Annotated in this window: 54 protein-coding genes (1 of these 54 running past the window's edge); 35 read left to right on the top strand and 19 right to left on the bottom strand. The window is 37.5% G+C overall.

What is annotated here, in order from left to right; translation table 11 throughout:
* Positions 1 to 219 carry the 5' portion of an exodeoxyribonuclease I gene (sbcB, locus tag GARC_RS11965; RefSeq protein ID WP_007620301.1) on the bottom strand. Its footprint begins 1,221 nt before the window's first position, so the window shows 219 of its 1,440 coding nt (coding positions 1-219); its start codon is at positions 217 to 219; its stop codon lies beyond the left edge, outside the window.
* Between the two features lie 213 nt (positions 220 to 432).
* Between sbcB and GARC_RS27710 the strand changes: the two genes are divergently transcribed.
* From GARC_RS27710 to GARC_RS11945, 5 genes are all read left to right on the top strand, one after another.
* Positions 433 to 603 (top strand): Arm DNA-binding domain-containing protein, encoded by a 171-nt coding sequence (locus GARC_RS27710; protein WP_226989133.1) that lies wholly within the window; start codon positions 433 to 435, stop codon positions 601 to 603.
* Positions 604 to 733: 130 nt separating this feature from the next.
* The gene (locus tag GARC_RS11960; protein ID WP_007620300.1) at positions 734 to 1,183 is read left to right on the top strand and encodes a hypothetical protein; all 450 of its coding nucleotides are present in this window, start codon (positions 734 to 736) and stop codon (positions 1,181 to 1,183) included.
* 104 nt (positions 1,184 to 1,287) lie between these two features.
* A complete protein-coding gene (locus tag GARC_RS11955; protein ID WP_007620299.1) occupies positions 1,288 to 2,556 on the top strand; it encodes an ABC-three component system protein in 1,269 nt (422 codons plus the stop codon).
* Positions 2,557 to 2,578: 22 nt separating this feature from the next.
* Positions 2,579 to 3,235 carry an ABC-three component system middle component 1 gene (locus GARC_RS11950; protein ID WP_007620298.1) on the top strand — a complete coding sequence of 219 codons (657 nt, stop codon included), beginning with the start codon at positions 2,579 to 2,581 and terminating at the stop codon, positions 3,233 to 3,235.
* Entirely contained in the window at positions 3,228 to 5,567 is a 2,340-nt protein-coding gene (locus GARC_RS11945) for an AAA family ATPase (RefSeq protein WP_007620297.1), read from the top strand. The genes GARC_RS11950 and GARC_RS11945 overlap by 8 nt, the downstream gene beginning before the upstream one ends.
* Before the next feature lie 802 nt (positions 5,568 to 6,369).
* On the opposite strand, the gene GARC_RS11940 is transcribed toward GARC_RS11945, so the two are convergent.
* Positions 6,370 to 8,250 carry a methyl-accepting chemotaxis protein gene (locus GARC_RS11940; RefSeq protein WP_039989474.1) on the bottom strand — a complete coding sequence of 627 codons (1,881 nt, stop codon included), beginning with the start codon at positions 8,248 to 8,250 and terminating at the stop codon, positions 6,370 to 6,372.
* Between the two features lie 588 nt (positions 8,251 to 8,838).
* On the opposite strand from GARC_RS11940, the gene GARC_RS11935 reads away from it, so the two are divergent.
* From GARC_RS11935 to GARC_RS11925, 3 genes are all read left to right on the top strand, one after another.
* Entirely contained in the window at positions 8,839 to 9,261 is a 423-nt protein-coding gene (locus GARC_RS11935; RefSeq protein WP_007620295.1) for a CBS domain-containing protein, read from the top strand.
* 187 nt (positions 9,262 to 9,448) lie between these two features.
* Positions 9,449 to 13,354, top strand: a complete 3,906-nt coding sequence (hrpA, locus tag GARC_RS11930) for an ATP-dependent RNA helicase HrpA (protein WP_007620293.1) — start codon at positions 9,449 to 9,451, stop codon at positions 13,352 to 13,354.
* Between the two features lie 94 nt (positions 13,355 to 13,448).
* Entirely contained in the window at positions 13,449 to 13,751 is a 303-nt protein-coding gene (locus tag GARC_RS11925) for a PilZ domain-containing protein (protein WP_007620290.1), read from the top strand.
* A gap of 74 nt (positions 13,752 to 13,825) precedes the next feature.
* Here GARC_RS11925 and GARC_RS11920 read toward each other — a convergent pair whose 3' ends face one another.
* On the bottom strand, positions 13,826 to 15,013 hold the full coding sequence (locus GARC_RS11920) for a class I SAM-dependent rRNA methyltransferase (protein WP_007620288.1): 1,188 nt from the start codon (positions 15,011 to 15,013) through the stop codon (positions 13,826 to 13,828).
* A 115-nt stretch (positions 15,014 to 15,128) separates the two neighbouring features.
* Between GARC_RS11920 and GARC_RS11915 the strand changes: the two genes are divergently transcribed.
* The 5 genes from GARC_RS11915 (at position 15,129) to GARC_RS11895 (ending at position 20,859) form a co-directional block, all read left to right on the top strand.
* Positions 15,129 to 16,112 (top strand): NAD(P)H-quinone oxidoreductase, encoded by a 984-nt coding sequence (locus GARC_RS11915; RefSeq protein ID WP_039989471.1) that lies wholly within the window; start codon positions 15,129 to 15,131, stop codon positions 16,110 to 16,112.
* 247 nt (positions 16,113 to 16,359) lie between these two features.
* The gene (alc, locus tag GARC_RS11910) at positions 16,360 to 17,409 is read left to right on the top strand and encodes an allantoicase (RefSeq protein ID WP_007620284.1); all 1,050 of its coding nucleotides are present in this window, start codon (positions 16,360 to 16,362) and stop codon (positions 17,407 to 17,409) included.
* Between the two features lie 31 nt (positions 17,410 to 17,440).
* On the top strand, positions 17,441 to 17,944 hold the full coding sequence (locus tag GARC_RS11905) for an ureidoglycolate lyase (protein WP_007620283.1): 504 nt from the start codon (positions 17,441 to 17,443) through the stop codon (positions 17,942 to 17,944).
* A 53-nt stretch (positions 17,945 to 17,997) separates the two neighbouring features.
* Positions 17,998 to 20,196 carry a malate synthase G gene (locus tag GARC_RS11900; protein ID WP_007620273.1) on the top strand — a complete coding sequence of 733 codons (2,199 nt, stop codon included), beginning with the start codon at positions 17,998 to 18,000 and terminating at the stop codon, positions 20,194 to 20,196.
* A gap of 24 nt (positions 20,197 to 20,220) precedes the next feature.
* A complete protein-coding gene (locus tag GARC_RS11895) occupies positions 20,221 to 20,859 on the top strand; it encodes a TetR/AcrR family transcriptional regulator (RefSeq protein WP_007620272.1) in 639 nt (212 codons plus the stop codon).
* Between the two features lie 5 nt (positions 20,860 to 20,864).
* Here the strand turns inward: GARC_RS11895 and GARC_RS11890 are convergent, their stop codons facing one another.
* Complete coding sequence (locus GARC_RS11890) at positions 20,865 to 21,686, bottom strand: sulfite exporter TauE/SafE family protein (protein WP_007620271.1); 822 nt, start codon at positions 21,684 to 21,686, stop codon at positions 20,865 to 20,867.
* 256 nt (positions 21,687 to 21,942) lie between these two features.
* Here GARC_RS11890 and cobB point away from each other — a divergent pair, with 256 nt between their 5' ends.
* The 5 genes from cobB to GARC_RS11865 are packed head-to-tail and all read left to right on the top strand — an operon-like array spanning position 21,943 to position 25,594.
* On the top strand, positions 21,943 to 22,689 hold the full coding sequence (cobB, locus tag GARC_RS11885) for a Sir2 family NAD+-dependent deacetylase (RefSeq protein ID WP_007620270.1): 747 nt from the start codon (positions 21,943 to 21,945) through the stop codon (positions 22,687 to 22,689).
* Positions 22,682 to 23,326 (top strand): LysE family translocator, encoded by a 645-nt coding sequence (locus GARC_RS11880; RefSeq protein ID WP_007620269.1) that lies wholly within the window; start codon positions 22,682 to 22,684, stop codon positions 23,324 to 23,326. The genes cobB and GARC_RS11880 overlap by 8 nt, the downstream gene beginning before the upstream one ends.
* A 48-nt stretch (positions 23,327 to 23,374) precedes the next feature.
* Entirely contained in the window at positions 23,375 to 24,142 is a 768-nt protein-coding gene (locus GARC_RS11875; RefSeq protein WP_007620268.1) for a hypothetical protein, read from the top strand.
* A complete protein-coding gene (locus tag GARC_RS11870; RefSeq protein ID WP_007620267.1) occupies positions 24,135 to 24,962 on the top strand; it encodes a glucosaminidase domain-containing protein in 828 nt (275 codons plus the stop codon). The genes GARC_RS11875 and GARC_RS11870 overlap by 8 nt, the downstream gene beginning before the upstream one ends.
* Entirely contained in the window at positions 24,959 to 25,594 is a 636-nt protein-coding gene (locus GARC_RS11865; protein ID WP_007620266.1) for a DUF2987 domain-containing protein, read from the top strand. The genes GARC_RS11870 and GARC_RS11865 overlap by 4 nt, the downstream gene beginning before the upstream one ends.
* A gap of 79 nt (positions 25,595 to 25,673) precedes the next feature.
* On the opposite strand, the gene GARC_RS11860 is transcribed toward GARC_RS11865, so the two are convergent.
* The 3 genes from GARC_RS11860 to ttcA all read right to left on the bottom strand — a co-directional run bounded on the left by GARC_RS11860 (position 25,674) and on the right by ttcA (position 28,225).
* Entirely contained in the window at positions 25,674 to 26,204 is a 531-nt protein-coding gene (locus tag GARC_RS11860; RefSeq protein WP_007620265.1) for a YkvA family protein, read from the bottom strand.
* 82 nt (positions 26,205 to 26,286) lie between these two features.
* Positions 26,287 to 27,297, bottom strand: coding sequence for a patatin-like phospholipase family protein (locus GARC_RS11855; RefSeq protein ID WP_007620262.1), 1,011 nt, complete (start codon positions 27,295 to 27,297; stop codon positions 26,287 to 26,289).
* Between the two features lie 16 nt (positions 27,298 to 27,313).
* Positions 27,314 to 28,225, bottom strand: a complete 912-nt coding sequence (ttcA, locus tag GARC_RS11850; RefSeq protein WP_007620260.1) for a tRNA 2-thiocytidine(32) synthetase TtcA — start codon at positions 28,223 to 28,225, stop codon at positions 27,314 to 27,316.
* Between the two features lie 114 nt (positions 28,226 to 28,339).
* Here ttcA and GARC_RS11845 point away from each other — a divergent pair, with 114 nt between their 5' ends.
* Both GARC_RS11845 and GARC_RS11840 read left to right on the top strand, forming a co-directional pair.
* A complete protein-coding gene (locus GARC_RS11845; protein ID WP_007620257.1) occupies positions 28,340 to 29,023 on the top strand; it encodes an ABC transporter ATP-binding protein in 684 nt (227 codons plus the stop codon).
* Positions 29,013 to 30,245 (top strand): ABC transporter permease, encoded by a 1,233-nt coding sequence (locus GARC_RS11840; protein WP_007620255.1) that lies wholly within the window; start codon positions 29,013 to 29,015, stop codon positions 30,243 to 30,245. Before GARC_RS11845 ends, GARC_RS11840 begins: the two co-directional genes overlap by 11 nt.
* Before the next feature lie 2 nt (positions 30,246 to 30,247).
* On the opposite strand, the gene uspE is transcribed toward GARC_RS11840, so the two are convergent.
* The 9 genes from uspE to ccoN all read right to left on the bottom strand — a co-directional run bounded on the left by uspE (position 30,248) and on the right by ccoN (position 38,266).
* Positions 30,248 to 31,177: a universal stress protein UspE gene (gene uspE, locus GARC_RS11835; RefSeq protein ID WP_007620252.1), complete on the bottom strand. Its 930-nt coding sequence runs from the start codon at positions 31,175 to 31,177 to the stop codon at positions 30,248 to 30,250.
* Between the two features lie 98 nt (positions 31,178 to 31,275).
* A complete protein-coding gene (locus GARC_RS11830) occupies positions 31,276 to 31,947 on the bottom strand; it encodes a sulfite exporter TauE/SafE family protein (protein WP_039989466.1) in 672 nt (223 codons plus the stop codon).
* A complete protein-coding gene (ccoS, locus tag GARC_RS11825; protein ID WP_039989465.1) occupies positions 31,940 to 32,131 on the bottom strand; it encodes a cbb3-type cytochrome oxidase assembly protein CcoS in 192 nt (63 codons plus the stop codon). The genes GARC_RS11830 and ccoS overlap by 8 nt, the downstream gene beginning before the upstream one ends.
* 12 nt (positions 32,132 to 32,143) lie before the next feature.
* Positions 32,144 to 34,513 carry a heavy metal translocating P-type ATPase gene (locus tag GARC_RS11820; RefSeq protein WP_039989464.1) on the bottom strand — a complete coding sequence of 790 codons (2,370 nt, stop codon included), beginning with the start codon at positions 34,511 to 34,513 and terminating at the stop codon, positions 32,144 to 32,146.
* Between the two features lie 4 nt (positions 34,514 to 34,517).
* A complete protein-coding gene (locus GARC_RS11815) occupies positions 34,518 to 35,009 on the bottom strand; it encodes a FixH family protein (protein WP_081587541.1) in 492 nt (163 codons plus the stop codon).
* An 81-nt stretch (positions 35,010 to 35,090) separates the two neighbouring features.
* Positions 35,091 to 36,047 (bottom strand): cytochrome-c oxidase, cbb3-type subunit III, encoded by a 957-nt coding sequence (gene ccoP, locus GARC_RS11810; protein ID WP_007620246.1) that lies wholly within the window; start codon positions 36,045 to 36,047, stop codon positions 35,091 to 35,093.
* A complete protein-coding gene (locus GARC_RS11805; RefSeq protein WP_007620244.1) occupies positions 36,040 to 36,213 on the bottom strand; it encodes a CcoQ/FixQ family Cbb3-type cytochrome c oxidase assembly chaperone in 174 nt (57 codons plus the stop codon). Before GARC_RS11805 ends, ccoP begins: the two co-directional genes overlap by 8 nt.
* 1 nt (position 36,214) lies before the next feature.
* Entirely contained in the window at positions 36,215 to 36,820 is a 606-nt protein-coding gene (ccoO, locus tag GARC_RS11800) for a cytochrome-c oxidase, cbb3-type subunit II (protein ID WP_007620237.1), read from the bottom strand.
* 12 nt (positions 36,821 to 36,832) lie between these two features.
* Positions 36,833 to 38,266: a cytochrome-c oxidase, cbb3-type subunit I gene (ccoN, locus tag GARC_RS11795; RefSeq protein WP_007620236.1), complete on the bottom strand. Its 1,434-nt coding sequence runs from the start codon at positions 38,264 to 38,266 to the stop codon at positions 36,833 to 36,835.
* Between the two features lie 442 nt (positions 38,267 to 38,708).
* Between ccoN and GARC_RS27305 the strand changes: the two genes are divergently transcribed.
* Positions 38,709 to 38,972, top strand: coding sequence for a hypothetical protein (locus tag GARC_RS27305; RefSeq protein WP_226989132.1), 264 nt, complete (start codon positions 38,709 to 38,711; stop codon positions 38,970 to 38,972).
* 55 nt (positions 38,973 to 39,027) lie between these two features.
* Here the strand turns inward: GARC_RS27305 and bfr (GARC_RS11785) are convergent, their stop codons facing one another.
* The 3 genes from bfr (GARC_RS11785) to GARC_RS11775 all read right to left on the bottom strand — a co-directional run bounded on the left by bfr (GARC_RS11785) (position 39,028) and on the right by GARC_RS11775 (position 41,682).
* Entirely contained in the window at positions 39,028 to 39,495 is a 468-nt protein-coding gene (gene bfr, locus GARC_RS11785; RefSeq protein ID WP_007620231.1) for a bacterioferritin, read from the bottom strand.
* Between the two features lies 1 nt (position 39,496).
* Complete coding sequence (gene bfr / locus GARC_RS11780; protein WP_007620229.1) at positions 39,497 to 39,970, bottom strand: bacterioferritin; 474 nt, start codon at positions 39,968 to 39,970, stop codon at positions 39,497 to 39,499.
* Positions 39,971 to 40,101: 131 nt separating this feature from the next.
* Positions 40,102 to 41,682 carry a cation:proton antiporter family protein gene (locus GARC_RS11775; RefSeq protein ID WP_007620226.1) on the bottom strand — a complete coding sequence of 527 codons (1,581 nt, stop codon included), beginning with the start codon at positions 41,680 to 41,682 and terminating at the stop codon, positions 40,102 to 40,104.
* Between the two features lie 760 nt (positions 41,683 to 42,442).
* Between GARC_RS11775 and uxuA the strand changes: the two genes are divergently transcribed.
* The 14 genes from uxuA to GARC_RS11705 all read left to right on the top strand — a co-directional run bounded on the left by uxuA (position 42,443) and on the right by GARC_RS11705 (position 56,959).
* The gene (gene uxuA / locus GARC_RS11770) at positions 42,443 to 43,639 is read left to right on the top strand and encodes a mannonate dehydratase (RefSeq protein WP_007620224.1); all 1,197 of its coding nucleotides are present in this window, start codon (positions 42,443 to 42,445) and stop codon (positions 43,637 to 43,639) included.
* 158 nt (positions 43,640 to 43,797) lie between these two features.
* On the top strand, positions 43,798 to 44,565 hold the full coding sequence (locus GARC_RS11765) for a FadR/GntR family transcriptional regulator (protein ID WP_007620222.1): 768 nt from the start codon (positions 43,798 to 43,800) through the stop codon (positions 44,563 to 44,565).
* 278 nt (positions 44,566 to 44,843) lie between these two features.
* Entirely contained in the window at positions 44,844 to 45,086 is a 243-nt protein-coding gene (locus GARC_RS26930; RefSeq protein WP_007620220.1) for a hypothetical protein, read from the top strand.
* Positions 45,087 to 45,788: 702 nt separating this feature from the next.
* Complete coding sequence (locus GARC_RS11755) at positions 45,789 to 47,885, top strand: type VI secretion system Vgr family protein (RefSeq protein ID WP_007620217.1); 2,097 nt, start codon at positions 45,789 to 45,791, stop codon at positions 47,883 to 47,885.
* 1 nt (position 47,886) lies between these two features.
* Entirely contained in the window at positions 47,887 to 48,354 is a 468-nt protein-coding gene (locus GARC_RS11750) for a DUF6484 domain-containing protein (RefSeq protein WP_007620210.1), read from the top strand.
* A 63-nt stretch (positions 48,355 to 48,417) separates the two neighbouring features.
* A complete protein-coding gene (locus GARC_RS11745; RefSeq protein ID WP_007620209.1) occupies positions 48,418 to 48,876 on the top strand; it encodes a DUF4150 domain-containing protein in 459 nt (152 codons plus the stop codon).
* A 29-nt stretch (positions 48,877 to 48,905) separates the two neighbouring features.
* On the top strand, positions 48,906 to 50,087 hold the full coding sequence (locus GARC_RS11740; RefSeq protein ID WP_007620208.1) for a hypothetical protein: 1,182 nt from the start codon (positions 48,906 to 48,908) through the stop codon (positions 50,085 to 50,087).
* Positions 50,077 to 51,012: a hypothetical protein gene (locus tag GARC_RS11735; RefSeq protein ID WP_007620207.1), complete on the top strand. Its 936-nt coding sequence runs from the start codon at positions 50,077 to 50,079 to the stop codon at positions 51,010 to 51,012. The genes GARC_RS11740 and GARC_RS11735 overlap by 11 nt, the downstream gene beginning before the upstream one ends.
* A gap of 28 nt (positions 51,013 to 51,040) precedes the next feature.
* Entirely contained in the window at positions 51,041 to 51,619 is a 579-nt protein-coding gene (locus GARC_RS11730; protein ID WP_007620201.1) for an imm11 family protein, read from the top strand.
* Positions 51,620 to 51,722: 103 nt separating this feature from the next.
* Complete coding sequence (locus tag GARC_RS11725) at positions 51,723 to 52,301, top strand: imm11 family protein (protein ID WP_007620199.1); 579 nt, start codon at positions 51,723 to 51,725, stop codon at positions 52,299 to 52,301.
* 30 nt (positions 52,302 to 52,331) lie between these two features.
* The gene (locus GARC_RS11720; protein ID WP_007620198.1) at positions 52,332 to 53,096 is read left to right on the top strand and encodes an Imm49 family immunity protein; all 765 of its coding nucleotides are present in this window, start codon (positions 52,332 to 52,334) and stop codon (positions 53,094 to 53,096) included.
* A 180-nt stretch (positions 53,097 to 53,276) separates the two neighbouring features.
* Positions 53,277 to 54,641 (top strand): hypothetical protein, encoded by a 1,365-nt coding sequence (locus GARC_RS11715; RefSeq protein ID WP_007620197.1) that lies wholly within the window; start codon positions 53,277 to 53,279, stop codon positions 54,639 to 54,641.
* A 36-nt stretch (positions 54,642 to 54,677) separates the two neighbouring features.
* Positions 54,678 to 55,742 (top strand): DUF2169 family type VI secretion system accessory protein, encoded by a 1,065-nt coding sequence (locus GARC_RS11710; RefSeq protein WP_007620196.1) that lies wholly within the window; start codon positions 54,678 to 54,680, stop codon positions 55,740 to 55,742.
* 554 nt (positions 55,743 to 56,296) lie between these two features.
* A complete protein-coding gene (locus GARC_RS11705) occupies positions 56,297 to 56,959 on the top strand; it encodes a hypothetical protein (RefSeq protein WP_007620195.1) in 663 nt (220 codons plus the stop codon).
* The last annotated feature ends 712 nt before the right edge of the window (positions 56,960 to 57,671 follow it).

The following is a 57,671-nucleotide window of genomic DNA, read 5'->3' as shown; positions in this document are numbered from 1 at the left end:
TAAAGAACGTTGTGGAGTAATACCTGTAACTAAACACGCTTGAGGAACCGGCAAACAATCATTAGCAATTTGGCTGAAAATCATCAGAGGTTCACTAATAATGTTTAAGTCTAGATCGGTGCGTATTCCGGCAAACTGACAAGGGAAATCTTTTTGAGGATTAGCCCCCCAAGTTTCGTAGTCGTGCCAGTAGATAGTCTCTTGTTTTTTATCGTTCATTGAAGTTCATTAAGTGCCGTAAAGGCAATGATTGTTATGGCTTGCTTCAGTTTCAATTGTTTATCTTTGTTCATACAAGTTCTTTCTAATTTATTAATAATTTGTACCTATATGCGTACAAATGTTAATTCAACGTGTGTACCAAAAGTAAATTATGTCATTAACTGATACAAACTTAAAAAGTATCTAAGTAATTCACAAGAAAATGAAATTGTGATTTCTGACCGCGATGGCCTAAGTGCGCGCGCTTTCAAAAATGGCACTATAACATGGCGGTATCGTTATCGCTTCAACAACAAAGAGGTTCGATTAAAATTTGGGCGGCACCCAGATTTAAGGATTGATCACGCTAGAAGTAAGGTTCTAGAGTTACCTAACTGGTGAAAGAGAAAAGCAGGTAACTAGAGATAATCTTACTAAGTTTGCCGACATAGACCAAAAAAAAGGCTCTGCGACTGGTTATATTGCCAAATACGTATGCAAAAGCATCAATGGTGCGAACTTAGATAAAGGCGTGTATGGCGAAAACCCAATTTTAGCAGCCCAACGAGTAGAAGCATGGGCGAGTTGTTGGGGAATTAGACAGTTTCAACAAATAGGCGGTGTATCAGTCACAGTGTGGCGAGAACTTCGAAGACTTAGAAAACCTCCAAGCGAAGACGAAGCGCTTACAGAGCTCCATAAGGCCGCAGATTCGGGTAACTGGGCTATATATACGAAGCTAATGGGGGGAGTGTTCTGTAAACGAAAATCTCAGGCAATTCGTCCCTACTACGAAATGGAAATTAACAAAACAACGGGTTTAATAAAAACCAGTTGGTTCGATGGTCTCATTACGCAAAAACTAAAAGGCATTCTCTACAAGGGAATAGAATTTATTACGCGTATCCATACATGGCAAATCAGTATTCAGAAAGAACGTATTTCTGTAGGTGCTTTTAGTCCTTCACTTGGAGTACTGTAAATAACTGTACTTAGATTTAGTTTAGAAAACTTAATATAAAATTATAAGTACTTATTTACTAGGCAGTTTGATATAAGAGAGTTAAATAAAAGGGATTTAACTCTATGCAAAATAAAGAAAATATATCAGTCTCAGCCGAAATATCTAAAAGCGTTGCCGTGGCATCTTGGAGTGGTTTTATATACCAAGGTAAAGTTGCTTTGTATCGTGCAATACAATTGCTCATAGATGACAAGTTAAGTTATTCTTATTCGCTTAAAGTTGAACATTTAGATGACTTTGTCATTTTTAATGATAAGACTGCTTTATCTATTCACCAAGTGAAATCAACTAAATCAAAGTATCGTTCTAGTTATAAGAAAGCATTAGACCAAGCTGCAGAAGTTGTAAGTGATCATTTTAATATTGATACACTAAGATTTTTTCATGTGTCAGTAGATATAGATGATTTTACTAATCATTCTCATAATGGACAAACCGTAAGTTTATTTAAGTATCATGACGGTAAGCTGTTTGTCACACCTGATGAAATAGACGGAGTGTTAAAGGGGATTATAAGTAATTATTTAGATAAGAATTCACTCATCAATTCTCTTGAATTAGTAAGTCATAAGTTTGACAAACTAAATTCTCTATTGGCTCAACGGGTCAATTTTGCACATGCCTTAAATCAAAATCAAAAATATACTCAATACGAATCAACCGACTCTAGTCCTATTCTGTTCTCTGAGATCATCGACTGTCTAGCATCCGTTGTTTTAGACTTTCAAGATAAAAAACATTTGTTATTTCGCTTTAAAAGTCAGTTCATACAGATTATTGATGAATTTGCAGGTGTTTATGAGGAAGAAAACTCAGACGAATTAGAGGATGAGTTAGTTCACTTGTCCACTTGCAAAAAAATAATGTCAAATTTAGATAGCCGATTATTAGAAAGGTTATATATTTCTTTAGACCCAACTAATTTTTCTATAGAAAGTGATATTGGAAAAGTAGTTTTAGAAAGGTATTTAAATATTATAAATGAATTGCCTTCATTTATATCAAATAACAACTTACCTCATTATTTAAATACGAAGTACGATAAATATATACCATCATGTATCGAACTTAATGGCATGTCTAAAAAAGTGCAAGTTAATAAATTGGATAAACACTTATCTGATTTAAGGAGTAATACAACATTATTAAATATTTTATTTGAATTTGATAACTTAATCGTGGCGATCAATGAGTCTTCTTTTAAAGTGAGTGAATTTAGTAAACCTAAAGCGACTCATAATGGAGACTGTATTGATGATGTTAATAATAGTGAATTTATAACATTAAAAATAACATTATTAAAGCTAAAAATATTAGATTTGTTTCAGTAGAGACAGCTAAAGGAGAGATAAATTGATTAATGGATTACTGAAAGAGGCCGCAACTATTGATGACTCTGGTTTTGTTTTTATTGAAAATATAGAGGGTTTTAGCTTTTATAAAAAAATTAAAGAAAATAACAAACGGTTCTTGATTGTGTATGAAACGGATAGCTTACAAGAGGTCGATTATTATAATAATACAATCAAAGATATCACACCGATTGAAATCAAAAGTGAACCTGCATTTGAACGGAATTCAGATTTAATAATTTTATTAAATCTGAAAAATTTAGGTGACTTCAATACTCACGAACAAAAAATATTTTCTATTGAAGAAGACCCATATTATTTCAAAAAATACGTACTCTACTATTCAGATGAAGAAGTAAATTTATTAGCAAATAAATCAATAAGCGATCTTGGAAAGGTAATTTTAGATAGAAACTTATTTATCACTTACAAAAAATATCCTAATTATCCATCTTTATACAGTTTTGCTGCTAGGTTCTTTATTAAAATACCATTTTTGCACGTGCCTGTTAATGAAATAAAAATGCCAAGTATTGATGTAATGCTGAAAGAAAGCCTTTTAGCTAATGATTTAGTTACGTTTGATGAAAATTTAACGAAAATCATTAATGATAAGGCCGATCAAAGCGAAATACTAAAGGAGTTTGAAAATGAGTAAATGGAAGTTAAGAACATTAGATATTAATAGCTTCAAAGTATTTGAAGAATTTAGTGAGTCTTTTGATAATGACTTAACAGTATTAGACGGACCTAATGGTTTTGGTAAAACTTCTGTTTTTGACGCTTTACAATTACTACTGTGTGGGGAAATTCCTAGAATAATAGCTTTATTTAATTCACTTAAAGGGAACAAAAAGAAGCATTATGAAAGAAACCTATATTGGAATAATAACTCTAAATCAAGTATCAAGATAAAGGCAGAATTTTATTGTGGCGATGAAACTATTTGTTTAATGAAGATGGCTAATTTAAAGGAATTGAATGATAAAAAAAATCACCAACCACTAAATTTTGATATTTTTAAGCTATATGAATTATCCAGTTTTGATGATGTAGAAAGCGCCAATTTAATAGAAGATGAACAGTCATACATTAAAAATGTTTTTGGACCTAACTTTTTAAGTAATTTTTCCGTATTAAACTATATTTCTCAAGATAATAATTCAGTTATTGTACCTGACACAAACAACAAAACTTCACGTTTCGATCAAATATCACATTTAATTAAATTAGATGAGGTCAATGAAAAATTGGTTGGATTACGAGACCTTGAAGTAAGCAGAAAAAAACGAATGAAAGCATTAGAAGGTGACATTAGTATTGTAAATGGACAAATAGACTCTTTAACTTTAGCAATTAAAAAAGATAGTCCGCAAGTCGATTACAAAAGAATATCTACCTCTATTACTATCCCACAATGGGATAAAGAAGTTCCTGTTATTAGTACAAAAAAAGAAGACTATGAAGAGTTACTCAAGCAAGTTGTTCTTTTAGATAATGCCAAGGCTCAAGTGGATGAAATAGACTTACGACTTAATAATAACCAATATAATGAATTAGTAGCTAAACCTGAATTCACTCTAGCGATTTATTTAGGTAATCACTTTAGTAAACATGACGGTTTGGTAAAAGATAAGAGCACTATTGATTCTTATAAGAGTCAAATAAAACTCCTTAAAACTAGTGAAGAAACCGTAACTCTAGAGCAATTAGTTAAATTAACATTAGTATCTAATGATTTGATAACTAATATAAAAACTAAAGTAGAGGAAAGGATTAGGTTAAAAAGTACCACCGATGGACATATTGCTAAACTAACAGAAATAGATCAACTTAGATTATCTATTATAGAAAAACAGCAAGAACATGAGGTTGAATGCTTATTATGTGGATTTGATTATACTACAAACCAGTTATTAATAGATGCGCTAGAACTCAAATCCAAAAATATAACTGAGTTTATAGAGCGTCACGATATGTCGTATAAAGTGTGTTTAGATGCATTAAAATCTTTATTAAAGGCAGAGGGTGAAAAATTAACTACTCAGTTGAAATCACTGGAACTTAATTTCAATTTATCTTTACTAGAAGAATTAGAAGAGAACAAATTAAAGAAAAGTAATATAGATCTAATAACTCAAAAACTAACCGCTTATGGAATATCTTTACCTATTGAATACTCCTCTGACGATCAAATAAAAGAACAGACGTTAAAAGAGATTAAGGTTAAGGTTTTATCTTTACGAAAGGTTGAAAGTGATTCTTTACAAAGCGGTGTAATGGGATTTTTCAACGAATGTTTTAAAACAATTAATGAACTGAAAAGTATTAATATTGCTGATGTACAAAATAAGAGCTTATATATTAACTCGCAATATAATTTAAAAATAAATTCAGAGCTAAACAGCCAGAAATTAATAGTAAAAGCACATAAAAAAGCTCAAGCTAATTTAGATAAATTTGGTAGTAAATTAACCAAACTTATTGAAACAACTAATACAGTGAAAAATACGTATTCAAGTGAAACCATCGGTCAAGTTGAGTCATTATTCCATATTTACAGTGGAAGATTAATTCAGAACTATCAAAGAGGGTTAGGACTATTTATTGATACTGAAGAGTCTAGTACCAATAAAACTAAAAATTTACATTTCTTTACTGCTGATGGTTCTTCATATGACGCAGTGCTATCTATGAGTAGTGGTCAAGTAGCGGCGTTAACTCTGGCCTTTTTTCTTTCATTGAATCGTAAATATGCACAGACTGCATTTATACTAATAGATGATCCTACACAAAGCATGGATGAAATAAATATAGCTTCTTTAAGTGATTTGTTAAGGATTGAATTAAGAGATAGACAAGTAATAATTTCTACTCATGAGCAGGAGGTTTCTGATTATTTGAGATATAGGTATTTAAGAGGTGGTTTACAAGCTAGCTCAATTCACTTACAAAATAAATATTCTGAAAAGTTAATCGAAATAAGCTGAATTCATAACGTTATAAATTCACGGCAAAAACGAAATAATTAAAGTATTTCCAATATATGTGGCACTTTTTAAAGTGCCCTTAACAATATGTTGAAATGATTGATTTTAGATGTCCGCAAGAGTCAAACTTGTAACTGCCGCTTAGGAGTGCGATGTACTTCATTAGTTTTTGTAAGTTGTACCTTTTTGCGTACCAAAAAATCAATGCTTTGTGCTTGCCCTTATTTTTATTGCTCTTGATTGGTGTTGTTATATATCGTGCCAATAGATAGATGGTTGTTCATTCATGTTTGTTTATCATTATTAATCAATTGTTTACTTTGTATTTTGTTCGCTGCTGTTAGTTAGTACTTTTTCTTGTTTTGTTTGTTTTACAAACTTTTGTGTACATAATCAAAAGAGTGTAAATACGCCGCTATTTGATAAACAAGTAAATTCCCCTCAAAAACTACCATAAGATAAAATGATTGAAGTCGCTGATAGGGATCCCTTAAGGGTAAGGGTACCACCTAGGGGAAAGGTTGTCTTTTAATACAGATATCGCTTTCAAGATAGGGGTAAAGTTAGGGGTAGGAACTTATCCTTCTTTATCGTTAAAAAGAAACACATAGCGAGTTAATCGGACTCAAGGGCATATTAGAAGATGGACATAATATAAGTTGTGACCTAGACCATTGCTGAGCATAAGTTTACAAGTGGGGTTGCTGCAATATAGAAAGCGGTATTGGAACAAGCAAATAGTTAATAGTAATTGACTGATATCGTTCTTTACTTTTGCCGAACGATATCAAAATATAATCATTTAATTTGATAATTTAAACTGGCTAATGATAGTTTTTAAATCAACCGCTAGCTTTGCCAAAGCACTGCTCGTTTGCAAAGTTTCCGAGGCTGAAATAGTCGATTCTTGTGCAATATTATTAATATTTTCTATATTTCGATTAATTTCTTCGGCAACTGAGTTCTGTTGTTCTGCAGCACTGGCAATTTGAAAGTTTTGGCTACTGATGGTAGATACCGCACTGGTTATTTTTTCAATTGCTTCACCGGCGATGCCTGCTTGACGTACACAATTTTGTGCCAGCTCCTCACCACTTTTCATAACCGCTACTGCCGATAGGGTCTTGGCCTGCAACCGTTCGATTATTTGCGTGATTTCCAAAGTAGAGGCCTGACTTCTGGAGGCTAAAGTTCTGACTTCGTCTGCGACCACTGCAAACCCTCTTCCTTGCTCTCCAGCACGGGCTGCTTCTATGGCGGCGTTTAAGGCGAGTAAATTGGTTTGTTCCGCAATACTGCCAATTACTTGTACTACGGTATTTATATTTTCTGCTTCCTCCCTTAATTGATCCATCTCAATGGCGGTATCGATAACTTGTTTAGCAAGATTACCAATTAGCCTAGCGGTATCTCTCACTAAATTGGCACCATTTTGTGATTCTTCATCAACAATATTTGACGAAGTAGCAGCATTACTTGCCGCACGAGATACCTCTAGGACTGTTGCCGTCATTTCGTTAATTGCGGTGGCAACACTTTCTGTTTCAGCTTGCTGACGCTTTATACCATCGCTGCTATTTTGCGTTATGACATTGAGCTCTTCGGAGGAGGAACTGAGTAAATAAGTGGCTTGCGACACTTCCAATATTGATTTCTCAAAACTGTCGAGCATGTCATTGAGGGAATCACCCACATCATTAATTTCTTTGGCACCCGCATAATCATAACGTAGAGTGAGATCCTTATTACGACTGGTATTTGCCATCAATTCAGACAGATATCGAACTGGTTTGGAAATACTGATTGAGAGTAATATAACAATACCAACAATCACCAAAGTGATGACCAGTGCAATAATAATTGACATTAAATTAGTGAATGCGCGATGTTCAATGGAAGTAATTTCGATTTCTTCGGCTAGGGTTGTTAATAAACCCTCAGTTTGATGTACAGTTTCTCTCAGCTCACCTAAGGCACCATCCGAACTAGTTAAGCCTAGGGCCTGTTTGCCACTTATAAAGCCTTTAAAACTTTGACTATAGTTTTGCATTAGGGACGTTATTGCTGATTTGGTATCATTGGCAATACTTTCCGTGTTCAAACTCGTCATGAAGACTACTAAGTCTCGATTAAATCTATCAAAATATTTTAAGTCTTCCCGCAGCATGAAATCTTTTTCGTGGCGGCGTAACATTAGCAAGTTGGCCAATAGCCTATCATTATTGAGCTCATTAATTTTACTTTCAACCTGATGAACTGCTGCACGTAAGTTACCATATAGGCCGCTATTAGCATCAAGTCCTAGATTTTGCTCGAGCCTTACTAAGGCCTCAAATTTTTTCTTGTAGTCAATCAGAATGTCTTTTAGTTTAGAGGCTTTACTTGCATCATCATCTTGCTGTTCAAGCTCTATTTTGAGAATTTCAACATTTAAGATTAAGGACGTAACTTCATCATTAAATTTCTGAAAATATTTCACGTCAAGTCGCATTAGGAAATCTTTTTCATGACGTCTGAGAGTTAACATGCCGCTTTGTATGGAACTGACACGCAGATTTGTTTGACTAATATTATTAAGCGATGAATTAATGCTTTTTTGCAAGATGATCATTGCTAACATACTTAACGCAACAAGAACGCCAATAAGTATTAATTTGTTCCTGATACTATTTATGTTAAACATTCCACTTCATCCAAATCCATCCCTTCGAAAAACTATATGTTTATAGCTAAATATTGATTGCCACATATTAGCATTTTTTTAGCATTTTGCTTAATGTTGATATAGACATAAGTAATATCGGCCATTAATCGATTGCCCGTAGGTGTATTATATATTTTTACTAAATCATTGATTGAAAACCCGTTTTGTAGCTCTATCAGAATAAAAATTAATTAGGACAGGAAATCTTTACCACGAGTAGCTAACTTGATCTCTATCGAATCAGCAGAAAAAGTTATGGCTGTTGGCAACACCAACACCAAGTTCAATTGAGGGAGCGGGTCAAGGTCAATATAGATTTGTCTTTATTGTTATGTGTGGAATTCAATTTAACTTTACCATTCCACCTGAGTGTTACATCTAGATTGGTTGGTACGCTTTAAATGGTGTGGATAAAAACACTGAAAGTCTTTAAATTTAGTTTTGGTGGTAATTTATAGTTATTTATTTTAATAATTTAAAATAAAATAATTAGGTATTGTGGTGACTTAAGTCTATCTTTACCTCAAACGATATAAAATTATAATTATTAGAAACCAAGGAGTTATAGTGGAATCTCTAAAAGTGAGCGACCATATGAATCTACGTCCAGTTACATTTACTAGTGAAATGACAGTTGCTGAAGCCGTTGAGCGATTGTTACAAGCTAAACAAATGGGTGGACCGGTAATTGATATTCAAAATAAAGTAATAGGTTTTTTATCTGAACAAGATTGTCTGGTACAGATGATTGAATCTAGTTATTACAGAGAACAAGTCGCACAAGTTAAAGATATAATGAAAACCGAGGTGTTAGCAATCAAGCCATACACTTCAGTTATTGAGTTGGCGCAACAAATGACCACCGCAAAACCTAAAGTTTATCCAATAGTCGATGACGATGGGTATTTATTAGGAACAATTAATCGTTCAGCTTTATTGCACGCCTTAGACTTGCATCTACATGACGGTTACAAATCGCCAACGAGTTAACTCTTTTGTTAGGTCAATTCAGAAGGTGGTCGACATTCAGTCATTGCCTTAAATTGAAGCGCTCCAGTCGTTTTGAAACGCACATCTTGAGGTGACAGGGGGATATGTTTTAATAATACTGGTATTTGCTCGATTCATCTTCTAGGATCCTCGGTTCATTTTTATAGAAGTAAAAGAGCAGCCGTTTTTGTCTTTAGTACAACCCAACTCAGAAATTAGCGTTAAACAACTATCTAGTGATATCGCGACTTGTATGTCTAAAGACAAATTTAGATTTATTTCCCGTTTGCGTAGAATTCCCAGCTTAGCGGCTGATAAAAAGCCAGATTATTTAGCTAAACTGCAAGGTGATATCCAAAAATCTACGCAGATTTTTGCTTCTAGACTAGAGCAACGGCCAGAAATTGAATTTCCTCCTTTACCTGTTTGTGAAAGAAAAGATGAAATAGCCGAAGCCATTGCAAATAATCAAGTAGTGATCATCGCCGGCGAAACAGGTTCAGGTAAAACCACCCAAATTCCAAAAATATGTTTAGAGCTTGGTAGAGGGATTGGCGGTTTGATTGGTCATACTCAACCTAGACGTCTTGCTGCTAGAACGGTGGCAAACCGTATCGCCGACGAATTAAAAACGCCACTTGGTCAACAAGTGGGTTTTAAAATTAGGTTTTCAGATCAAGTATCAGATAGTACCTATATCAAATTAATGACAGACGGTATTTTGTTGGCAGAAATTCAACAAGATAAGTTTTTGAATCAATACGACACTATCATCATAGATGAGGCTCATGAACGTAGCTTAAACATCGATTTTATTCTGGGTTATCTAAAACAACTATTACCTAGACGCCCAGAACTTAAACTTATCATTACCTCTGCGACTATTGATCCTCTGCGTTTTTCAAAACACTTTAACGACGCACCTGTTATTGAAGTCAGTGGCAGAACTTACCCAGTAGAAATGCGCTACAGGGAAGGCGAAAGCAGTGATAACGACCAAATTCAAGCTATTATCGAAGCGGTAAATGAATTATTAACCGAGCCAAACGGCGACATATTAGTGTTTTTAAGTGGCGAAAGGGAAATTCGCGATACTGCTGACGCACTGAACAAACAGCAATATCGGCATACCGAAGTTTTGCCTTTGTATGCTAGGTTGAGTAACAGCGAACAAAACAAAGTGTTTTCTTCCCATACAGGTAGAAGAATTGTTCTCGCCACTAATGTTGCAGAAACCTCTCTTACTGTTCCAGGAATAAAGTATGTTGTCGATCCTGGCACTGCTCGTATATCGCGCTATAGCGTGCGCAGTAAAGTACAACGTTTACCTATTGAAGCGATTTCACAAGCGTCAGCTAATCAAAGGGCAGGGCGCTGTGGTCGTGTATCCGATGGTATTTGTATTCGTTTGTATTCAGAGGATGATTATTTATCTAGGGATGTGTTTACCGATCCTGAGATTTTACGTACCAATTTGGCTTCGGTTATTTTACAAATGATGTCCTTGGGGTTAGGTAAAGTAGATGAGTTTCCTTTTGTACAACCACCTGATTCTAGAAGTATTAATGATGGTTTTAAACTACTCGAAGAACTAGGGGCAGTAGATAACAAACTTGGTCGACAAGGATTAACCCACCAAGGTCGGCAGCTAGCGCGTCTACCTATAGATCCAAGATATGCACGCATGGTGGTGGAAGCCGCTAAACAAAATTGCCTCAGTGAAGTCTTGATCATTGCTGCGGGTTTGAGTATCCAAGATCCCAAAGAGCGCCCTCAGGACAAAAAGCAACAAGCTGACCAAATGCACGAAGACTTTACTAATAAGGAGTCTGATTTTCTAGGTTATTTCCAATTGTGGCAAGGGTTCAAAGAACAACAGCAAGCTTTATCATCCAGCCAATTACGTAACTGGTGTAAGAAACATTTTATTAATTTTATGCGGATGCGTGAATGGCAAGATATTGTCAGTCAACTTAAAAAATCTGTGGCAGAGCTGGGTTTTGGGATTTCTTCACATCAGGCTGAATATCAAGCTATTCACCAAGCTATTGCATCAGGGTTGTTATCCCATTTAGGTACTAAAGATGTCGACCGTGAATACTTAGGTGCCCGCAATAGCCGCTTTAAAATTTTTCCGGGCTCTGGTTTATCTAAATCTCAACCTAAGTGGACTATGGTCGCTGAGTTAGTGGAAACAGCCCATTTATTTGGCAGAGTGGCGGCTAAAATTGAACCAGAATGGATTGAGCCACTAGCCCAACACTTAATCAAAACCGAATACTCAGAACCACACTGGTCAAAGAAACACGGTGTTGTGCAGGCCTTTGAGAAAGTCAGTTTGTATGGCCTGATACTGGTTAACCAAAGGCGAAAAAATTATAGCCAAATTGACCCACAAGTTAGTAGGGAGATATTTATCCGCGAAGCTTTGGTTAATATGGACACTAAACTGAACTTTTCGTTTTTGTCTTTTAATCAAAAGATGATAGAAAATATTGAAGATTTAGAGGACAAGAGCCGTAGGCGAGACCTATTAGTAGATGAAGATACCTTAGTGGATTTTTATGGTGAAAAAATCCCCAGTCATATCTGTTCTGAAGTCAATTTTAAAAAATGGTGGAAAAAACAGTCTACTGAAGATCCACAGTTACTTAATTTCGATCCCGAAGCCTTACTTAAGAAAGATACTGGACATATAGATGCATCGTCATTCCCAGAAACCTTTAGGCAAAATAATCTTACCCTTGGATTAGATTATCATTTCGATCCCAAAGATATAGACGACGGTGTCAGTTTGATGGTGCCATTACCACTACTGAATCAAGTCACAACTGTGGGCTTGGATTGGCTTATTCCGGGATTACGCCATGAGCTTATTGTGGCCTTGATCAAAGCCTTGCCAAAATCTTTAAGACGAAACTTTGTTCCGGCCCCCAATTATGCCGATGCCTGCTTGTCTGATATGCCGCAAATAGATAAGCAAGGTAATCCTATTGCCTTCTTAAGCGCTTTGTCGCTGAAACTAAAGCGTATGACGGGGCGCGAGCTGGAGACTAGCGAATGGCAACGAGATAAATTGCCACAACATTTAACTTTTAATATCAAAGTAATAGATCAACAAGGAAAGGTGATTGCCCAAGGCCGTGATTTGTTTGTGTTACAGCAAAAACTGCAAGGTAAAGTCAAACAAAACCTACAGGCTGTAGCTACGCCAGAACTAGAAAAAACGGGTTTAGTCAGTTGGGAAATCGATAAATTACCCAACGAATTTATCAACAAAACCGGTGGCTATGAGATCAAGGCCTACCCAGCATTAGTTAACGAAGGCAAAACAGTAGCCGTTAAATTATTTGATCAGCCGCATATTGCCGAAATATCCCATAAGCTAGGGTTACGAAAGTTAGTTATTTTGGGCATACCTTCACCGGTCAAATATTTACAGGACAAACTGCCCAATAAAGCTAAGTTAGGGCTGTATTTTAATCCTTTCGGACAAATTAGAGCCTTAATCGATGACTGTATAGATGCAGGTGTTGATCAACTAATTAATCAATATTGTCTGCAAAATAATGCGGATATCCGAGATAAAGAACAGTTTGGTGCATGTTGTGAATTTGTCAGGCAAGAAATTAACGACACTGTTTTGTCTATTGCCCAACAAGTAGAAGTTGGCTTAACCGTTGCTCATGAAATTAAGAAAAAGATGAAAGGCAGTGTGCCGTTAAATCTCATTTACGCTCATGGACATATCAAAGCTCAACTCGATTCCTTGGTCTACAAAGGTTTTGTGGCCGATGTAGGAGCTCATAAATTGGGCGATTGGCAACGTTATATTAAGGCGATTGCTAAAAGATTGGAAAAAGTGGCCATAGATCCCACCAAAGACAAATTACATCAGCTTAATTTAGAAAAGGCCGAACAAGCCTATCAGGCAAAATATAATAAAATTCCTGCAAATCAGCCTATACCGGAAGAATTAAAAGAAGTACGTTGGCTTTTACAGGAATTACAGGTGTCGTTTTTTGCTCAACAATTAGGCACATCTGCCCCAATTTCAGTCAAACGTATATTGAATCATTTGGATTCGATTTAACTCAAGTTGATGATTCGAGTTTTATTTGCGTTGACTTTGGTTTCACGGCACCCTATAAACTACAGAGTAGAATTTTAACTTCATGGAGTATTGGATGTTAGGTTACGATGACAAGCGCAATTTTTTCCGAATGATGGTCAATTCTGTTTGTGAACTAAAAATAGTTGACGATGAGTCTACACGTAGTCTGCAGGCCGTGTGCAAGGACATAAGCGCAACTGGAATGTCTTTTGAAATAGAAGAAAGTTCTGTTGAGATGGGCACCAAGATAAATGTTTACATTGAATCTACTAATTCACAAATCCCTTCACTTACCGCCGATACTAAAGTTGTACGCTGTGAAGCTATTGATGACAACTCCTGTACTGTGGGTGTTGAGATCCTCGAAATGAAATAAGCGACAAAAGTCGCTTATTCTAATTATTGAATATGGGTTGATCTGACAATGTTACTTGTGCAGATCGATTTTTATTAGAGCACTCGGCACACTAAGCCTTTCAAATAAAATCCTTCAGGGTAGTTACTGCCAACAGGGTGATCGGCGGCTTGGCCTAATCTTTCGATTATCTGTACAGTTCTACCTGCATCTAAAGCCGCGTCTGCTACTACTTTTTGAAACAAATCAAAAGATAATAAACCCGAACAACTAAAAGTACATAAGATACCGCCAGGCTCCATGATCTGCATGGCCAACATATTGATGTCTTTATAACCCCGGCAACCGCGAACTAACGAACTCTTTGAATCGATAAACTTGGGTGGATCAAGAATGATTTGATCAAAATGTTTACCCGCTTGTTTGTAGTCCCGTAATGCTTGGAACACATCGGCGTTTAGAAACTCACATTTATCTGTGTCTAAATTATTTATTTCAACATTTCTTTTTGCGGTGCTTAAAGCTAAATCTGAAACATCAATACTGGTAACAAACTTAGCACCACTGGCCAAGGCATAACTGCCAAAAGTCCCTGTATAACAAAAACAATTCAGTAAGGTTTTATCCTTAACGTATTTTGCCGAGATGGCGCGATTGTCTCTTTGGTCGAGGTAAAACCCGGTTTTATGTCCTTGTTTGACGTTAACAATGATTTTTATACCGTTTTCTTCAATCACCACTTCTTCAGGGACATCACCATGTAACACTTGGGTTATTTGTTCTAAACCTTCTTTTTTACGGATCGCTACATCGCTACGTTCATAAATCGAACACTCTGGAAATTCCTTTTTTAAGGCCCAAACAATTTTGTCGCGGTGTTTTTCAGCGCCGGCAGATAATAACTGGCATACCAAGACGTCAGCATATCTATCAATAGTAATACCTGGTAGCCCATCTGATTCAGCTGCGATAAGTCGATAACCGGTTAATCCGTGACGTTTGATTAAATCTTCTCTTGACGCTTGGGCAGTGGCTATACGCCTTTGAAAGAAACCATTATCGATACTTTCATCTTTATCAAATGTCCAAATTCTTACTTGAATTTGCGACTCTGGAGACCACGCGCCTCTGCCTAAAAAGGCACCATCGTGGGATAACACATCTACTGTGTCTCCCATGTTGGTTCTGCCTATGGTTTTTTCGATGGCACGAGAAAAAATCCAAGGATGTTTACGTAATAAAGACTTTTCACGACCGGGCTGCAAAATGACGCTAGATGACATAGGATAACTTTTATAAAAAATTTGTCGCAATTGTACATGAGGCAAAGGCTTTGCTAAACAGTATTTCAGCTTACAGAAAGGATTTAACACTTTGAATAGTTCTATAAATAACTCTATGCAGTATATAAAACATCATAATGGTTGTGCACCTGACGCATTAGAAATTAGTCAGACAGAAATTCCTACAATTACATCTGGGCAGGTTTTAGTAAAAGTAGCCTGTTTTGGTGTAAACCGCGCCGATACCTTACAAAGGCAAGGCAAGTATCCAGCGCCACCAGGGGAAAGCGATATTTTAGGTTTAGAAATGAGCGGTGAGATTGTTCAAATTCATTCTGAACAAATGAGTCCTCAACCTTTTGAACTAGGCGATAAAGTGTTTGGTTTAGTGGCTGGAGGCGGATATGCCGAATATGTGGCGGTTAATAGTCAACATCTAATGGCTGCACCTGCAAACATGCAGATGTCTGAAGTCGCAGGTATAGCTGAATGTTTCTTCACAGCCTACCAAGCTATGTTTATCGAAAATGATTTACAACCAAAACAGCATGTATTGATCCATGCAGGAGCCAGCGGGGTAGGACTGGCGGCTATTCAGTTAGCCAAACGACAAGGTTGTGCTGTTGCGGTCACGGCATCAAGTCAGGCTAAATTGGACTTATGTAAGCAGTTAGGCGCAGATCTAGTTATTAACTACCAACAACAAGACTTTGCTCAAGAGATTGCTAAACATTGGCAAGGCTGTGATTTGATTATTGATTTTGTTGCTGGTGATTACCTTAATAGAAACTTAAAACTGCTTAATATGGATGGCAATGTGCTGTATTTGGCCATGTTGGCTGGTCGATATGCAGACAAACTAGATATGGCTATGATGCTAGGCAAAAGGGCCACGGTTAAAGGCTCAACCTTGAGAAGTCGTAACGATCAATATAAAAGTCACCTTATAAAAGAATTTAGTCAGACATGTTTAAGTGATTTTGCTAACGGCACACTTGTTGCCAATATAGATACCGAATTTGCTGCCAAAGACGCGGGTATGGCTCATCAACGATTAGAAAATAACGATACTATGGGTAAACTGATAGGTTGTTGGTGAAATAGATAATAGGTTTAGTTTGATGAGCTATGAGTATCTTATTTCTGGCAACTTCACTAAATTTTAAAGCAGTTTATTAATATTTTTTATTTTTCTAATCAAGCTATGCAGCGCATTTATAATCCACTACAATAAAATCCTGACAGTTGTGTCAGGTTTTTCTGCACAGAAAGCTTGGTACTACTTCCCCCTTTGTATAATTTATTCAAATTGAACACCATCACCTTGGCAAAATAGGAAATTTTAAATGATTGAGAATACCCAAGTGCAAAACAAATTAGCTGGTAAAGGTGCGGAATTGGAATTGAAGTTAAAAACCCATTTTGTTGATCTAGCCAGTGAACGTGTTGGCGGTGAAACTTTATCTTGCAGTGATGATTTTTTTGCTGAAATGGAAAATCTACTTAAATCTGGCCGTGGTATTTTTATTGATGACAAATTCACTGAACGCGGCAAATGGATGGACGGTTGGGAATCCCGTCGCAGCTATGGCAGAGACAACGGCCGTGAATTCGATTGGTGTATTATTCGCCTTGGTATTAGTGGTGTAATTCGTGGGTTTGACATAGATACTAATTATTTCCGAGGCAATGCCCCGCAGACTGTTTCAGTAGAAGCTTGCGTGAGTGCTCAGCAACCAGATGAAGATACGGTTTGGCATACTGTTTTAGCTAAAAGCGAAGTTGCTGCCCATAGTCAAAATATTTTCGAAATTACCAATTCTCAATCATGGACTCATGTGCGATTAAATATGTTCCCAGATGGTGGCATAGCGCGTTTCCGAGTTTATGGTGAAGCACAAGTAAACTGGAACGATTTTGTTGAGGGTGAATTAATTGATTTAGCGTCAATTAAGAACGGTGCCAAAGCCTTGTTAGTAAGTGACATGTTTTTCAGCGATAAAAACAACTTAATCATGCCTGGTCGTGGTAAAGATATGGGTGATGGTTGGGAAACAAAACGTCGTCGTGATCCGGGGCCAGATTGGTCAATTGTTAAGTTAGCGGCACTAGGCAGTGTCGAGAAAGTCATAGTTGATACTTGCCATTTTAAAGGTAACTTCCCAGACACTTTTAAACTCGAAGGCATCAATACTGACAGTGATAATTTTGATGAAGTTAATGCACAGCTAAATTGGCAAACCATTATTCCTCAAACTAGGTTGTATGCCCATCGTGAACATCTATTTATCAATGAATTAATTACTGATAAATCACAACAATTTAGTCACGTTAAATTAAGTATTTACCCCGATGGTGGTATTTCTAGAATGCGAATATTAGGTAAACGTAAGTAACGATAAATAAAGCAAATGGGATAAAGGCTTGATGACAAATAATCAACAGATAATACCTAAAACACTCACACCGGAAAATTTTGCCCAGTTCGGTGATGTGATAGAGGTTAATGATAAGGCTCAACACTTCAGTATTAATGACGGTTTTACTCAGCGTTATCATGATCTAGCCCAAGTTGACGTAACTGAAGAAGGCGGGCGAACTCTCATTAATATCTTTCGCTCTACACCACTAGAACAACCCGTTAGGATTAAGATGATGGAGCGTCATCCATTATCTAGCCAAGCTTTTATTCCTATGGGACAACAACCATATTTAGTGGTAGTTGCACCCAAAGGTGAATTGCATATTTCAAAAATTGAAGTGTTCTTGGCGTCATCAAACCAAGGTGTGAATTATCATAAAGGCACTTGGCATCATTACTGTCTGGCGTTACACCAAGTCAGTGACTTTATAGTGGTTGATCGTGGTGGTGCGGGAGAAAATTGCGACGTGATTGATTTAGACGGTTCACTTGTTATCGCCCAGAGCTAACAACTGAATTAAGTCAAATCTTCAGCGCTAATTGAAATCTTTTAGGAAACACAATGAATAAACGAATTAATGAACATGAGTATAAAATTGCCGAGTGCCTTCACAACTTAGTCAACAATGAGGTACTTCCTGGACTCCAGGTAAATCAACAAGATTTTTGGTCCGCTGTTGCCGATGTGTTTAATGAATTTATTCCCCGAAATAAAGCACTGTTAGCTACCCGAGACTCACTGCAATCGAAGATTGATGCTTGGCATTTAGATAATTTGGGTACTGCGTTTTCGCAACAAAAATATCAAAAATTTCTATCTGAAATTGGCTATTTAGTGCCTGAACAAAGTGACTTTCAGATCACTACTGAAAATGTAGATCCAGAAGTGGCTTTAATTGCAGGGCCACAATTGGTAGTGCCGCTAATGAATGCTCGGTTTGCCCTAAATGCCGCTAACGCAAGATGGGGGAGTTTGTATGACGCCCTTTATGGCTCTGATGTGATTGTTGATGATCCTAGTAGTGAACCAGTAGTTGCTGGATATAATCCTATTCGTGGGAAAAAGGTCCAAAGCTTTGTTCGAAACTTTTTGGATGACTCTTTGCCACTAGCCCAAGGTAGCCACCATGATTCAATCAAATATAAAATTGAAGATCGTCAGTTATTAGTTGAATTAAATACTGGCAAATTAGTTAACTTAAAAGAACCAGAGCAATTTTTAGGATTTAATGGCTCTATTGAAGCTCCGTCAGCCATTTTGTGCATCAATAATGGCTTACATATAGAAATCCAAATTGATAAAAATGATCTAATTGGGCAAACGGATGCGGCTGCTGTAAAAGACGTCGTTTTAGAATCAGCCCTAAGCACCATACAAGACTGCGAAGATTCTATTGCAGCTGTTGATGCTGCTGATAAAACTGCGGTCTATGAAAACTGGCTAGGACTGATGAAAGGCGATTTAGCTGAAACCATCTGCAAAGGCGGTAAACAAACCACCAGAACCCTTAATCCTGATCGAAGCTACCTTAGTTCCGCAGGTGAACCTATGAGTTTACCAGGGCGAAGCCTACAGTTTATCCGTAATGTCGGTCATTTAATGACAACTGACGCGATTTTAACGGCAAATAACGAAGAAGTGCCCGAAGGCATACTGGATGCACTGATCACCTCCTTGATTGCGCTACATGACTTAAATGGGTCATCTAAGTTTGTGAACTCAAAACATGGCAGCATTTATATTGTTAAACCTAAAATGCATGGGCCTGCAGAAGTGCAATTTACCAATGATTTGTTTAGCCGCGTAGAAAAGTGTCTAGGTCTTGCCGAAAATACTATCAAGATGGGCATTATGGATGAAGAGCGCAGAACTTCAGCCAATCTAAAAGAATGTATTCGAGCGGCGAGTGCCCGTGTGGCCTTTATTAACACTGGGTTTTTAGATAGAACGGGCGATGAAATTCATACCAGCATGTTAGCAGGTCCTATGGTTCGTAAAGAACTGATGAAAAATGAAAAATGGATCTCAGCCTACGAAAACAGAAATGTGCTGATTGGTTTAAAAGCTGGACTTAAAGGTAAAGCACAAATAGGCAAAGGCATGTGGGCCACGCCAGATGAAATGGCGGCAATGCTTAAGGCTAAAATTGGCCATCCTAAATCAGGCGCTTCATGTGCTTGGGTGCCTTCTCCTACTGCCGCTACGTTACATGTGATGCATTATCATCAAGTTAATGTTTCAGAGGTACAAGAGCAAATGTTGGCTGACACTAGTTCAAACAACTATGACTCTCAACTTGATGCGTTGTTAACTATTCCACTACTCAAAAACATTGCTGATTTGTCTAACCAAGAACGACAAAATGAATTGGACAATAATGTTCAAGGGTTATTGGGTTATGTGGTGCGTTGGGTTAATCAGGGAGTAGGGTGCTCAAAAGTACCTGATATCGATAATGTAGGTCGAATGGAAGACAGAGCAACCTTACGTATATCCAGCCAACATATCTGCAACTGGTTACATCATGGTCTATTGAGTGCTGAGCAAGTCACGGAAACCCTAAAACGTATGGCGGTTGTGGTGGATACTCAAAATGAGCAAGACAATACTTATATTGCTATGGCACCTAACTTTGATTCCAGCTTAGCTTTTCAGGCGGCAGTTGATCTTATCTTCAAAGGTGAGAAACAACCAAGTGGTTACACCGAACCTTTGTTGCATAAAATGCGCAACGAGCTGAAGCAAAGTTTAGCTAGCTAATACAAATCGATGCCAAAGAAATTCATGGAAAATAAAAAGTCAGAGGTGGGTGATATTCGTAAAAAGAATAAAGCCCTCATTCTCAATGCTGCCAAAACAGAATTTGTTACCTTTGGTTTTAAAGGTGCGTCAATCAAGCGCATTGCTGAAAGAGCCAATATCCCTCGGGCCAATATCCATTACTATTTTGCTAACAAGATGGAGTTGTACCAAGAGTTACTCAGTAATATTGTGAGCATTTGGAATTCAAAATTTGATTCATTAAATATCGATGATGATCCTCAAACCGCCTTATCAGCTTATATTCGCTCCAAAGTGATGTATTCCCGTGATGATCCAGACGCATCACGCATTTTTGCTAGTGAGATAATTCATGGGGCGCCAGTATTAAACAACTATCTGTCTACAGACTTTAAAGTCTGGGTGCAAACCAAGGTTGATGTCATCGAATATTGGATCAAGCAAGACTTGATAGACGATATCAACCCCTACCATCTATTGTTTTTAATTTGGGGCGCGACTCAACATTATGCAGATTTTAATGTTCAGGTACTGGCCGCTATGGATAAGCAAGAAATGGATGATCAGAGTTTCGAAGCTATTGCTGAATCAATCACCACTATAGTTTTAAAAGGATGTGGTGTTAAAACGAGAAACATCTAGCTCTGCTAAATAAATAGCTGTGCAAACATGCGCAATCCGGTAATGAGTAATACCACCGCAAACACTTTTTTAAGCAGCAAAGCGTCCATTTTTCTGGCTAACTTAGCGCCCATTGGTGCAAAAATGACAGTTAGTGGCACAATACAAACAAAGCCTAGAAGGTTAACTAAGCCATAAGTGCCAAAGGGAGCATCACTAGGCGTGACACCGAATGTCAGCATCGTTATTGCTGCTGGCAGAGAGATAATAAGACCTATTCCAGAGGCAGTGCCTACTGCTTTATGGGCAGGATAACTATAAGCTGTAAGTACAGGTACGCTAAGAGTTCCACCTCCTATACCCACCATAGCGCTAAAAAAACCAATACAACTGGCAATCACACCTTGACCAACTTTACCGGGTAGTGAGTCTGCCAGTGCTGCCTTACCCGCTCGAAATAACATATTGAGTGCCGATAAACAGGCAACCAAAGCAAACAATCCGCTAAGCCATTGGCCACCATATTGGGTGACTAACAGACTGCCAAGAACCACACCCACCAAGATATACGGCCCCCAAGATTTAAGAAGCCTAAAGTCAAGGTTACCTATACTTTGATGTGCTCTGATTGTGCTAATTGACGTAGGCACAATAGTTGCCAACGAAGTAGCTGTGGCAATCAACATGGCACTTTGTGCGGACACGTCAAAGTTTTGAAATAGGAAATACAATACTGGCACTATCACTATTCCGCCACCTACGCCTAATAAACCTGCTAACAATCCAGCAAAAATCCCCGTTGTTATTAGGGCAAAAATAGTCGGCAGGTTGTTTAGTACAACATCCATAATGATCTCTTCGGTTATATAAGTTTATAAATGGTGAAGTAAACGACCTGTTTTAAGTTGAGTGCTTAATGGGAATTACAACTAACCATATTTACATTGATGAGAAACTTTTGTTTACCTGTATATATAAATTAAACAAGTGATTAAAAGATATTTTTGTTAGCATAATGCCCCGAGCAAATAACTACAAATGGTTAGAATTTAATTCCTTATATGTTTGTAATCAATTTAGCAGTCAAATTTTATCCGACCTCCGATGTTAGCTAATTTTCCCCCTTATAAGCTTAAGCAACTAAAAGTAGTAGTGCTGACGGGGGCCGGTATTTCTGCTGAGTCTGGATTAAAAACCTTTAGAGATAATAATGGTTTATGGGAAGAACACAGTATTGAAGACGTGGCTACTCCCGATGGGTTCGAACGTAACTCTGAGTTAGTTTATCGATTCTATAATCAACGCAGACGTCAGTTACTTAGCCCAGATGTAAAACCTAATAAAGCCCATCTTGCCTTGGCAAAGTTAGAAAGGGTCTTGGGAAATAACTTTACTTTAGTCACTCAAAATGTGGACAATTTACATCAAAAATCGGGTAACAAAAATGTGTTACATATGCACGGAAGTTTGTTATCCGCTAGGTGTTTAAGGTCAGGTCATTGTAGCGCTATATACAGCGATTTAGATCACAGCAACCAGTGTGATTGTTGTCAACCAACAAACAGTTTACGACCCGATATCGTCTGGTTTGGTGAAATGCCCAAATTTATGCCTCAGATTGAAGAATGTTTATCTCAAGCTGATATATTCATTTCAATCGGGACTTCTGGCACAGTTTATCCTGCGGCTGGTTTTGTTAGTTTAGCAAATCAATCTGGTGCGCATACGGTTGAACTCAATATGGAACCCAGTTCAGGGTATAATGAGTTTGCTGAAAAACATTATGGTCCGGCAACTGAAATAGTGAGTAAATTTGTCGATACATTACTAAAAGGTTTTAATTTTGATTGAGTACGTACAACAATATTGGGTGGAATTTTTAACCATCGCTAGTGTTCATTTATTAGCTGTCGCTAGTCCAGGCCCAGACTTTGCCATTGTATTAAAACACAGCATTAGTTTTGGTCGCAGAGCTGCCATTATTACTAGTATTGGTGTTGGTACGGCAATATTAATCCATGTTGCCTATTCGTTATTAGGTCTTGGCATTCTTATAAAAACAACACCAGTGCTTTATCAAGTATTTAGTTATGTTGCCGCTGCGTATTTACTGTACTTAGGTTGGGGAGCCATTAAAAGTCCCGCACCTAATAGTTTAGATAATGAAGAGATTGAAAAAACGGTTCAAGTTATCTCTGATAAAAAAGCCTTTGTAGTGGGCTTTTTAACTAATGGTCTTAATCCTAAAGCAACCTTGTTCTTTTTATCGGTATTTGCCGTAGCAGTTTCTCCCGAAACACCTAATATCATCAAACTTGGATATGGTTTGTATTTGGCTGTGGCTACTGGCATCTGGTTTTGTGTATTGTCATTGTTTTTAAGTTCTAAAAAAGTCACGGAATTTATTGGTAAAAAAGGATATTGGTTTGATAGGGTGATGGGGGTTGTATTGATTTTGTTGGCGATAAAGCTGGTTATGCCTGTATAGTGCGCTGTTATTGAGTATTAAAACTGAGAACGTTAAGTTAGGAATAAAGTGGAAGAACAAAAACAATTTGAAATACAGGGCGGCAGCCTTGAAAAATCTCTAAGTGGTGAAACCCAATTGGATCTTAAGGCGATGGTCAAAGAAGCTTGGGAGTTATCAAAGAACACTAAAACAGCCGTTTTACATGGGGTGTTATTGTTATTTTTTATTGCCATTATATTTGCTTGGGTGTTGCAATCAGTCTTCGGCATTACTGATTTAAATGTTGTGCCTCCGAGTATGATGATTAGCCTAAAAGTAGCAGGCGTAATTGTGACTACCCCGATAATTGCAACCATGTTTTTATTAGGTATTTCTCATAGTGTAGGGATAAAACCAAGGTTTTTGTCCATTCTAAAAAACGTTATGGGCTCTGTGTTAGTGATTTTACTGGCGTTGTTATTAGTAGCGATTTCAGATGTTGGGTCTTTTGTTGGATCGCAAATCAGTGTTTTGTTAGGTATGGCGGTGCTAATTTATACCAATCTTGCAACAGGATTTTCAATCATGTTGTTGATTGAAAAAAGACTGGCTCCAAGTCAATGTGTGATCCAGTCTTTAAGAGTATTTCACAAGTATTGGATGCCACTTTCAATGTTTTATCTGATTTATTACTGTTGTTTGTTTTTAGGTGCATTATCGTTAGGTTTTGCCTATATCTGGATAATTCCCTTTTTTATTAACATGAAAGGTATCTTATACCGCGAACTATTTGGTGTGAAAGTGCGTAGTGTTAAAGATAAACCTAAACAAGATGAGACAGTATTTCATGCTTAAATTAATTAAAACATCGCTTGTGACTATAGTTGTTGTTGTTACTGTGATTTTAATCGTTATTCTTCAGCAGCTTAGCAGCAAAGATGATGAGGTTGAAGATATTATTAGTCTTGAAGGTTTACACATCGCTCCATTAGAAAGCAGCAAAAAAGCGGTGCCCAAATTTTCTGATTATTCAGATGTTACTGAGAAAAAGCGTGCTTTTTTCGAATATTTACAACCTGAAATTCAAAGGCAAAATGCAATTGTTTTAAAAGAACGTGAGATGGTATTTGCGTTACAAGAAGTGTTTATGAAACAACAAGGGTTTAATAAACACCAACAAAAAGTATTTGATAAATTAGCAAAAAAATATAAGTTTTCAAGTGATGAAGTGCAGTCGGTAGAGCAAACCTTAGAAACCTTAGTAAGAAGAGTTGACACTATCCCAGAGGCACTTGTTTTGGTTCAGGCAGCGAATGAGTCTGGCTGGGGAACGTCAAGGTTTGCCCAAAAGGGTTACAATTTTTTTGGTCTTTGGTGTTTTAAAGAAGGCTGTGGTTTTGTGCCTAAACAACGTACTGATGAAGCAGTCCATGAAGTTGCAAGGTTTAAAGACTTACCACATGCTGTCATGACTTATATTCGTAATATTAATCGTCACTATGCTTATAAAGATTTACGAATAATTAGACAAAACCTCAGACAGGAAGGCAAGCCTGTTACTGCAATTGCCTTAACTGCAGGCTTATCAAGCTATTCTGAGCGGGGACAGGAATACATTGATGAATTGTTAAGTATGTTACGAGTCAATACACAATATATGGATACAGCAAGTTGAAAATAATTTTATTTGTTTTGGGATATATAATTTTAAGTACAGATGCAGTTGCCGAAACCTTAGAAGTAGAATATTCAAGTTTTTACAGCCATGTTAAGAAACTTGATGATCCAAGTACTGCTGCATTGAGATTTGCTTTTGGATTTATGCATATTGCAGAGAAACGGCTGTGTCATGTTAGTAGCGCACAAATAGTCACGCAAAAACAAACGCTTCCATTAAACGTAGAAAACAATTATCGCTTTACTGTACCCACAGATAAAATTCTTAAAATGGCTAAAGCCAAGGTAGTTATTGAGCTAAATGATCAGGCGAATCAATGTGATATGTCAGTACAGTTAGAAACATTACCGAGTTTTTTGAAAACCCAATACAGTCATGAAGAGTTGTTATTATTGTTTAATCAATATCAGGCATTTTTTGAAGAGATGGGCGGATTTTTGTCTTTTATGATGCCTTCGCCAAAGGGATTATTATTCCACTTTGACACAGCAGTGAATTTTCCGACCGAATTACAAAGCTTACTTGATAAAAATGGAGAGATAGCCTTGAGTCAAAAATGGTTGATGCAACAGCATGGCTTGGAACTACCCAATAAACCGATACGCATAACGGCTATTGTTGAGAAATAAACCAGTTAGTTAACTTGAACTCAGGTTATAGGTGAAAAAAAATGCAGGGATATACCCTGCATCAAGTGATTGATTCGTTTTATCTTCTAGAAAATAGACGGCGACTGCGGCGCATATTAGAACGAAGTTCAGTTCTTTTGCTAGACAACCAAGTATCTCTATTAATATTAGCTTCAGAGCCTCTGCGATTTTCTTCAGTTGTTCTGAAGCTACAAAATTGTCTATAAGCTGATAAATCTTGTGATAATTCCTGAATAACCAATTCGATCATAATGGCATCATCCACATAACCTAAACCAGGGATGTTATCGGGTACCAAATCTTCTGGCTCACTAAAATAAGCCAGTGATGTCAAAATTTCACTTTTTTCATCTTCAGGCATTTGCCATTCAGGATCTTCTAAGGCAGAGATAAGGGTTTCGAGAGATTCCATTCTGTGTCTAACAAAATCAGGCAAATTAGCCTGTTCCATTTGTGCACAGACGGCGCGTGCTTTTTCCAACACTTCGGCCGGCGGTAATTCTTTGGCTTTTTCCATAGCGGCTAACATCATTGTACGAAAATGATCTAAGTCACTGTCAGAGAGTTCGAAACTAATTTGTATGGACATGGTTGCAATCCTTGTTTTATTTTAGGTGTATACCTTAAAGAGCAGTCGAGACTCTGTCAATTATACAATTGAGATATTGCGCTTATTCAGAGCCCAATTGATACTTAATTTGATCTGCAATTCTGTGAACACTGGAACGGCCGTGTTCGATTAGTTCAGATGCTCGATAAAATTCCATCATACCAAAATCACGAAGCTGTGGTTCAACTAGGATATCAGGTGGATCACCAGCAAGGCGGGAGCGGGTGACCCTTGCAGATAAAATGTCTAACGAACCTGTCATAGCGTTGATAATAGAAGGGGCAGGGGGCACTTGGATCTGCGTTTCATTCGGTAAATCTTGGTTTTTTTCTTGTTCACTATTGGCCGGCTCAAGTATCCCTAAAAATTCCTCGTCAGCAATTACGTCTTGTTCTACTGGCTCTGGTTCAGCCTCGCCCCCTTTTTTAAACCATTGCTGTATTTGTTGCTGGCTACGTTTAAAAAAATCAGAAGTTTTCTTTTGATTATTGCCATGGTCTATTTGGCTCTTAACGATTGATTGTGGTCTAAAGTCTGCACTTAAATTGACCGCAATAACTATGTCTGCACCTAACATTCTGCACATGTTAACGGGTACAGGGTTGACTACGCCTCCATCAACCATCCATCTATTATTAAACAAAATTGGTGGGAACAAGCCGGGAATAGCACAGGAGGCTTTAACCGCTTGAACTACAGAGCCACTTACAAAATTAACTTCACGGCCACTGTATAAATCAGTAGCAACTGCCGCAAATGGTTTATGTAACTCTTCAAAGGTTTCAAATGAAAAGTTTTCTTGCAGAGCGTTAAAAACTTTTAGTCCACTCACTAGGCCACCTTTGTGAAAACCGACTCCCATCAAAGCGTAAACTTGCCACTCTGTGAGGCTCTCGACCCATGTTGCTAACTCAGGTAATTTTCCAGAAGCGTATGCCGCACCTACATATGAGCCAATAGAGCACCCCGAGACTATATCTATCTCGATCCCCATTTCCTCCAGAGCTTGGATCACCCCAATATGTGCCCATCCACGCGCTGCACCGCTGCCTAATGCTAAACCGATTTTCATATGTTTATTCGTAATCCTAAATGTTTGTTATGTCGAGTGAAGCTGCTTTATGAGCTTTTATTAGATCGGGAGAGGTAAATTCAGGAGGGTCAAAACCAATATCCCCATTTACAAAGGGCATTGATTGAGTTTTTAAATTTACAAAATCAAACTCGCTGTTATCTGCTAAGTGCGAAGGCACCACATTTTGTAACGCTTTAGCCATGGATTCTATTCTACCTGGGAAACGCTGCTGCCAATCTTGCAACATGCCCTTAATGACCTTTCGTTGCAGGTTTTCTTGAGAGCCACAGAGATTGCAAGGAATGATTGGAAATTCAAGGTGTTGTGAATAGGCTGAGATATCTTGTTCAGCACAATAAGCAAGAGGTCGAATGACCATTTGTTTGCCATCATCACTGACTAGTTTAGGTGGCATGGATTTAAGTTGTCCGCCATTAAACATATTCAAAAAAAGTGTCTCTAACATGTCATCTCTGTGGTGACCCAGAGCAATTTTAGTTGCGTTTAAACGAGTGGCAGTGTTGTATAAAATCCCTCGGCGCAGGCGAGAACACAGGGCGCAGGTTGTTTTACCCTCTGGTACTTTATCAATCACGATTGAATATGTGTCTTCTTCAACCACTTCAAAATCAACACCAAGCTTAGTTAGGTATTCTGGCAACACGTGTTCGGGAAAACCTGGTTGTTTTTGGTCTAGGTTAACCGCAATAATACTAAAAGAAATCGGCGCTACTTTTTGCATATGTAGTAGAACATCCAACATAGTGTAGCTATCTTTACCGCCAGATAAGCAGACCATTACTTTGTCGCCATCTTCAATCATATTAAAATCAGCTATGGCTTTACCTGTGTTATGCCTGATGCGTTTTTGTAATTTATTAAAACTGGATGTGTTTTTTTGATTAATGCTGGATAATTGATTCATGAATTCGGCTTATATATTGTCGACTAAAAGGGTTGCCTCAGTTTATTGGGCAATTATACTGGAAAACTCTGACCTTTCTTAACTAAACCTTTGTTTAATGGATATGTTGTTTTTATGCTTCATAGTTTATCGATAAAAGACTTAGTTTTTACTTGGTCAAAACAAAGTGATTTTACTCTTCGTATACCTAAATGGCAGGTTAAGACCGGAGAAAAGGTGTTCTTACATGGTCGTTCAGGGGAAGGTAAGTCTACCTTACTTAATTTAATTTCTGGCATTGAAAATCGTTATACAGGTGATATACAAGTCTTAGGACAAGACATGGCCAAATTGAGCCAAAGGCAAAAAGATGCTTTTAGAGCAAATAATATTGGCATCATATTTCAACAGTTTAATTTATTACCTTATTTATCTGCGGAGCAAAACATACTTTTGGCGCAACGATTTAGGAGTGTAAAGCAGGCGCCTTCTTCTGAGGAATTAGCTTCAATATGTGAGCGCTTAGAGCTAAGTAGCATGCTACTTAAACAAAAAGCCAATGAGTTAAGTGTTGGACAACAGCAACGTGTTGCAGTGGCTAGAGCATTGTATGGATCACCAGAGTTAATTATTGCCGATGAGCCTACATCTGCCTTAGATACCCAAACCAGAGAACAATTTATTCAGTTACTTTTAGACTGTGCTCAATCCTCTACCGTTATTTTTGTTAGTCACGATTTGTCTTTAGCGTCACATTTTGATCAACAACTGAGTTTAGCTCAGTTGCAGCAACAAGGGAGTGAGATCCATGTTGCTTAAACTGGTGCTAGCAAGTTTATGGTCGCGGCGGGTTATGGCAATACTTACCTGTACTTCAATTGCTATTAGTATGCTGGTACTTATAGGTGTTGAACATTTGCGTGCTGAGGTAAAGAACAACTTCGAACGCACCATATCTGGTGTTGATATGATTGTAGGAAGCCGTACCAGTGGGATTAATTTGTTATTGTTTTCAGTGTTTAAAATTGGTAATCCAAGTAATAACATTCAATGGAAAAGTTACCAAGATATTGTAAATAATAGCCAAGTGGCTTGGTCGGTGCCGCTGTCGATGGGAGATTCCCATCAAGGGTTTTCGGTGATTGGTACTACAGCTGACTATTTCGAATATTTTAAGTATGGCGATAAACAACAGATTTCTTTTAAGCAAGGTGAGGCTTTTAAATATCTATATGAAGTAGTGTTAGGCGCCGATGTGGCTCGAAAATTAGGATATAACCTAAATCAATCCCTAGTAATGTCTCATGGCACTGGTAAGGTGAGTTTTACTCATCACGACGAACATCCTTTCAAGGTAGTGGGTATATTAAAACCAACGGGCACTCCGGCTGACCAGTCTTTGTATATCCCCTTACAAAGCATCGATATTCTGCATCAAAGACAACATATTCATAACGAATTATTATCGGAAGTGCCTTTAGGCAACACATATCAACCCCAGCTCAGTGCATTTTTATTAGGGAGTAAAAGTAAAATTGCGGTTTTAAAACTGCAGCGCGATATTAATCAATATAAACCAGAACCTCTTAGCGCCATTTTACCCGCCTTGGCCTTACGGGAGCTTTGGAAAATTGTAGGGGTAGTGGAAATTAGCTTAAGGATCATTTCGTGGCTGATTTTAGCTACAGCACTCATTTGTATGACCACTATGCTGTTGGCGTCTATGAAAGAGAGAGAAAGAGAGTTAGCAGTGTTACGAGCCTTGGGTGCTAAGGCACACATTATTATTTTACTGATTGTCGCTGAGGCACTAATACTCACATTAATTGGTGCATTAGCAGGTTATTTACTAGTGACAGTTGGGTTGTTGCTTGGCCAGCCATTGCTTGAACAATACTTTGCTTTATATATCAGCCCAGTTGTTAACTTGGTTGCTGTAGGACGATTCTTTTCGATTGTGGCCGCTGCCGCGGTTTTGTTATCTTTTATTCCAGCAGTATTGGCCTATAAAAAATCATTAATTAGTGGTTTAAAACAATAGTACTAACATTTTACTGGTGATACAAAACCCTCTGGTTTTATCGCCAATACGTCACAATTGAGTTTATCAATTACATGTTCTGCCGTGTTACCTATCAGTGCGGCAGAAATACCTTGTCGGCCAACAGTCCCCAGTACCACTAATTCTGCATCTAATTGTTCAGCATATTTGGGGATCACATCTTCTGGTAAGCCGATATGCACATGACAATGTTCTTTGTTTATATGGTGTTTGTCAGCGTGAATTTGCATACATTGCTCATGATGTTGCTTCGCTGATTCATCATAAGAAGTAGGATCAAACTCTGGAATTTCGATAACAATATTGGCAGGTGTGCCGGGATACGAATTCACCAAATGTACATTTGAAGATAATAACTTACCAAAATGAAGTGCTTGTTTGGTGATTTCTTCATTTAAAGATTTGTGTTCTTCGACATCTACTCCTACGTTAATGGCTGCAATAATTTGACCTCCTAATGGCCAGTCATGTTCTTTTACTAACAATACTGGAACAGGCGCTTTGCGCATAATATGCCAATCGGTAGGAGTGAAAATAACTGATTTTAAGGTATCGTGTTGCTGAGTCCCTTTAACAATTAAATCGTAACCCTTGTCTATCACTTCAAAAATAATGCTTTCATAAGGTCGGTTATGCCAAACGATTTTTACATCGATGTTCACTCCTGGAGTCTTGAATTGCTCTGAGACAATATTTACCAACCACTCCGTTCTATCATCGATGACTGCCTGGCGCATATTTTCACGTTCGTCCATCGACAGCATAGTAGTCATTTCGTATGAAAAGTCATAGATAGTTAAGAACGCAGTAATACTGGCGCCGTTCATTCGGGCTATTTCAATTGCTCTAGATAGTGATTTTTGTGAGGAAAGTTCTGGCTCAATAACGGCTAATATTCTCTGATAATTCATACCCGACCTTTTGATTATATTAACTAGGGAGAAGTGTATTAAGCTTATGAAACTATTTAAGAACTTACCAGTTGTTAACTATTAAAAACATCAAAATATTATTGAATTGAACCCGATATAGCTTGGAATAATTGATTTGTAGCAAATACCATTAAAAGTAGTCCCATTATGACCTTTGCTTTCGGTTTTTGGATAACGTGCTGAATTTTTTCGAAACCAGTTGCCATTAATATCATTATGGGTAAAGTGCCTAAACCAAAGCCAGCCATGATGATGGCACCTTGTAACGCAGAGCCACTGGCCAAGGACCAAGTTAACACAGAATAAACTAATCCACAGGGTAACCAGCCCCAAATCATGCCATAGGGTAGGGCGTGTAATGGGCTTTTAAAGGGTAATAATTTTTTCGACCAAGGACGGATAACTTGCCAAAACTTGCTACCAAGTTTTTCAATTTTAGTAAGACCTTGCCACCAACCAGCAACATATAATCCTAACAGAAACAGAAAAATGCCACTAACAAACTGCAAAATGACAATGCCTTGATTGATTTGGTTTGCAAACAAATAACCGGCCCAGCCAGTTATTGCACCTGCTAAGACGTAGCTGGTTATTCGACCAAAATTGTAGGCCAAAGTGTATGCAAGCATGGAAGAGTCTTTAGGCACTGCGTATGCAAAAGCACCAACTATCCCGCCACACATCCCAACGCAATGTACGCCTCCAGCTAAACCAATAAGGAAAGCCGAAATAAAACTAATGTCATTCATTGCTTTGGTTTGATTTTGATTGTGTCTTGGAGGTTTTTTTAGGTAGATCATCGTCAAACAAAATGCTGCTGCCGTGGCGTTCTAGATCTTCAAATTGATTCGATTTAACGGCCCAAAAAAATACCGCAATGGCAATACACACAAGTAGTATTGCTAAGGGAATTAACACGTAAATGATACTCAAAACTACTCCTGATTATTTTAAAAGCCTAATGGAATTAACCACCACAATTAACGAACTTAGGGACATGCCCACTACTGCCATCCATGGGCTTAATAATCCAGTGACTGCTAATGGCAATATTAATAGATTATATCCTAGTGCCCAGCTCATATTTTGGATGATTTTGCGCTTACAACGTTTAGCAATGGCGAATACTAAGCCGATTTTTTCCAAGGAGTTGTCTAACAAAATAACATCGGCCGATGATTTTGCTAAATCAGAGCCCGCACCTAAGGTCACTGATACATCTGCTTGGGCTAAGACAGGTCCATCATTGATACCATCACCTACCATCAATACCACATGTTTATTGGCTTGTGCTTGTTTAATTACTTTTAGTTTATCTTCAGGTGTTTGTTGCGCTAGCCAGTTAGGGATTTTTAATGTGTTGGCGACACTTTCTACCACAGATGGGATATCACCACTTAGCAAGGTAAGCTGTTTAACCTTAATGGCATTTATTAGCTCAACACTACTTGTACGAATTTTATCGGTTAACAAAAATCCGCACAGAACCTTATCGACAGTAGTTAAAAATGCATTGCAACTTTGCATCTGAATCGGCACGTCTAAACCAATAAAGTGTTGTGAGCCTAGTTTATAGCTGACTCCATCAATAGTGCCTGTTACACCTTGACCTATTTTTGCTGAAAAATCTGATACTAAATATCCGCAAGGTAACTCAGAAAAGGCTTTTGCTATAGGGTGAGATGAATATTGCTCTAGGCTGGCAGCCATTTGCAAACATTGTGCTTTATCTAGCTCTGGGGCACAAAAAAATTCAGCAATAGTAAATTTCCCCTCTGTTAAAGTACCTGTTTTATCTAAAGCAACCCAGTCCACTTGCGATATTTGTTCTAGGGCATCAGCACGTTTTAATAATATTCCTTTACTATTTAAATGCGCAACAGCGCATGATAGCGCTGAAGGAGTTGCCAACCCTAAGGCACAGGGACAGGTGGCAATAAGGATTGAAATCGTGATCCACAGTGCTTGAGAAGCATCTATTTGCAACCAAATAATATAACTGCTGAGGGAAATCACCAGTACTGCCATAACGAAGTATTGAGAAAATTGGTCAGCTAAACTAGCTATCTTAGGCTTACTCAATAAAGCTTTGTTTTGTAATATGTTGATTTGATTAAGCATGGAGTTTTTTAAGGATTTGTTAACCTTAATTGTTAAGGTGCCTAATTGGTTTACCGTGCCAGCAAAAACAGTTTCTCCAATGGACTTACTGACCAAGTCAAATTCACCGGTTAACATGGCCTCATCCAATTGACCTTCACCTTCTAAAATTACTCCATCTATGGGTACCATTTCACCGGACTTAACTAATACTAGTTGCTCAGCAACTAAAGACTTTGCCAGTACAGGCGTTATTTGATTGCCAACAAGTAAATTGGCGGTGGAGGGCATGTATTCCAGCATATTCGCTGACAGTTGAGAGGCTTTGTAGCGAGCACTGTGTTCAAGGTAACGGCTAATAAGTAACAAAAACACAAACATACACAAAGATTCGAAATAGGTTTGTCCGCTATTTTGTGCTGTGGCAAATACCCCAGACACATAGGTTAACGTTAATGCCAGTGTAATAGGTACATCCATATTAACGACTTTGGCGCGCAGTGCCCTGATTGCGCTCGAATAAAAGCCTGAAGCCGAATAAAGAATAACGGGGGTGGTTAGCAGTAGACTAATCCAATTAAAATATTGTTTTGTTTGTGGATCTATATGTCCAAATAAATCAAAAAATACGCCTACATTTAACATCATGACTTGCATAGTCATTAACCCTGCTAAACCTAAACGTTTTAGAAATGCTTTATTTTCCTGTCTGAACGACGCTTCATGTTGCTCTGGCTGAAATGGTTTAGCGTGGTAACCAATGTTTTCAATATGATTCAATATTTGACTGAGTTTTAACTTTTTATTATTCCATGTCACGCTTGCACGTCTGGCCGATACATTAACGCCGACTTTCAGTACGCCGCTTAATTTAGCCAGTTGTTTCTCAATTAACCATCCACATGCAGCGCAATTAATTCCGCTAATGGTTAGTTGAATTTCGCTAGCATCTTGCTGACTTTCTACAAATTCCTGCAATATACTTTCATCGTCAAATACTTTGAGTTTCTGCAACAACTCATCTTCGTTCTCAGCAGCCTTTTCAGCAAACTCACTTCGATAATGATAATAATCTTCCAAGCCATTTTTAACTATTGCCTCGGCCACTGCACTGCAACCAGGACAACAAAAGGCTTGTCGTTTCCCTAGTACATTAGTGTGGTAGTTGAACTGTGGAGGTATATCCAAACCACAGTGAAAACACTTAGGCTGCATCGTGTTAGGGATTTAAATCAAATGGTGTTGCTTGTGGCAGGGAAATTACTTTTTGAATTTTCCAGTTTCCATCAAAAGGATGTAAGCTTATTTGCCACTTTCCTGAAACCCCTTCGGTAAAGGGCGCACGATATGTGCCGCTGGCATCTCGTAACAAAGTTACTGAGAAATCTTTAAATTCTTGAGTGGAATGATGAAAGTCTAAAGTGAGTGCCTCACCATTTTCAGGCGCACCACTGATAAAGATAACTTCAACATAATCTGCAAATACTTGCGCCTTAGTCGATATATTGAGGAGCTCGGCCTGCTGCAGTTTGTGTATCTTTAGATTAATAGCTCTTCCTTCTTTGTAATAGTCGTCAATGACCATGCTGTCTTCACTATTAAATGCCAAATTCATCATAGTAAAACTAAGCACCATAGATGTAAGTGGCACGATTATGAGAAACCAAGGCCAGAATTGTTTGTACCAAATTTTAGGAATGTCAGATTGCATGAAAAGAAACTACTCAATGTTAAAACAAATAAAAAATAAAAAGCCCCGTAGAAACGGGGCTTTTAGTATACCACTTCGTTACTACTTGTCTTGCGACAAACTGTATACGTATGCGGCGACCAGATGGACTTTCTTTTCACCTAAGGTGTTTCTAAATGATGGCATAACACCATTACGACCGTAAGTAAGGGTTTCTGTAATCGCTTTGTCTGTGCCTCCGTATAACCAAATTTGGTCAGTCAGGTTAGCTGAGCCTAACAATTGATTTCCTTTTCCGTCTTGGCCATGACAGGCTGCACATATAGCAAATTTAGCTTGGCCTGCGTCTACCATAGCTTGATCTAAGTCTGGTCTGTTACTTAAACTTAAAACGTAAGCCACTAATTCTTGAATACCTTTTTCACCCATTGCATCTAATTGCGCAGGCATCATGCCTTGACGGCCATTCATTAAGGTTTCAGTGATTTTCTCTGGTGAGCCACCGTACAACCAATCATCGTCACTCAGATTTGGAAAACCTCTTTGACCACGAGCATCAGAACCGTGACATTGTGAACAATTTTGACTAAACAAACGTTGCCCAATCTTTAATGCTTCTGCATCTTTAGCCAATTCAGGGATCGTTTTTTTGTAATATCCTTCAAAAATAGGAGCGAAAAGTTCATCAGCAAATTCAACTTCCCTATCATATTGATTTATTACACCATTAGTTTTGTTTGCCTCAACTGCGGCTTTAGACTCGGCCAATGATTGAATGTTTTGATTAGAACTTTGCCAATTAATCAATCCTTTATAATTGCCTAAGCCAGGATATAAGACTAAGTAAATAAGTGCCCAAACGATACAAACGTAGAATAATATCGTCCACCATCTAGGTAACTGGTTGTTGAGTTCGACAATGCCATCAAATTCATGATGCATATCATCACCTTCTGCAACACCTGTTTTATTCTGTAAACACCAGCGAAGCAATAAATAACAACCTAATATTGTCCCCAATGTAATGACAGTGATCCAGATACTCCAAAAACTACTCATCTACTTTAGACTCCTGCTTATTTTGTTGTGGCTCATCATCAAAGATAAGCTTTTCGGCCTCGTCAAAACTTGCTTTTGACTTTTTACTATAGGCCCACAACACAATTCCAATAAAAATCACAAATACTAATACTGTGTATATACTGCCACTAATTGCATAATCCATATTATTTCAACGCCGTGCCAAGAGATTGCAAATAGGCGATTAGTGCGACCATTTCAGTCTTACCTTTAACAGCTTCTTTAGCGCCAGCAATATCTTCATCGGTATATGGCACGCCAAAATCTCTAAACACAGATAGTTTTTTTGCTGTTAATTCACCGTCTAAAGTGTTTTCTAATAACCAAGGAAAACCAGGCATATTAGATTCAGGAACTAAATCCCTTGCGTTAGTTAGGTGAATTCTATGCCAATCATCGCTGTATCTACCACCAACCCGCGCTAGATCAGGACCAGTTCGTTTTGAACCCCACAAAAATGGATGTTCCCATACAGATTCACCGGCAACTGAGTAATGACCATAACGTTCCGTTTCAGAACGGAAAGGGCGGATCATTTGGCTGTGACAACCCACACAACCTTCACGAATATAAATATCTCTGCCTTCCATTTGCAACGCAGTATAAGGTTCTAAACCATCAACTGGCTCCATCATTTGTTGTTGAAACATAAGCGGAGTAATTTGCGCCATGCCACCCAAACTAATGGCAACCAGAATAAGAACAGCCAATAGGCCTACATTTTTTTCAATTAACGCATGTGCATTTTTCATAGTCTGACCTCCTTAAGCCGGTTGTACTTCTGGTTCAATTGCCAATTCTTCGCTATCACTTTTAATGGTTCTGTATACGTTGTAAGCCATGATTAACATGCCAGCTACAACTAAAACACCACCGAAGAAACGTACCAGATAGAATGGTTTAGAAGCCTCAAGAGATTCCACAAAACTATAAGTTAAGGTGCCATCCGCATTAATTGCGCGCCACATCAAACCTTGTAAAACACCTGACATCCACATAGCAACTATGTATAACACAACGCCTACTGTAGCTAACCAAAAATGCACGTTGATCAATTTAATACTATACATTCTGGGCTTATCGAACAGAATAGGAATAAGGTGGTAAATTGAACCAATAGATACCATTGCAACCCAACCCAAAGCTCCAGAATGTACATGACCTATAGTCCAATCGGTATAATGGGATAATGCATTAACGGTTTTAATTGCCATCATTGGCCCTTCAAAAGTAGACATACCGTAGAAGGAAAGGGATACAACTAGAAAACGTAAAATAGGGTCTGTTCGCAACTTATGCCAAGCACCCGATAACGTCATAATTCCGTTTATCATGCCACCCCAAGAAGGGACGAATAGGATAATAGACATTGCCATACCTAAAGACTGTGTCCAATCTGGTAGGGCAGTGTAATGAAGGTGGTGAGGGCCAGCCCAGATATAAAGGGATATTAGCGCCCAAAAATGTACTACTGACAAACGATATGAATAAACAGGTCGTCCAGCTTGTTTGGGTACAAAATAATACATCATACCTAAGAAGCCAGCGGTTAAGAAAAACCCAACTGCATTATGTCCATACCACCATTGGATCATAGCATCAACGGCGCCAGCGTATATAGAGTAAGACTTGGTCAGAGAAACAGGAATAGCCATACTGTTGGCTATATGTAGTACTGCAACTGTTATGATAAATGCCCCAAAAAACCAGTTGGCCACATATATGTGAGAGACTTTTCTGATGACCATTGTGCCAAAGAAATTAATCAAATAAGCCAACCAAACTATGGTAATCAAAATATCAATAGGCCATTCCATCTCACCATATTCTTTGGTTGATGTCAGACCCATTGGCAGCGTTATCGCTGTTAAAATTATGACCAGTTGCCAGCCCCAAAATGTAAATGAAGCTAGTTTGTCACTGAACAATCTAACATTCGAGGTTCGCTGAACTACGTAGAAAGAAGTCGCAAATAAGGCGCTTCCACCAAAGGCGAAGATCACAGCATTGGTATGAAGCGGTCTTAATCTAGAGAAAGTTAACCATGGAGTATCGAAATTCAGTGCTGGCCAATATAGTTGAGCTGCAATTAGCACCCCAACACTCATACCAACAATTCCCCATATTACGGTCATCACCGCAAATTGCCGAACTACTTTATAGTTGTATTCGGGATGAACTTGAATAGCTTCACTCATTTAATGAATCTTCCACACTTGTTAACGATAAATTTACAGGCTTCTTACAATTAAAAAACAACTCAAGGTTGTTTTTTAATTGTTTGCTAAGCATTTGTTTTTAAAAATAATATACAAAGATAACCTTATATATAATAAGGTTATCTATTTAAAAAAGAAAGATAAAAACACACTTGTCAGATATCTTTTTTTTCATCACACTTAACACTAGTTTAGTTTAACCGCTGTGCCATTTTGAATCCTACTTTTTTTACAAGAATATTGCTTCCTTTGCTGGTTTTTTTCAGCAGCTGTAGGCATATATTTAAATTATACAGATTCCCCAGCTATAAAAACGACAAAACAGTGCAACATTGATCTAACGCAAGAATGTGTTGTTTTTGATAATAACCAACAAATTTCAGTTCAATTTAATCAAGAGATTGAAGTAGAAGAAGAGCTCTTGCTTACTATAACTGTTCCAAAGGATACAGAAATCACCCAAATGTGGGTGCAAGGTATCAACATGTATATGGGTAAAAGTGCCGTTCTGACTGACTCTGTTTACGTAGAAAACGACAAAAAGATTTATAATGCGTTTTTGTTTTTAGGCTCTTGTAGCGAACCCCAAATGAGATGGCAACTGATTATTCAGACCACAGATGGTAAACAAGCAGAGCTGTCTTGGTTTTTTAATTTTTCAACTGATAGAAACAAAAAAAGCTGAATAAGAACAGGCTTATCCAGCTTTTGAAAGTAAACAATAGTCTATAAAACTATTTTTACATCTGAGATTGCAAGTAATTAGACAAGCCTAGACGTTTAATTAAACCTATTTGCTGCTCAAGCCAATAAGCATGATCCATCTCAGTGTCATCTAATAACACCAATAACATGTCTCTGGTGACATAATCTTGCTCAGTTTCACAGAGACTAATGGTATCTTTCAAAGCTTGTGCAACTGCATATTCCACGCGCAAATCACTTTCTAACATTGATGGTACGTCTGTACCTATCATTAAACCGTCGCGGTCGACCATGTTAGGAGTGCCTTCTAAAAATAGCATACGCTCGATTAATTTTGTGGCGTGGCCTTTTTCATCATCAAATTCATGGGAAATACGCACATATAACTTATTTAAACCCCAGTCTTGATACATTTGAGAATGAATAAAGTATTGATCCATAGCAGCTAACTCATAAGCGAGTAGGGCATTGAGTTGATCAATTATGACTTTTTTACCTTGCATGTTAATCCCCTTCGACTTGGCTTTGTAAATAGTTTTCTAACCCTAAATGTTTGATCTGATATAGTTGGGTTTCAATCCAATCAATATGGTCTTCTTCGTAACTTAAAATGGATTCAAACAAATCACGAGATACAAAATCTTGTAACTCTTCACACAGACTGATGGCTTTTTTTAATAAAGGTATTTGTGAATTCTGAAAGGCCATATCGCAGTTCAGCATTTCACTGGTTTCTTCACCAATCATCAATTTTCCCAACATTTGTAAGTTAGGTAAACCTTCTAGAAACAAAATACGTTCAATTAACTGATCGGCTTGTTTCATATCTTTGATAGATTTTTTATAGGAAGTGTTATTGAGTTTTTCTAATCCCCAGTTTTTAAACATACGTGCATGTAAAAAATACTGATTGATTGAAGTGAGTTCGAAGGTCAGTATTTCATTTAATACGCCTAATACTTGTTTGTCGCCTTTCATTGTATCTAATCCGTGGATAATAACTAATGCGTAAAAGTATAGACTTAAGTGCAGTGAATAACCACCAATTAATTAAAAAACATCTTATAAAACAATGTGATACATAATGATAACGATTCTTGTTTTGATCTCTATTGAGGCTTTGAATGTTGCGGTAAAAGTTGCAGACTTTCTTCAGCAAAACCTGTTCCTGCTTCGGTAAAGAAGTTAAATACTTTATCTGATCCAGCATCAATCAGTGGTTGTATTTCATCTTCGTAACGGGCTATCGAAGCTATTTTTCCTGTATAATTTGCATGTTGGAGTTGTTCAGTAATATTGCTGATATCTTCAATTGAAGGTAATGCTAATAAGATTAATTGTATTTGGGTTAGGTCCATATTTTCCCATAAATCAACATCGTCGCCATCTCCGACCATGGCCTGATAACCCATTTTATTAAGTAGTCGTACACGAGTACGATCAGCATCCATACCCCAGACTTTGTTACCTACAATAGTGTTTAAAGATGAATAAGCGCCTTTTCCAACTCTTCCAAGTCCAATTACGATAATTTCAGCACCTGTAGGTTGTACGTAGACATCCTCAAGTAATCGATGCTTACTTTCGAAAGACTTAAGTCTATCTTTAAAGTGAGTGTATTGGTTATGCGAGGTTTTGTAAGCTAAGCCTGTTAACACAAATGAGAATGACACTGCCAAAGCTAAAACGACTAACCAGTCTGCACTAAGCCAACCTAGGCTAACAACCAATGCCACAACAATAAGACCAAACTCACTGTAGTTAGATAATACTAAACTCGCTAAATAACTGGTGCGCGCCCTTAATTTTAATAAAGTAAATAACGAAAAGAACAAAATAAATTTGATGGGGATTAACAGACAGAGTAATACGGCTGTCATTATTAAATCTAGGGTAGGGAGCGCACTAAAACCAATGGTAAGGAAGAAACCAACCAGAAAAATATCTTTAAAATCCATTAGCGCTTTTGACATTTCAGATGACTTAACATGGGTAGCTATAAACATTCCAACAATCAATGCCCCTAGATCGCCTTTAATTCCTACCGCCTTAAATAGTTCATACCCTCCCAATGCGAACAAAAAACCCGACAATATTAGTAATTCGCCATGTCCCACACGTTCTAATACCATACTCCACAAAGGTTTCGCGAAAAATAATAATAACAAAAGTAAGGCCCACACCGAGGGTACTTTGCCGGTAGCTATGACCAGAAACAGCACTGCTACTATGTCCTGCATAATCAATATGCCAATGGCTAATTTGCCATGGCGGGTTTTGATTTCGCCACTTTCTTCAAGAATTTTTACAATACACACTGTGCTGCTGAAACTTAATGAAAAAGCCAGTAGGGCTTGGGTGGACCAGTCTAAGTCTGCAAAAGTAGCTAAACCGAGCCAAGAGAAAGCAAATAACAATATATTGACTAAGGTTACCCATATAACAGTGTGGCAAATACTGCCCAGCCAAACTTCTTTTTTATATAAATCACGTACGTTGAGTTTTAAGCCAATGGTAAACAACATTAAGGTAATGCCTAAATTGGCAATAGTCTGTAAAGAGTCTGATGACTGAAAACCAAGGTAATTCAGTGTAAAGCCAGCAATCAAGTAACCAATTAAAGGAGGTAACCCAACTAACTTAAGGCCTAAACCACAGATGAATGCTAGGAGAATAAATGCGAATTCCATATGAAAGCTATGACAAAATTAGGACGATATGCTTAATATGGTAACGAATTTATTTAGGAAAGCTAGGAGCGCTGTTAAATTGTGATGATTCGAACTAATAAAAGTTTTTCAAAATAGCTTAAGTGAAGCTCGAATTGGGTTGAACACATTATTATCACTTGCAACACCTAAGAGACATTAGGAGAAATATTAAGAATAACCTCCTAAACGCTACCAATACTAAGCATAAAATCTTCAATTCTACATTCTTGAATATCGCAATCTTAGTCTGATACATTATCAAAAGTTTACTATTCCGACCCATATAAATGGCGGGTAATCGGCCTTACCAGTTTTTTTTCATTTTGATTAGAAAATAACAACAACTTCCCCAATAGCTGAAAACTAACCAACTGATTTTTGGCGCTTTGTCTATGAGATGCCCTATTTATATAAGATCGTTATAAAATAAGTGATATTAATTTTGGACTTACCAATAGTGTATCTGTTATATTTATTTTAACTTGATATTTGAAAATAGGTTAAATAAGGCCGAACGAATCTGACTATGGAGTTTCGTCGATTGCGAGCCTTTAGAACGATGATGTAATTGAAGCTCAAGGTAAAACAATCCATAAGCTTACTAGGTCATGATTAAGCAGAAAACTGGCCGTTTAATCAGCTCTTGGGTTAGCTAACAGAACATACAAATTATGGCCGTAACATCAAATACGTTGAACAACGGCAAAGACAATAATAATCAAACAATGGAGATTTTATAATGCGTGAAGCTTGGAGATGGTTTGGTCCTAATGACCCGGTATCAATAGCAGACATTAGACAAACTGGAGCCACAGATATCGTTAGTGCTTTACACACTATACCAACTGGTGAAGTGTGGCCTGTAGAGCAAATTCAAGCTCACAAAGAGTTAATTGAAAAGGACAATACACCTCAATGCTCTTTAGTTTGGTCCGTTGTTGAAAGTATTGCTGTGCATGAAGATATTAAGTTAGGGCGTGAAAATAATCAACGCTATGTAGATGCTTGGATCACATCAATGGAAAACTTAGCAAAATGTGGCATTAAAACAATTTGTTATAATTTTATGCCAGTAATTGATTGGACTCGAACGGATTTAAAATTTCAATTACCCAATGGAGGTTATGCACTAAGATTTGACCAACAAAAATTTGCGGCTTTTGATCTGTATATTTTAAAGAGAGAAAATGCTGAAGCCGATTATTCAGATGATGAATTAAGGCAAGCAAAACTAACTTTGTTAGCAATGTCTGAAGACGAAAAAGCGCTATTAACGAAAAATATTATCGCAGGTTTACCTGGGAAAATGACGGATGGTTACACTATCGATAATTTTCGTAATATGCTGGAAAATTATAAAGACATAACCAAAGATATTCTTAGAAAGAATCTATTCTCATTTTTGGCGCAAGTGTTACCTAAAGCGGAACAATTAGGTGTTAAATTAGCTATTCACCCCGATGATCCACCAAGGGACATGTTAGGTTTACCACGGATTATTTGTACGTCAGAAGATTTAGATATTCTATTTTCAGCACTGCCAAGCCCAGCTAACGGTATTACTTTATGTGCAGGGACCTACGGCAGCCGCCCGGATAATAATTTGCCGCTAATGGCTAAAGTATATGGTTCGCGCATTCATTTTGCTCATTTACGTGGCGTATGTCGCGATAAAAATGAACAGCGTTCATTTTATGAGGCTGAACATCTATCAAGCGATGTTGATATGGTCGGGGTGATTTCTGCCTTATTGGCTGAGGAGAAATCCCGTGATGTTGGCGAAACTAGTCATGAAATATTTATCAGGCCGGATCATGGTCATCAAATTTTAGACGATATCAATAAACAGGGAAATCCAGGGTATTCTTGTATCGGTCGTTTGAAAGGTTTAGCCGAAATTAGAGGTGTTATTAAAGCACTTAAGAGCGTAGCTTAAATTTACGATATATGTTTCTACCATTTCCATAGCATTTATATTGATAATTGGGGAAGCTATTGTTTTTTTATAAAAGTAACCAATATGATATGTATTAGTAGCTACCAAATATTTGGTGTGGTTCGTTAATTACATTAACTTCTAGTGAATAAAATATTATGGGATCACCAACTGTAAAAACGCCACGTCTTTACCAACAAGTGGCTGAAAAATTAGTCGCTTTAATCGAATCGGGAAAATATACGGTGGGTATGCGTTTACCTGCAGAACGAGACTTAGCTTCGATGTTTAGTGTCAGTCGCCCAACGATCCGTGAAGCTGTCATTGCTCTTGAACTAGAAAGTTTTGTTGAAGTACGTATGGGCTCAGGCGTTTATGTGATTGAAAGTCGCAAAAGGAAAAGTCGTTTTTCTGATAAAGATGTCGGTCCATTTGAGTTAACTGAAGCAAGAGCATTATTTGAAGGTGAAGCTGCTGCTCTAGCGGCATCTATGATAACTGATGACGAATTAGCGCAACTTGCTGAAACTTTAAATGAGATGGCTTGTGAAAATAATAATGATATAGAGACTCATGAAGCGGCTGATAAAAAATTCCATATGATTATAGCCAGAGCAACAAATAATAGTGCTATTACTTCGGTTATTGAAGGACTTTGGGATGAGAGAGAAAGATCAGTCCTCACTAGGCGTATGTATCAAAAAGTGCGCGATTGTGGCGTTAAACCATCTGTTGAAGAGCACCGTGAAGTTTATGAAGCTTTAAAAGCACATAATGCTCAGGCAGCTCGCGAATTGATGCGAGGTCATTTAATGCGAGTAATAGATGGTATTTTGGAAGCGACTGAAGTTGAGGCTGTTGAGGCAGCTCGTAATCAAGTAACAAAATGCCGAGAAAGATATAGTATGACCCGTAATCTTTATTAGTGTCTTTGAGTTGCCTCAAACTCAACAGCTTATTATCAATAATATAGAAGATAACCCCTTATAAGTTTTACCTTTTGATTTAAAACTACTGACAATAGTCATATTAGCTATGAACGCTTAAAACCCCATATATCAAGTCAAAATCATAGGTTTTGAATGGATGGTTTTTGTTATTAGCTAAAAAAAATTTCGTTTATGAGAAGCCTAATTTTGCCGCAGGCTTAAAATGATGTAAAATCAAATGCACGTTAAGCGCCTTACTATAAAAGTTTTACAAAATGCCCCCAGAACACAACAACATATTGAAAGCTGTTTCAGATTCTCCAGAACAAGAAATAATTGATAAGCAATGTTCAGACCTGATGACTATAATTCACGAAAAGTTAGACCTTAAGGCTGCACCTATTAAAAATGTAGTTCAAACGCTGGGCGTAACACCATCACAAGCTAGGAAGTTGGTAAAAGGTGATATAACTAATTTTACAATTTTCGAATTGCAGACGTTTTTGAAAAGGATATAAATTAACTAACAACTGAACTGGGGAATCAATTTCCAGCTTCGCTAAACCACGATCCAAGAGCCTGTCACTTCTATCCCAGCTCTGGAGTAGTGTTGTCTGAATATCAATAAGATATCGGTAAAAATCTAATTAGGGTATTGGTTAAATCTCTATTTAGATGTAAATCTATGACTATCCCTTAATGTGCGTTCAAATTAAAAAATGAAACAGAATTCTTCTCAAACTCCATGCTATTGTTGGTATAATTTTATTACCAAATTTAAAGTTGTAACTACATTACTTGTTATGGCTAGATTTAGTGCTGAGATGCTACTTTAGTTATTCGATTTAGTACTCTCAATGGATAGATATACCTATTGAATGGGAGTCAAGAGTATAAAAAATTGATATCGTCAAAGCATAAACACAGTATGAATGGAAAGGTGGTTGCTGTGTTAATACCGAGGTAGAAAGCTTCTTTGGAAGTCTAAAACAATACTAGGCACATTGGCAAAATCAGCAAATACCTCATAGAAGGGTTACAGAACATGGCTGAATTGTAAGAATTGCTTCATAGAAATATGTAAAAATATTGACCACATCATGCTTTAATCTATATTGTGAAAAAACTAATCTAGTAAAACTAGTATAATCAAAGTAATTATTAATTGTTTTTCTTCACATTTTTAAATGTAAATAGGACTAGACGAAAGGAAGTTTGAAATGCTTGTACAAGAAAATCGTTTAATTGCTATCTCTACTCCATTAAGCGAAGACGAATTAGCGCTTTATAAAGCAGAAATTATAGAAGATCTAGCTCGACCATTTACGATTGACGTCGAATTGATAAGTGAAAATCATAATATTTCGTTAGACGATTTAATGGGTAAAAATGTCACTGTTCGTTTAGGAACAGCAGACGATGTTCGTTACTTTAACGGTTTTGTTACTGAATTTCACCAGTTGCCTAACACTGACAGATATAGTCGTTATGGTGCCATGATCAGACCTTGGTTTTGGCTACTGAAGTTAAGCGAGAACTGCCGAATATTCCAAGATAAAAGCTACCCAGATATCATTCAAGAAGTGTTTGATTCATTAGGATTTTCAGATTATGAAATCAAACTAACAGGCACTTATCAACCTCAAGAATATGTTGTTCAGTTTAATGAAAGTGACTTTAATTTTGTTACCAGGTTAATGGAGCAAGAGGGCATTTATTATTATTTCGAACATACAGACGGCAAACATACCTTCATAATGGCTGATGACAGTTCTATTTTGTCAGATCAAGGAAATATTCCATTTTACCATGCGGAAGATACCAGCAATCAGTTTAATATTGAGGGTATAAGTAAGTGGGAAAACTACAGGAAAATAAAAACTGGTGGTATTCGTCTGTCAGATTTTGATTTTGAAACACCATCAAAGAATTTGGAATTTGTATCCACTGATCCTAAAACCGCCTCATTGTCTTCATTAGAAAAATTTACTTATCCTGGAAAATATAAAGAGCGTGGTATGGGATCCGAATATACCCGTTTATTAATGGAAAAAGAGAATGTCGCTTACGAAACTAAAATTGCAAACAGTAATGTAAGAACCTTATTTTCGGGCAGTCACTTTAGTTTAAAAGATCATTATAGAGATGATCAAAATAGCCAATATCTTATCACCCATTACCGTTGTAATTTGCAATCTGACGAATTTTTATCAAATTCAAATCAAGTCGATTCTGAAGTATTTACCAGTGAGTTTACTGCTATTCCTTCAACTGTTGTTTACAGAACCCAGATCACTGCAACAAAACCCAAGATGGTTGGGCCACAAACAGCCATGGTGGTGGGTAAAGCTGGCGAAGAAATTTGGACCGATAAATATGGTCGGGTCAAAGTACATTTTCATTGGGACAGATATGGACAAGCCGATGAAAACAGTTCTTGCTGGATACGCGTTGCCCAAACTTGGGCTGGCAAAAACTGGGGACAGATCCAAATTCCCCGTATTGGGCAAGAAGTGTTAATTGATTTTTTAGGTGGGGATCCAGACAGGCCCATTATAATAGGTAGTGTATATAACGGTACGTCTATGCCTCCTTACGATCTACCTGCAAATGCTACCCAAAGTGGCATAAAAACCAGAAGTACTAAAGGTGGCAACACCAGCAATTTTAATGAGTTACGCTTTGAAGATGAAAAAGGCAAAGAAGAACTCTATATGCATGCTGAAAAAGACTACAACAGTATGGTTGAGAATTGCCTTAGCGAAACAATAGGTAATAATAAAACCACACAAGTGGGCGCTAGCCATTCTGAAACTATTGGCGCCAATATGCAGGTTACAGTGGGCGGAAGTTTAACTGAGACAGTTATGGTTAACGTTGCAGAATCCGTTGGTGTGGCTATGGAATTAACGGTAGGCGGCTTATATGCTGAATCAATTGGTGCGCAAAAAACAGAATCAGTAGGCGGGAATAAGTCAGAGTCAATTGGCGGAAATAAATCTGAGAGTGTAGGTAAAAATCGTACACTTACCGTTTCCGACGATCATAGCGATACTATAGGTAACAACCGGTCGCTGTCAGTAGGAAAAGACAACAAGGAAGCTATCGCAGGAAAAAGTGCTATTAACATCGAAAAGGAATTAAGCGTCAATGCCAAGAAAATTCAATTTATAGCAGATGATGAAATCACCTTTAAAACTGGAAAAGCAATGATCACCATGAAAAAGAATGGTGATATTACCCTTAAAGGTAAAAAAATAACCGTGAAAGGAAGCGGTGACGTTATCATTAAAGGTAGCAAGATTAAGGAGAATTAATTTGTCTGCAATACATTCGTTGCCGCTTGAAGCTACTAGTGACCTTATTATTGGTCAATTTATTGGGTTGGATGAACAACAAAGGCCTTTGATTACTTCCCCATGCCATATTAAACCTGTTGTTGCTCAAGCTATAGTTACTATCAAGGATGATCCGTTATTACTATCAGGCAATAACGTCATCCTATTTATGGGAGGCGACATACCTATTATTATGGGGTTTATTTCTGATACTTTGGATCCTGAGCATCAGTCATCGTCAGGGCTATTAGGGGATGTGTTAACTTCTTCTCTTCATGTCGATGGGAAAAAGATCATTCTACAAGCACAAAATGAAGTGGTACTTAAATGTGGAAAAAGTTCTCTATCATTGTCCCGAAATGGCAAGGTGACCATTAAAGGGACAAACATTACCACTCGATCTTCGGGCGCAAATAAAATAAAAGGCGCAAACGTACAAGTTAACTAATGTTTGAAATAACAACGTTAGATTAAAAGAAGACAATTAAATGTTTATTACTAGGAGTATCTAATGAGCGTTAGTGTAGGTGTTAACTTTATGTCTGTAGTGCATAAAGCAAGTAATGGGATCACTATTGCTTTTCCTGATGTGTGTAAAACGCCTACACCGGCAGGCCCTATCCCTATACCTTATCCAAACATAGCTATGTCTTCTGATACTGCCAAAGGGACTAAAAAAGTAAAATGTGATGGCAATCCCGTTTGTGTGAAAGACTCGAACTTCAAAACCAGTACTGGTGATGAAGCCGGGACTGCTGGCGGTGGCATTATATCGAGTAAAACCAAAGGTAAAGCAGAGTTCGTTAATTTCTCATTTGATGTGAAGTTTGAAGGTAAAAACGTTGCCAGAGCATTTGATTTAATGTTGCACAATGATAAAAACACACCACCATTTCCAGTATTACAGGGCCCTATTATTGGTGTTGCCATCATCAAAGAAGAATGTGATATCTGTAACAAGCCATTATAAAATAATGAATAGGGTTTTGAGTTAAGACTATGAAGGTATTAGCTATCTTACACACAGCGTTAAACACCTCGCTGGGATTAGATTGTCGCTCTAGTGCTGCTGGTGCTAGGGCAGGGCTGGTAAGAAGCCAAGAGGCTGACAACTATCCATTAGGTATGCCTGCGATGGATGAAATAGAAAAAGCCATTATTCATCCGTTGCCATTTATTACCTCAGGATTTCAAGATCAGGCGAGGTTAGGCATTATATTAACCAAAACACTGGCCGATATCTGTGAACAACTAAACCGGGACAATATTAACATCCCTTTAGATGTCTATTTTTCATTACCTCATCCTCACAGAACCAATCAAGGTATTGCATTACAAACCGATGAACCCAGTGCACAAGAGTTTGAGTTAGAAGCTTTGCTTGATAATGAAGAGCCAGATGAAACTTTATATCACTCCACAATAAATAAGAGCTTTAAAGATTTACCTTGGCCAGTGGTACCAAAAATTAAAAAAATATTTTTTTCTGGAAGCTCAGGTGTATCAGAATGTATTAACGCAGTTAATTGCAATAACCAGGCGGCTGATAATGATGTTAGAGAGCAAGCTTCTTTATCTATTATTGTGGCAGTAGATTCGTTAGTGTCTATCAAAGAACTTGAATGGCTACATGGTTGTAGTCGATTAAAGAGTAGTGACAACCCTGTTGGTGTACAACCCGGAGAAGCAGGGGCTGCGTTTACTGTATGCACGCCTAAGGCTGCAGCCCAACTTGGTTTAAAACCCCAAGCTAACATCCAGCAATGTATCATTGATAAAAATTCAACAAGCCAACTAAAAGCACAAATACCTGATGGTAAAGTGTTAGCTAATATATTAAATCGCTTATTACCCGTAACAGATAAAGACAATATCTTTCAAGCATGGGTCATGTCGGATCACAACGGTGAAGAGCCCAGAGCTGCTGAATGGGGTGGCGCTTTACATTTTTTGACAAAAGCTAAACCACATACTGTAGTTAGCGATACTTGGTTTCCAGTTACCTCATTTGGTTACACAGATGCAGCCTATGGTGCCATTGCCATTGTCTTAATATGTGAAGCATTTAACAGAGGGTACGCGCCAAGCTCCCACGCTTATGCAATGGCATCTGCAGATGGCGTTTTGAGAAGTGGGATTACGGTTAGCTTAGCAAATGAGAGGCAAAATAATGTCCAATAAACACAGGCGAGGAAGCACCACTAATGAATTTTGCACAGTGGCAGCAGCGAAAGCGTGCGGCTGTGGGAATAATTATAAAGAAATGTGCGAAGGAGAGGCGTCTGGTTGGGACAAATACCCGCAAAAATTTGCAAGAAAGAATTCTTCGACCAAGTTAATTGACAGTTTGCGCAAAAATCAACGCTCGTTTGAAGCTCATCATGTATTGCCAGTTGCATGTGTAACTGAGGTTATTATTGGATGGGATGAAAAAGCCAACTCAAGTCCAAGTGTGATTTCTGGAACTAAATGGTGCATTAACACCAAGGATAATATGATCGCCATGCCCATGTGGGGGCACACCATCATGTGGTATACCGATAACTTTGTCGGTATTTCAAGTGAAGTTTTAGATGAAATAAAGTCTAAAAATAAAGAATCATTAGGAAATAAAGCATTATCTGAACTTTCGGAAGAAACTAGTAAAAAATTGTCGAATATGCTGTCTGATAGAAAAGATACAGCTCCGCCTTTTAAGGATATCCCGCAACATAACTACAGTCATACAGGAAGAAACGCATTATCAGGTTACAATCAGGAAATAATTCAGCGTCTTGAAGCTATTGTTGCAGATATCGAAGAGGCTCAAGAAATGCATCAAACCGACAAAATCAATAGTATAAAAGATGCGTTGGATGACCTATCTGAAAATATGAAGGAAATCCTACTAGAGCGAGCTAATGATAGAGTATATAAGGGTACCCATGAAGCATGGAAAGGGGGAATGAAAGGGGTAGAAAAAGATACAAATAGCAATCATTGGTATAAGAACTTCTCTATGGCAGAACGCCCAACGGAGATGACATTCCCATTGGGTAAAGTCAGTGACTCTATGGCAGAAAAAATTATAGGACTTGCCCGTGCAATGTTGATGGAATCAAAATGATAAATAATAACCGAGGAGAAAAAGTATAATGAATGACAGGTTTACTATCTGGAACTTTGATGATGTACCTAACGCCTATGTCCCCAAAAAATTATTGAACGTAGAGAAGAAACTTCCTTTTTTGATGGGCCGTTCTTTTGCTGATGATATGCCCAATAACCTTCAGTTTAGTGCCGATCCTGATTACCCTAATGATCTGCTTATGCTAGATAGTTTTGGTAATACTCAGGGTGTTATCCCAATATCACCCAAGCTAAAAGCGTTTCTGGAAGAGAAAGAGATCCCGAACCTTGAATTTATACCCGTAGATATGTTGGATCATAAAGATAGGGTAATCGCTCAGTATTTCCTATTGCATTCTACAGAAGTCATTGATGCCATCGATAAAACTCAAACTAAATTGAAAGTGAATAAGCTAAATGAGGAAATGTATAATTCAGTTAAAAACTTAGTCTTGCTTGATGAAAATATTCCAGCCGATATTCAAATCTTTCGAGTGAAGGGGTTATACAATGCAACCTGTATTAACAAATCACTTGCCAATGAGATTGATGATAAGGGTTTTACAGGGATTTACTGGCAAGAAACCTCAGAATATCGTTACTAATTAATTAGCGATAACCATTAGGGATTAGCATGGATTAAGAACCATTTTCTCATAGGGCGATTTCGCGCGAAGGGTTAATGAAGAACCAAGAAGAAAAAGTATAATGAATGACAGATTTACCATTTGGAATTTCAAGGATGTGCCTAATGCTTATGTGCCTAAAAAACTATTAAATATTAAGAAAAAACTTGCTTTGAGAACAGGCGTTTCTTTTGTTGATGATATGCCCAATAATCTTCAGTTTAGTGCTGATCCTGACTATCCTAATGATCTCCTAATGCTGGATAGTTTTGGTAATACTCAAAGTGTCATTCCAATATCCCCCAAGCTTAAAACATATCTAGAAAGCAAAGATATCCCTAATCTAGAGTTTATACCCGTAGACATGTTGGATCATAAGAGCAGGGTTATCGAACAGTATTTCCTATTACATTCCACAGAAGTCATTGATGCCATCGATAAAACTCAAACCGAGTTGGAAGTCGATGATTTGAATGCGGAAATGTATGATACGGTTGAAAATTTAATTTTGCTTGATGAAAGTATTCCAGCTGATATTCAAATCTTTAGAGTAAAAGGTTTGTATGATGTCACTTGTGTAAGTAAAACACTGGCAAAAGAGATAGATGATAATGGTTTTACTGGGATCGAGTGGGAAGAAACCTCTGAATATAGTTATTAATATTTAAGCATTTAACAATCAGGTAATAACATGGATTTTGAACAGATAGGTGAAGCGCTTTCTTATGAGATTGCATTTTTTATGCAAGGTCTCGATAACCCTGACATGCCGCAGCATGAAAAAGGTGATTTGATTAATAAACTAATTGATCAAACTCAGTCGTTGGCCATCATAGTACTTTTGGTGCAAGGAAATAGTAATGGTTTTTATCATAATTTAATAAGGGCTGCTTTATTAAGAAAGCGGTTTTTATCAGAACTTGAAGAGGCAGGTAAAACCCAAGTTTATCATCAGTGTTCGGGGCGTATACAAGGCTTTCTTTGCGCTGCGGCAGCTCAGGATCTTAATTTGGCTAAAGAAATAGCTCAACTTTCCCCCACTCAATTTGAAAAGCAGATGGAGTACGAAGAAGACTATTGTTACGCACAACTGTTATATCATTTGGTTGCACAACACCTAAATGATACACAGATACAGACACTCATTACTCGGTATGAAGACTTGAGTGGTGAAAGTGTCAGAGTGAATGTTATTAATGCGATTATGAAAAAAGATGTGAACGATTTTGAAGACGCTTTTGAAGAGCTTATTGTCGAGCAGGAAGAGTTAATAGAAAAAAATGAAAAACGTGGCCAGTTGGATACACCAGAAGTACTTGCTCAACGAAAGGTATTTATTGAAGGTGTTGCGCTTATAAACCTTGCCAAAATCCACGGAATTAATATAACCACACACTATCAGTATTGTCCCGCAAATAGTTTGGTGGTTATGACCGCGCCATTCCCCGGAGAATAGCAATGAATGCCATTATAATATTGTATGTTGTTTCCGCCATATTCATGATTTTGTTTATTGTGACCAAAAACAAACCTGAAAAAAAAATAGCGCGTAAAACGTGGCTGAGAATTTCCGTTATATTCGCCATTGTTGCTACTTTTAATTGGATATTGATTAGTTAAATAGAGACTTATTATTATGGCTACAAGCTACCGCCAATTTGTGAATGAACTCTATGAGGAACATGTAGAAGAGGCATCTTTTCTTTATGAGCAACGATTAGCGTTTTTAAATGATCCCGAATTAGCATGGTTTGCCTATTATTCAGAGGAACTTAGATTAGAAGCACATCTTGATGGATTAATTATTGGTGGCGAACGGGCATTATTAATTACCCAAGAGACGGCTTTGGAAGGGGATGTAGGTGTAATCTACACTTTGATAAGTCTTTATTGCTTGCTTGATCAACGAGACGAGTTTTTAGGTAAAATAAACGAATTTGATTTGCAGGACCATGAGGTACAACAAGCTATCCAGTTAGCTTTATTGCATCGTATGCCAGACAGTTGGCATGATTCATTTTTGCAAAATAAGTTTAATGAACAACAAAAGCTGCTGTCATTATTTTTACCCGTACTGATCAAGTTAGATAAAATACCTAGTAACATTGAGTTTGAGCAGATTTTCGATGCTACTTCCACTCATGACGATATAGATCCCATCTCTTATATTCAAGCCAGTAGTTATTTCCCTGACAAAAACAGCAATAAACTATTAACACATTTTGTGGTTAATGGTTCAGAAGAACAAAAAGATGCCGCGGTATTCTCATTGTATCGTTTAGGACGAAAACACATAGTTGAGCAGACTATTCCTAAGGTTAAACATCAGGAGTTGCCCTTGATGAGCATAGCTGCTGGTGCTAGCAATGCTTTTTTCACGGCATTAATAACAAAGCACGAAACAGCAAGCTGGGATGAAAATAGTATTCATTGTTTGGCAGTTGGTGGAGTAGCCGAGTTTATACCAGAATTAATAAAACTACTTAAAGAAGACGCTTTAGCTGAATTTGCTGCCAATGCTCTGTTCATTATTACAGGGGCTCGGTTGATAGAAAATGTATTACAAGAAGATATTTGGGTCAAAGATGACTTGTTTGAAGATGAAGTAGAAGCCTTCAATCAAGGTATTATGCCTCAAAGAACTGATGGTCGTGCTTTTGGTGAAGAGGTTGAGAAACTATCTGCTTCTTTTAAAGTTTGGCTAGACTGGTGGGATCAAAATTATTCACAGTATGTTAGTGGTAAGCGTTATAGACTTGGAATGTTAATATCCCCAGTCTCTCTTGTTAGAACCTTACATTCTGATTTTGTGGGTAATGTTATTCGTGAGTTGTCATACCAAGAGTTAGTTATCCGTTACAAAACAAAACTATTTTTATCTACCAAAGATTGTATTCAATTACAGCAAAAATCTATTCAAGCGCTTTACCAATGGGCAACAAAAGTCGACGGAAAGTATTCTCAAGGAGAGTGGTATTTCTCTGGGAATATGCAGCAATAAATCCATGCTGAGGCTATTAAGTAATAGGAATGATTTATGGGTCACCCCAAAGTAACGAACACTACATCTTTTCATTTTGAGCCACTATTTCTTCAAGATGAAGAAATGCGTCCTCTATTTGTAGGCCTGGTTAAAGCCGCTTTTAGAATTCAACCTGACAGATTTGGTCCTGTTATACCAATGAAAGAGCAAGTCGCCGCAGTGCTTGCTGGTGAACTATATGGTGATCCAGAAACCAGCAGTTATAAATACGAACCTGAATGCACTCCTTTTAAAATGAATACTGATATTGTTTTAATCGCAAACGCACGAGCACCAAATCAAAATATGACACAATTCGATTGTGGTTTCAGGGTAGGGGACTATATACAAACCGCAAAGATCTTTGGTGATAGATTTTGGCGTAAAAATGCCTTAGGCATGACCATGTCCGAGCCTGACATAGTGACAGAAGTACCATTAATTTATGAAAATGCATTTGGAGGAATTGATACCAGTGTTGAATCAAAACACGGTCACCCATTTGAACAAAAAAATCCTGTAGGAAAGGGATACCATAAAAATAGCAACACATGCATCGAAGACGCACCTTTACCAAATATTGAAGATCCAAACCATCTCATTACACACTATACAGATTGCCCAACACCTGTTGGTTTTGGTTTTACGTCACCAAATTGGTTGCCTAGGCGTTTGTTAGCGGGTACATATGATAAAAAATGGGACAATGATCGGTCTCCAAAGTTACCCGTTGATTTTAATCCGCTATTTTTTAACGCGTCACCGAAAAAATTGATGGCTAAAGGCTATCTGCAAGGTAATGAACCGGTACAGGTTTACAATGCATCTCCGTGGTCAAAATTAAAGTTTTCTTTACCAGACATTACGGCACCAAACATCTCAGTAAAACTAAAAACTGGTAATGTACTTAAGCTAAAAACTATTCTAGATACAGTTGTAGTTAATACTGATGACATGCTGTTATTTCTTCATTATCGATGCAGCCATGTATTAAAACGTGGTGCCCATGATATATCTGAAATCGATGTGAGCACTACAGATAGCCAAAACAAGCTAAGTGCAGTAACAAGAGACATATAGATTTGAGTCGTTTATAAAACACTAAGTCGCGCCAAAATTTAACAAAGGTTTATGGGTAGTGATTTTTCAAAGTTTCAGAACTGATGCGACAGCTAGCTAATAATTACACCCAAATAAAAAATTCTCTGATCAGCAAACTAAACTCATTTTCATGATACATCATGCTTTTATTGTTTTGGTTTCGACACAAGCTTAGTCGCAGTTATGCTTCACTTTAAAGCCAAATCTTTGAGCATTGCTAATTATATATTTTAAAAAATCTATTTAATCTGATCTTTCCATGGGGCTACCGTGTCTATACGGTTAATTGTAATTAAAACAATATGTTAGATGCATGAAAATACATCAATCACATACTGTGTTGCTATCCTTGTGGTAAGCAAATTCAACAAGGATAAGCGCAATAATAGTGGCTCTGTACGCTATGGTTTATTCCGAACCATCAATAGCAAAAAGAAAAGAGTAGGGCAGTTACATGATGTATCATGGTAATTTAGTGATACATCACATTATTATAGGAAGAGTACTTATGTATATCATTGTTGTTGGGAACTATGCTTAAGCACCATAAAATTGACTATGAATGGCAAATGTACCGGAAAAACATTCTTGTTTTTCTGAGTGAGTTAAAGTCAGAGAGTTTTATTAAAAAAGACTCTGCTGAAGCACTGACTTCACATATCCACTTGTTATGGAGCCAGGTAAAAGAAGTTCAGACAGCTAAAGAAGCCTTCAAACTACTAAAACTGTACATTGCCGCTGACAAACTTGAAGTGTTTAGAACTCGCTATAGAAGCTATAAATACAGATCGAAAAATAATAGAAAAACAGTCGTAGTTTCAGAATTTATTAGGCAAAGACTTACCGACACCATGAAGTCTATTAACTCAGAAAGTGTCGATGAATGTTTAGACTATTTAATGTCCGAGCTTTATGTAGAGCATAGAGATGAAGCTATTAATGAAATCAGAGACAACATCTATGGAAATGAGGAAGGAGCTTTACATAGTTTAATGCAGCGAATATCCCTCAGAGATAAGGAAATTATAAAAGCTAATATCGAAGCTTCATTTATAAAAGGCTGGGAAGCATCAACAACATCGATAAGTAAAAAATCTGACGCTAAGTTGTTGGCCAGAGATCAGTACGTTGAAAAGCAGGTGTTATCAAAATTAATGGAAGACGGAAAATTGATCGCATCGGCAAGGCACAAATAGAAGATGCTTGTTAATCACATTAGTATAATTAATCCTGAACGTTCTCAATTTAAGAGCGTCTAGGGAATTAGTTATAGGTTTAATCTCAAATCTAATTTAATGATCCGTTCGTAAGTACGGTAAAGAGCTTGTAATAATCGTAAGATACTCAATTTAACATAATATACATTATAGGAACTCTATGGTGTAGTCGTTTATAGCGGTTATCTGGCGTGTTGTGATAATCCAGGTTTAGTTTTGGATCGATCAAGTTAACACTGGCAAACGCTATCTATTGATTGCTATGGTCTGCTCAAGCTCAACACTATTAATTGTATGTCACTCTCCCAATATAGCGCTGGCTCGATTTTATGAGATGCGTTTGAAAAGATGTTTTTAACTCTCGCTTTGGTACGCGGCTTCTTGCGCCAATCTATACCAATATTTCATGGATTTTTTTCAGTCTAGTATTTAGCTATTTCTAAAAAAGAGCTTTGGATCATTCAGTCATAATGCTGGAAAACTTAAAATATCCGAACATTATTTGACTATTAAAGCATTAGATATAAATATTTCTCTTCTCAGGTAGTATAGAATAGCTTGAATTAAACTCGTGTATTTAATATGGATGCATCTATCGAAATTAATCTTCAATTTCGAAACACTTTACCCCAACCTATAAAATATTAAGTTATTGAATAATCTTTTCAAAAGCATAACTATATAAAATGCA

Origin of the sequence: Paraglaciecola arctica BSs20135 (assembly GCF_000314995.1) — a bacterium.
In the GTDB taxonomy this organism is placed as follows: domain Bacteria; phylum Pseudomonadota; class Gammaproteobacteria; order Enterobacterales; family Alteromonadaceae; genus Paraglaciecola; species Paraglaciecola arctica.
This window is presented reverse-complemented; position numbering and strand designations above follow the sequence as displayed.

What these genes read in the sequence shown, in the direction of transcription:
- GARC_RS11955 (WP_007620299.1), top strand. Translation starts at nt 1,288, where the DNA reads ATGCAAAATAAAGAAAATATATCAGTCTCAGCCGAAATATCTAAAAGC.
- ccoP (WP_007620246.1), bottom strand. Translation starts at nt 36,047, where the DNA reads ATGAGTAGTTTTTGGAGTATCTGGATCACTGTCATTACATTGGGGACA.
- GARC_RS11720 (WP_007620198.1), top strand. Translation starts at nt 52,332, where the DNA reads ATGGATTTTGAACAGATAGGTGAAGCGCTTTCTTATGAGATTGCATTT.
- GARC_RS11805 (WP_007620244.1), bottom strand. Translation starts at nt 36,213, where the DNA reads ATGGATTATGCAATTAGTGGCAGTATATACACAGTATTAGTATTTGTG.
- GARC_RS11870 (WP_007620267.1), top strand. Translation starts at nt 24,135, where the DNA reads ATGCTTAAATTAATTAAAACATCGCTTGTGACTATAGTTGTTGTTGTT.
- bfr (WP_007620231.1), bottom strand. Translation starts at nt 39,495, where the DNA reads ATGCAAGGTAAAAAAGTCATAATTGATCAACTCAATGCCCTACTCGCT.
- GARC_RS11775 (WP_007620226.1), bottom strand. Translation starts at nt 41,682, where the DNA reads ATGGAATTCGCATTTATTCTCCTAGCATTCATCTGTGGTTTAGGCCTT.
- GARC_RS11905 (WP_007620283.1), top strand. Translation starts at nt 17,441, where the DNA reads ATGACAAATAATCAACAGATAATACCTAAAACACTCACACCGGAAAAT.
- ccoO (WP_007620237.1), bottom strand. Translation starts at nt 36,820, where the DNA reads ATGAAAAATGCACATGCGTTAATTGAAAAAAATGTAGGCCTATTGGCT.
- cobB (WP_007620270.1), top strand. Translation starts at nt 21,943, where the DNA reads ATGTTAGCTAATTTTCCCCCTTATAAGCTTAAGCAACTAAAAGTAGTA.
- GARC_RS11860 (WP_007620265.1), bottom strand. Translation starts at nt 26,204, where the DNA reads ATGTCCATACAAATTAGTTTCGAACTCTCTGACAGTGACTTAGATCAT.
- GARC_RS11715 (WP_007620197.1), top strand. Translation starts at nt 53,277, where the DNA reads ATGGCTACAAGCTACCGCCAATTTGTGAATGAACTCTATGAGGAACAT.
- GARC_RS11895 (WP_007620272.1), top strand. Translation starts at nt 20,221, where the DNA reads ATGGAAAATAAAAAGTCAGAGGTGGGTGATATTCGTAAAAAGAATAAA.
- ttcA (WP_007620260.1), bottom strand. Translation starts at nt 28,225, where the DNA reads ATGAATCAATTATCCAGCATTAATCAAAAAAACACATCCAGTTTTAAT.
- GARC_RS11755 (WP_007620217.1), top strand. Translation starts at nt 45,789, where the DNA reads ATGCTTGTACAAGAAAATCGTTTAATTGCTATCTCTACTCCATTAAGC.
- GARC_RS11765 (WP_007620222.1), top strand. Translation starts at nt 43,798, where the DNA reads ATGGGATCACCAACTGTAAAAACGCCACGTCTTTACCAACAAGTGGCT.
- GARC_RS11840 (WP_007620255.1), top strand. Translation starts at nt 29,013, where the DNA reads ATGTTGCTTAAACTGGTGCTAGCAAGTTTATGGTCGCGGCGGGTTATG.
- bfr (WP_007620229.1), bottom strand. Translation starts at nt 39,970, where the DNA reads ATGAAAGGCGACAAACAAGTATTAGGCGTATTAAATGAAATACTGACC.
- GARC_RS11730 (WP_007620201.1), top strand. Translation starts at nt 51,041, where the DNA reads ATGAATGACAGGTTTACTATCTGGAACTTTGATGATGTACCTAACGCC.
- GARC_RS11735 (WP_007620207.1), top strand. Translation starts at nt 50,077, where the DNA reads ATGTCCAATAAACACAGGCGAGGAAGCACCACTAATGAATTTTGCACA.
- uxuA (WP_007620224.1), top strand. Translation starts at nt 42,443, where the DNA reads ATGCGTGAAGCTTGGAGATGGTTTGGTCCTAATGACCCGGTATCAATA.
- GARC_RS11725 (WP_007620199.1), top strand. Translation starts at nt 51,723, where the DNA reads ATGAATGACAGATTTACCATTTGGAATTTCAAGGATGTGCCTAATGCT.
- GARC_RS11830 (WP_039989466.1), bottom strand. Translation starts at nt 31,947, where the DNA reads ATGAATGACATTAGTTTTATTTCGGCTTTCCTTATTGGTTTAGCTGGA.
- GARC_RS11820 (WP_039989464.1), bottom strand. Translation starts at nt 34,513, where the DNA reads ATGCAGCCTAAGTGTTTTCACTGTGGTTTGGATATACCTCCACAGTTC.
- GARC_RS11710 (WP_007620196.1), top strand. Translation starts at nt 54,678, where the DNA reads ATGGGTCACCCCAAAGTAACGAACACTACATCTTTTCATTTTGAGCCA.
- GARC_RS11890 (WP_007620271.1), bottom strand. Translation starts at nt 21,686, where the DNA reads ATGGATGTTGTACTAAACAACCTGCCGACTATTTTTGCCCTAATAACA.
- GARC_RS11915 (WP_039989471.1), top strand. Translation starts at nt 15,129, where the DNA reads ATGCAGTATATAAAACATCATAATGGTTGTGCACCTGACGCATTAGAA.
- alc (WP_007620284.1), top strand. Translation starts at nt 16,360, where the DNA reads ATGATTGAGAATACCCAAGTGCAAAACAAATTAGCTGGTAAAGGTGCG.
- GARC_RS11745 (WP_007620209.1), top strand. Translation starts at nt 48,418, where the DNA reads ATGAGCGTTAGTGTAGGTGTTAACTTTATGTCTGTAGTGCATAAAGCA.
- GARC_RS11900 (WP_007620273.1), top strand. Translation starts at nt 17,998, where the DNA reads ATGAATAAACGAATTAATGAACATGAGTATAAAATTGCCGAGTGCCTT.
- GARC_RS11940 (WP_039989474.1), bottom strand. Translation starts at nt 8,250, where the DNA reads ATGTTTAACATAAATAGTATCAGGAACAAATTAATACTTATTGGCGTT.
- GARC_RS11705 (WP_007620195.1), top strand. Translation starts at nt 56,297, where the DNA reads ATGCTTAAGCACCATAAAATTGACTATGAATGGCAAATGTACCGGAAA.
- GARC_RS11815 (WP_081587541.1), bottom strand. Translation starts at nt 35,009, where the DNA reads ATGCAATCTGACATTCCTAAAATTTGGTACAAACAATTCTGGCCTTGG.
- GARC_RS11920 (WP_007620288.1), bottom strand. Translation starts at nt 15,013, where the DNA reads ATGTCATCTAGCGTCATTTTGCAGCCCGGTCGTGAAAAGTCTTTATTA.
- GARC_RS11845 (WP_007620257.1), top strand. Translation starts at nt 28,340, where the DNA reads ATGCTTCATAGTTTATCGATAAAAGACTTAGTTTTTACTTGGTCAAAA.
- ccoN (WP_007620236.1), bottom strand. Translation starts at nt 38,266, where the DNA reads ATGAGTGAAGCTATTCAAGTTCATCCCGAATACAACTATAAAGTAGTT.
- GARC_RS11925 (WP_007620290.1), top strand. Translation starts at nt 13,449, where the DNA reads ATGTTAGGTTACGATGACAAGCGCAATTTTTTCCGAATGATGGTCAAT.
- uspE (WP_007620252.1), bottom strand. Translation starts at nt 31,177, where the DNA reads ATGAATTATCAGAGAATATTAGCCGTTATTGAGCCAGAACTTTCCTCA.
- GARC_RS11945 (WP_007620297.1), top strand. Translation starts at nt 3,228, where the DNA reads ATGAGTAAATGGAAGTTAAGAACATTAGATATTAATAGCTTCAAAGTA.
- GARC_RS11855 (WP_007620262.1), bottom strand. Translation starts at nt 27,297, where the DNA reads ATGAAAATCGGTTTAGCATTAGGCAGCGGTGCAGCGCGTGGATGGGCA.
- GARC_RS26930 (WP_007620220.1), top strand. Translation starts at nt 44,844, where the DNA reads ATGCCCCCAGAACACAACAACATATTGAAAGCTGTTTCAGATTCTCCA.
- GARC_RS11740 (WP_007620208.1), top strand. Translation starts at nt 48,906, where the DNA reads ATGAAGGTATTAGCTATCTTACACACAGCGTTAAACACCTCGCTGGGA.